Source organism: Arthrobacter oryzae, from assembly GCF_037911235.1.
Lineage (GTDB): Bacteria > Actinomycetota > Actinomycetes > Actinomycetales > Micrococcaceae > Arthrobacter > Arthrobacter oryzae_E.
The window spans coordinates 1-57,671 of the sequence record NZ_JBBLYW010000020.1; the positions used below are offsets into that span (position 1 = coordinate 1).

General features: G+C 66.4%; 47 protein-coding genes, 1 tRNA gene and 1 riboswitch (1 of these 49 running past the window's edge). Of the genes, 27 read left to right on the plus strand and 21 right to left on the minus strand.

The features are described from left to right. Nucleotides 1-508 precede the first annotated feature (508 nt). The 3 genes from WMN78_RS06025 (at nt 509) to WMN78_RS06035 (ending at nt 5,096) form a co-directional block, all read left to right on the plus strand. The gene (locus WMN78_RS06025) at nt 509-793 is read left to right on the plus strand and encodes an HU family DNA-binding protein (protein ID WP_011693739.1); all 285 of its coding nucleotides are present in this window, start codon (nt 509-511) and stop codon (nt 791-793) included. A 122-nt stretch (nt 794-915) separates the two neighbouring features. After that, complete coding sequence (locus tag WMN78_RS06030; protein ID WP_340532648.1) at nt 916-3,093, plus strand: cytochrome c oxidase assembly protein; 2,178 nt, start codon at nt 916-918, stop codon at nt 3,091-3,093. After that, the gene (locus WMN78_RS06035) at nt 3,093-5,096 is read left to right on the plus strand and encodes an NHL domain-containing thioredoxin family protein (RefSeq protein WP_340532649.1); all 2,004 of its coding nucleotides are present in this window, start codon (nt 3,093-3,095) and stop codon (nt 5,094-5,096) included. Before WMN78_RS06030 ends, WMN78_RS06035 begins: the two co-directional genes overlap by 1 nt. Nucleotides 5,097-5,181: 85 nt before the next feature. Here the strand turns inward: WMN78_RS06035 and WMN78_RS06040 are convergent, their stop codons facing one another. From WMN78_RS06040 to WMN78_RS06060, 5 genes are all read right to left on the minus strand, one after another. After that, entirely contained in the window at nt 5,182-5,706 is a 525-nt protein-coding gene (locus WMN78_RS06040; RefSeq protein WP_340532650.1) for a DUF2199 domain-containing protein, read from the minus strand. Between the two features lie 43 nt (nt 5,707-5,749). Beyond that, the gene (locus WMN78_RS06045; protein ID WP_340532651.1) at nt 5,750-6,742 is read right to left on the minus strand and encodes a hypothetical protein; all 993 of its coding nucleotides are present in this window, start codon (nt 6,740-6,742) and stop codon (nt 5,750-5,752) included. Nucleotides 6,743-6,874: 132 nt separating this feature from the next. Further along, nucleotides 6,875-8,614, minus strand: coding sequence for a helicase HerA-like domain-containing protein (locus WMN78_RS06050; RefSeq protein ID WP_340532652.1), 1,740 nt, complete (start codon nt 8,612-8,614; stop codon nt 6,875-6,877). A 9-nt stretch (nt 8,615-8,623) separates the two neighbouring features. Further along, on the minus strand, nt 8,624-9,154 hold the full coding sequence (locus WMN78_RS06055) for a GNAT family N-acetyltransferase (RefSeq protein WP_340532653.1): 531 nt from the start codon (nt 9,152-9,154) through the stop codon (nt 8,624-8,626). Then, complete coding sequence (locus WMN78_RS06060; RefSeq protein WP_340532654.1) at nt 9,142-11,169, minus strand: FAD/NAD(P)-binding protein; 2,028 nt, start codon at nt 11,167-11,169, stop codon at nt 9,142-9,144. Before WMN78_RS06060 ends, WMN78_RS06055 begins: the two co-directional genes overlap by 13 nt. Before the next feature lie 296 nt (nt 11,170-11,465). Between WMN78_RS06060 and WMN78_RS06065 the strand changes: the two genes are divergently transcribed. The 6 genes from WMN78_RS06065 (at nt 11,466) to WMN78_RS06090 (ending at nt 17,818) form a co-directional block, all read left to right on the plus strand. Beyond that, nucleotides 11,466-12,524, plus strand: coding sequence for an amino acid ABC transporter permease (locus WMN78_RS06065; protein WP_340532655.1), 1,059 nt, complete (start codon nt 11,466-11,468; stop codon nt 12,522-12,524). Further along, entirely contained in the window at nt 12,521-13,360 is an 840-nt protein-coding gene (locus WMN78_RS06070) for an amino acid ABC transporter ATP-binding protein (RefSeq protein ID WP_340532656.1), read from the plus strand. The genes WMN78_RS06065 and WMN78_RS06070 overlap by 4 nt, the downstream gene beginning before the upstream one ends. 11 nt (nt 13,361-13,371) lie before the next feature. Next, nucleotides 13,372-14,421, plus strand: coding sequence for a transporter substrate-binding domain-containing protein (locus tag WMN78_RS06075; RefSeq protein WP_340532657.1), 1,050 nt, complete (start codon nt 13,372-13,374; stop codon nt 14,419-14,421). Between the two features lie 80 nt (nt 14,422-14,501). Further along, nucleotides 14,502-15,335: a DUF1684 domain-containing protein gene (locus WMN78_RS06080; protein WP_340532658.1), complete on the plus strand. Its 834-nt coding sequence runs from the start codon at nt 14,502-14,504 to the stop codon at nt 15,333-15,335. Next, complete coding sequence (locus WMN78_RS06085) at nt 15,332-16,399, plus strand: LLM class flavin-dependent oxidoreductase (RefSeq protein WP_340532659.1); 1,068 nt, start codon at nt 15,332-15,334, stop codon at nt 16,397-16,399. Before WMN78_RS06080 ends, WMN78_RS06085 begins: the two co-directional genes overlap by 4 nt. A 9-nt stretch (nt 16,400-16,408) precedes the next feature. After that, nucleotides 16,409-17,818, plus strand: coding sequence for an NtaA/DmoA family FMN-dependent monooxygenase (locus WMN78_RS06090; protein WP_340532660.1), 1,410 nt, complete (start codon nt 16,409-16,411; stop codon nt 17,816-17,818). Nucleotides 17,819-17,924: 106 nt separating this feature from the next. Here the strand turns inward: WMN78_RS06090 and WMN78_RS06095 are convergent, their stop codons facing one another. The 4 genes from WMN78_RS06095 to WMN78_RS06110 all read right to left on the minus strand — a co-directional run bounded on the left by WMN78_RS06095 (nt 17,925) and on the right by WMN78_RS06110 (nt 20,688). Then, nucleotides 17,925-18,335 (minus strand): VOC family protein, encoded by a 411-nt coding sequence (locus WMN78_RS06095; RefSeq protein WP_340532661.1) that lies wholly within the window; start codon nt 18,333-18,335, stop codon nt 17,925-17,927. A 9-nt stretch (nt 18,336-18,344) separates the two neighbouring features. Continuing rightward, nucleotides 18,345-18,809, minus strand: a complete 465-nt coding sequence (locus WMN78_RS06100; RefSeq protein WP_340532662.1) for a helix-turn-helix transcriptional regulator — start codon at nt 18,807-18,809, stop codon at nt 18,345-18,347. A gap of 57 nt (nt 18,810-18,866) precedes the next feature. Next, nucleotides 18,867-19,847, minus strand: a complete 981-nt coding sequence (locus WMN78_RS06105; RefSeq protein ID WP_340532663.1) for an ABC transporter substrate-binding protein — start codon at nt 19,845-19,847, stop codon at nt 18,867-18,869. 139 nt (nt 19,848-19,986) lie between these two features. Next, on the minus strand, nt 19,987-20,688 hold the full coding sequence (locus tag WMN78_RS06110; RefSeq protein ID WP_340532664.1) for a type 1 glutamine amidotransferase domain-containing protein: 702 nt from the start codon (nt 20,686-20,688) through the stop codon (nt 19,987-19,989). A 108-nt stretch (nt 20,689-20,796) separates the two neighbouring features. On the opposite strand from WMN78_RS06110, the gene WMN78_RS06115 reads away from it, so the two are divergent. From WMN78_RS06115 to WMN78_RS06135, 5 genes are all read left to right on the plus strand, one after another. Beyond that, nucleotides 20,797-21,603, plus strand: coding sequence for a hypothetical protein (locus WMN78_RS06115; protein ID WP_340532665.1), 807 nt, complete (start codon nt 20,797-20,799; stop codon nt 21,601-21,603). Nucleotides 21,604-21,935: 332 nt separating this feature from the next. Next, nucleotides 21,936-24,137, plus strand: coding sequence for a PxKF domain-containing protein (locus WMN78_RS06120; protein ID WP_340532666.1), 2,202 nt, complete (start codon nt 21,936-21,938; stop codon nt 24,135-24,137). 220 nt (nt 24,138-24,357) lie between these two features. Then, a complete protein-coding gene (locus WMN78_RS06125; protein WP_340532667.1) occupies nt 24,358-25,347 on the plus strand; it encodes an LLM class flavin-dependent oxidoreductase in 990 nt (329 codons plus the stop codon). Between the two features lie 84 nt (nt 25,348-25,431). Then, nucleotides 25,432-26,532, plus strand: coding sequence for a fused response regulator/phosphatase (locus tag WMN78_RS06130; protein WP_340532668.1), 1,101 nt, complete (start codon nt 25,432-25,434; stop codon nt 26,530-26,532). A gap of 156 nt (nt 26,533-26,688) precedes the next feature. Next, nucleotides 26,689-29,316: a trehalase-like domain-containing protein gene (locus WMN78_RS06135; RefSeq protein ID WP_340532669.1), complete on the plus strand. Its 2,628-nt coding sequence runs from the start codon at nt 26,689-26,691 to the stop codon at nt 29,314-29,316. Nucleotides 29,317-29,332: 16 nt separating this feature from the next. Here the strand turns inward: WMN78_RS06135 and WMN78_RS06140 are convergent, their stop codons facing one another. The 3 genes from WMN78_RS06140 to WMN78_RS06150 all read right to left on the minus strand — a co-directional run bounded on the left by WMN78_RS06140 (nt 29,333) and on the right by WMN78_RS06150 (nt 31,909). After that, complete coding sequence (locus WMN78_RS06140) at nt 29,333-30,256, minus strand: AEC family transporter (RefSeq protein ID WP_340532670.1); 924 nt, start codon at nt 30,254-30,256, stop codon at nt 29,333-29,335. Nucleotides 30,257-30,436: 180 nt separating this feature from the next. Next, nucleotides 30,437-30,865 carry an aspartate 1-decarboxylase gene (panD, locus tag WMN78_RS06145; protein ID WP_340532671.1) on the minus strand — a complete coding sequence of 143 codons (429 nt, stop codon included), beginning with the start codon at nt 30,863-30,865 and terminating at the stop codon, nt 30,437-30,439. A 108-nt stretch (nt 30,866-30,973) separates the two neighbouring features. After that, entirely contained in the window at nt 30,974-31,909 is a 936-nt protein-coding gene (locus WMN78_RS06150) for a LysR family transcriptional regulator (protein WP_340532672.1), read from the minus strand. Between the two features lie 141 nt (nt 31,910-32,050). Between WMN78_RS06150 and WMN78_RS06155 the strand changes: the two genes are divergently transcribed. After that, complete coding sequence (locus WMN78_RS06155) at nt 32,051-33,514, plus strand: amino acid permease (protein WP_340532673.1); 1,464 nt, start codon at nt 32,051-32,053, stop codon at nt 33,512-33,514. Between the two features lie 300 nt (nt 33,515-33,814). Then, nucleotides 33,815-37,378 (plus strand): bifunctional proline dehydrogenase/L-glutamate gamma-semialdehyde dehydrogenase, encoded by a 3,564-nt coding sequence (locus tag WMN78_RS06160; RefSeq protein WP_340532674.1) that lies wholly within the window; start codon nt 33,815-33,817, stop codon nt 37,376-37,378. A 746-nt stretch (nt 37,379-38,124) separates the two neighbouring features. Here the strand turns inward: WMN78_RS06160 and WMN78_RS06165 are convergent. After that, complete coding sequence (locus WMN78_RS06165; RefSeq protein WP_340532676.1) at nt 38,125-38,979, minus strand: LysR substrate-binding domain-containing protein; 855 nt, start codon at nt 38,977-38,979, stop codon at nt 38,125-38,127. Between the two features lie 129 nt (nt 38,980-39,108). Between WMN78_RS06165 and WMN78_RS06170 the strand changes: the two genes are divergently transcribed. Then, complete coding sequence (locus tag WMN78_RS06170) at nt 39,109-40,596, plus strand: MFS transporter (RefSeq protein WP_340532677.1); 1,488 nt, start codon at nt 39,109-39,111, stop codon at nt 40,594-40,596. On the opposite strand, the gene WMN78_RS06175 is transcribed toward WMN78_RS06170, so the two are convergent. The 3 genes from WMN78_RS06175 to WMN78_RS06185 form a co-directional block, all read right to left on the minus strand. Then, nucleotides 40,529-41,689, minus strand: coding sequence for a N(5)-(carboxyethyl)ornithine synthase (locus tag WMN78_RS06175; RefSeq protein ID WP_340532678.1), 1,161 nt, complete (start codon nt 41,687-41,689; stop codon nt 40,529-40,531). The genes WMN78_RS06170 and WMN78_RS06175 overlap by 68 nt on opposite strands. Next, nucleotides 41,686-41,835: a hypothetical protein gene (locus WMN78_RS06180; protein WP_340532679.1), complete on the minus strand. Its 150-nt coding sequence runs from the start codon at nt 41,833-41,835 to the stop codon at nt 41,686-41,688. Before WMN78_RS06180 ends, WMN78_RS06175 begins: the two co-directional genes overlap by 4 nt. A gap of 93 nt (nt 41,836-41,928) precedes the next feature. After that, nucleotides 41,929-42,002 (minus strand) — tRNA-Gly (locus WMN78_RS06185). A gap of 265 nt (nt 42,003-42,267) precedes the next feature. On the opposite strand from WMN78_RS06185, the gene WMN78_RS06190 reads away from it, so the two are divergent. Then, the gene (locus WMN78_RS06190) at nt 42,268-42,714 is read left to right on the plus strand and encodes an SRPBCC family protein (protein WP_340532680.1); all 447 of its coding nucleotides are present in this window, start codon (nt 42,268-42,270) and stop codon (nt 42,712-42,714) included. 27 nt (nt 42,715-42,741) lie between these two features. Here the strand turns inward: WMN78_RS06190 and WMN78_RS06195 are convergent, their stop codons facing one another. After that, complete coding sequence (locus WMN78_RS06195) at nt 42,742-44,526, minus strand: CAP domain-containing protein (protein WP_340532681.1); 1,785 nt, start codon at nt 44,524-44,526, stop codon at nt 42,742-42,744. Nucleotides 44,527-44,682: 156 nt separating this feature from the next. On the opposite strand from WMN78_RS06195, the gene dcd reads away from it, so the two are divergent. Then, complete coding sequence (gene dcd / locus WMN78_RS06200) at nt 44,683-45,258, plus strand: dCTP deaminase (RefSeq protein WP_305942659.1); 576 nt, start codon at nt 44,683-44,685, stop codon at nt 45,256-45,258. Nucleotides 45,259-45,361: 103 nt separating this feature from the next. On the opposite strand, the gene WMN78_RS06205 is transcribed toward dcd, so the two are convergent. The 3 genes from WMN78_RS06205 to WMN78_RS06215 form a co-directional block, all read right to left on the minus strand. Continuing rightward, on the minus strand, nt 45,362-46,549 hold the full coding sequence (locus tag WMN78_RS06205) for a cation:proton antiporter (RefSeq protein WP_340532683.1): 1,188 nt from the start codon (nt 46,547-46,549) through the stop codon (nt 45,362-45,364). A 5-nt stretch (nt 46,550-46,554) separates the two neighbouring features. Beyond that, a complete protein-coding gene (locus WMN78_RS06210; protein WP_340532684.1) occupies nt 46,555-47,037 on the minus strand; it encodes a cation:proton antiporter regulatory subunit in 483 nt (160 codons plus the stop codon). 64 nt (nt 47,038-47,101) lie between these two features. Continuing rightward, nucleotides 47,102-48,505, minus strand: coding sequence for an MFS transporter (locus WMN78_RS06215; protein ID WP_340532685.1), 1,404 nt, complete (start codon nt 48,503-48,505; stop codon nt 47,102-47,104). 221 nt (nt 48,506-48,726) lie between these two features. Between WMN78_RS06215 and WMN78_RS06220 the strand changes: the two genes are divergently transcribed. The 6 genes from WMN78_RS06220 to mnhG are packed head-to-tail and all read left to right on the plus strand — an operon-like array spanning nt 48,727 to nt 55,302. After that, on the plus strand, nt 48,727-51,771 hold the full coding sequence (locus WMN78_RS06220) for a Na+/H+ antiporter subunit A (protein WP_340532686.1): 3,045 nt from the start codon (nt 48,727-48,729) through the stop codon (nt 51,769-51,771). After that, entirely contained in the window at nt 51,768-52,358 is a 591-nt protein-coding gene (locus WMN78_RS06225) for a Na(+)/H(+) antiporter subunit C (RefSeq protein WP_340532687.1), read from the plus strand. Before WMN78_RS06220 ends, WMN78_RS06225 begins: the two co-directional genes overlap by 4 nt. Next, on the plus strand, nt 52,355-54,019 hold the full coding sequence (locus tag WMN78_RS06230) for a Na+/H+ antiporter subunit D (RefSeq protein WP_340532688.1): 1,665 nt from the start codon (nt 52,355-52,357) through the stop codon (nt 54,017-54,019). The genes WMN78_RS06225 and WMN78_RS06230 overlap by 4 nt, the downstream gene beginning before the upstream one ends. Further along, the gene (locus WMN78_RS06235) at nt 54,016-54,561 is read left to right on the plus strand and encodes a Na+/H+ antiporter subunit E (RefSeq protein ID WP_340532689.1); all 546 of its coding nucleotides are present in this window, start codon (nt 54,016-54,018) and stop codon (nt 54,559-54,561) included. The genes WMN78_RS06230 and WMN78_RS06235 overlap by 4 nt, the downstream gene beginning before the upstream one ends. Continuing rightward, nucleotides 54,558-54,836 (plus strand): monovalent cation/H+ antiporter complex subunit F, encoded by a 279-nt coding sequence (locus tag WMN78_RS06240; RefSeq protein WP_340532690.1) that lies wholly within the window; start codon nt 54,558-54,560, stop codon nt 54,834-54,836. The genes WMN78_RS06235 and WMN78_RS06240 overlap by 4 nt, the downstream gene beginning before the upstream one ends. Beyond that, nucleotides 54,826-55,302 (plus strand): monovalent cation/H(+) antiporter subunit G, encoded by a 477-nt coding sequence (gene mnhG, locus WMN78_RS06245; protein WP_340532691.1) that lies wholly within the window; start codon nt 54,826-54,828, stop codon nt 55,300-55,302. Before WMN78_RS06240 ends, mnhG begins: the two co-directional genes overlap by 11 nt. Nucleotides 55,303-55,399: 97 nt before the next feature. Here mnhG and WMN78_RS06250 read toward each other — a convergent pair whose 3' ends face one another. Next, entirely contained in the window at nt 55,400-55,663 is a 264-nt protein-coding gene (locus WMN78_RS06250) for a DUF4235 domain-containing protein (protein ID WP_340532692.1), read from the minus strand. Between the two features lie 151 nt (nt 55,664-55,814). After that, a riboswitch (TPP riboswitch) is annotated at nt 55,815-55,957 on the plus strand. Nucleotides 55,958-56,029: 72 nt separating this feature from the next. On the opposite strand from WMN78_RS06250, the gene WMN78_RS06255 reads away from it, so the two are divergent. Next, the gene (locus WMN78_RS06255) at nt 56,030-56,662 is read left to right on the plus strand and encodes an ECF transporter S component (protein WP_340532693.1); all 633 of its coding nucleotides are present in this window, start codon (nt 56,030-56,032) and stop codon (nt 56,660-56,662) included. Between the two features lie 16 nt (nt 56,663-56,678). Further along, nucleotides 56,679-57,671, plus strand: partial view of an ABC transporter ATP-binding protein gene (locus tag WMN78_RS06260; RefSeq protein WP_340532694.1) — the 5' portion only. 624 nt of this gene lie beyond the right edge of the window; the window shows 993 of its 1,617 coding nt (coding positions 1-993); the start codon lies at nt 56,679-56,681; the stop codon falls past the right edge of the window.

Consider the following 57,671-nt stretch of genomic DNA (forward strand, 5'->3'; position numbering starts at 1 on the left):
CCTGCACCGTTCTGACGGACCCTCTCTCAGTACCTGCCCCCTTCCGACGGACCCTCTCTCAGTACCTGTATCGAAACCACGGACCCTCGCTCAGTACCTGCACCGTTCTGACGAACCCTCTCCCAACCACAGGCAAAGGCCGGCCCGGCACCCCAACCCCGGAACCGCCGTCGAACCCCACCCAAAAATGAAAGAGCGCCCCGAAATTTCCGCCAGGAAATGAGAGAGCGTCCGGGATTTTCCCGCAGGTAGTGAGAGAGCGTTGCCGTGGGGAGTGCGAAAGGTGAGATAGGGTTCCGTCGGCCCTCCTGCGGGAGCGTCGGCAGCCGTCCGCTGATGGCGAAATACGGGGTCAAAAGGCCTCAAAACCGGTGATTAACCTCAAAAAATGGCGGAAACACGCGGAATTTGCGGACCTGACCGCGGCAAGCTGGTAAGTTTTCGAACAGTGGCTTGTGCGCATGCCGCGTTCAGGCTCCAGAAATCATGACCGTCCAGGAGGACATAAATGGCTAAGAACCGTAGTGAACTTGTTGCAGAGGTAGCAGGCAAGGCCGGCACCAGCCAGGCAGCCGTCAACTCCGTGCTCGATGCACTGTTCGAGGTTTTCGAGACCTCTGTCGCCGCGGGCGAGAAGATCACCATCCCGGGCTGGCTCGCAGTCGAGCGCACCGACCGTGCAGCCCGTACCGGCCGCAACCCGCAGACCGGCGAGACCATCCAGATCGCCGCTGGCCACAGCGTCAAGCTGACCGCCGGCTCCAAGCTGAAGGCTGCTGTCTCCAAGAAGTAGCATCCGGCGTCCAACGCTTGAAAGGGAGCGGCAACCTGAGGGTTGCCGCTCCCTTTGCGTTAACCGCCGGCTCGAGCATCCGCCGATTCGCGGCGCAGGCACCCGTAGCGGACAATGGATAAGTGCCCTCAGCAGCAAAATCCCGCCCCACCCTTCCGCAGCCTTCCCCCACTCCGGGAAAGACTGGGGTGTCCGGCGGTGCGGCGGGCATTTCCCGGACGTGGCAGGTGGCCGGGCTTGCGGCGCTCATCCTGGGCCTGGCAGCAGCCCTCCTGTTCTCCGGAGCGGCCGCCGCACGCGAGGTGTCCGATCCCGGGGCCCTGATCCGCTGGGGGCTTCCCATCAGCAAGGCCATTCACAACGTCTCTCTTGCCACAGTGATCGGCGGCCTGATTTTCGCCATCGGCATCCTCCCGCGCAATGCCGGGGGTTCCCGCTCCAAGGATTCCAGCGACCTCGAGCATCCGGCATTTGCCCGTGCCCTGGCTGTAGCTGCGGGCGCAGGTGCTGCGTGGACGCTGTCTGCCATTGCGGTGCTGGTGCTGACGTACTCGGATGTGGCGGGACAGCCGCTCTCCGGGGATGCCGAGTTCACCCGGGCGCTGGTCTACTTCATGACCGACATTGAGACCGGCCGCGCCTGGCTGGCCGTGACCATTGTGGCCGCTGTGGTGACCACTGCCCTGTTCGGGGTGCGGTCCCTCACCGGCCTGGCCCTGACGCTGGTGCTGTCGCTGGTGGGCATGGTTCCGATCGCCCTCATCGGCCACTCCTCAAGTTCCAGCGACCACGAGGGGGCCATCAACTCCCTTGCCCTTCACATGGTGGGTGTATCCGCGTGGGTGGGCGGCATCATCATGCTGGCTGTCCTGTCCGGCATCCTGTCCGGCATCCTGACCGGCGCCAAAGCCAACGCAGGCGCCAAAGCCGCCGGCAAGTCCGACATCACCGAGCCCACGCTCCGCCGCTTCTCCTCCCTTGCCGGGTTTGCCTTCGTCCTGGTCTTTGCTTCCGGTGTCATCAACGCGAGCATCCGCATCACCAGCTGGAATGACCTGTTGGGATCCGCCTACGGCCAAATGGTGCTTGCCAAGGCTGTGGCCACGCTGATGCTGGGCGGCATCGGCCTGATGCACCGCCAGTGGGTCATCCCTCAGCTCAACCGCAAGGGTGCCGCCCTGTCCTCCCGGCGGGTGCTGTGGCAGCTGGTCATCGCGGAACTGCTGATCATGGGCGCGACGTCGGGAATCGCCGTCGCGCTGGGCCGTTCAGCCCCGCCGCAACCCACCACCTTCGCTCCTGACGCCTCTCCGGCATTCATCCTCTCCGGCTACGAGCTGCCGCCTGAGCTGACTCCGGAACGCTGGCTCACCGAATGGCGCCTGGACTGGCTCTGGATCGCCGTTGCGGCTTTCGGCCTGGTCTCCTACGTCCTCGGCGTGGCCAAGGTCCTGCGCCGGGGCGACAAATGGTCCTGGTTCCGCAGCGTCAACTGGGTGATCGGACTGGTGGTCCTGACCTATATCACCTCCGGCCCTCCGGCGGTCTACGGCCGCGTGCTGTTCTCCGCGCACATGGTGGACCATATGGCGCTCACCATGGTGGCACCGATCTTCCTGGTGCTCGGCGCCCCCGTGACGCTGGCGCTCAGGGCCCTGCCGGCCCGCGGAGACGGCTCGCGGGGCCTGCGCGAATGGCTGCTGTTGTTCGTGCACTCCAAGTTCTCCCAGCTGGTCACGCACCCACTCTTCGCCGCGGCCAACTTTGCCGGTTCCATCGTGCTCTTCTACTACTCGGATGCTTTCGGCTATGCCATGCGCGACCACGTGGGCCACGAGCTGATGAACCTGCACTTCGCCCTCACCGGTTACATCTTCGTCCTGACCATGATCGGCACGGACCCGCTGCCCCGCCGCGCGCCCTACCCGATGCGGCTCCTGCTGCTGCTGGCCACCATGGGCTTCCACGCCTTCTTCGGCGTAGCGATCATGGGCGGCACCAACCTGCTGGCTGCGGACTACTTCGGCAACCTGGGCCGGACCTGGGGTCCCTCCGCGCTGCTCGACCAGCAGATGGGCGGCGCAGTTGCCTGGGGCATCGGCGAAGTACCCACGCTGCTGGTGGCGATCGGCGTCGCCATCATGTGGTCCCGTTCGGATGCGCGGGAGTCCAAACGGACCGACCGCGCGGCGGACAGGAATAACGACGCCGATCTCACTGCTTACAACGATATGTTTGCCAAATTGGCTGAACGCGACGCCAAGCTGGCTGAACGCAACTCAAAGCTGGAAGGACGCTGATGAGCGAAACCGTACGCACCCACCTCCGGGTCCGCGCCTCCGAACTGGTAGGCCGTAACTGGCTGAACACCGGCGGGAAGTCCCTGGACCTGGAAGCCCTGCGCGGCAAGATCGTGCTCCTGGACTTCTGGACCTTCTGCTGCATCAACTGCCTGCACGTGCTCGACGAGCTGCGCCCGCTGGAGGAGCAGTACTCCGACGTCCTGGTGACGGTGGGCGTGCACTCGCCGAAGTTCGAGCACGAGGCCGATCCCGTCGCCCTCGCCGCCGCCGTGGAGCGCTACGAGATCCACCACCCGGTCCTTGACGACCCCGAGCTGGAGACCTGGAAGGCCTACACCGCCCGCGCCTGGCCCACCCTGGTGGTCATCGACCCGGAGGGCTACATCGTGGCCCACCTTTCCGGTGAAGGCCACGCGGACGGCCTGTCCGTGCTGATCCCCGAGCTCATCGCCCAGCACGAGGCCAAGGGCACCCTGCACCGCGGCAACGGCCCGTACGTGGCACCGGAGCCGACGTCGGGAACCTTGCGCTTCCCGGGCAAAGCCCTCTTCCTCCCGGCAGGCCGGGGCACCCCTGCCAACGGCGGACCGGACGCGAAAGCGTCCGACGCCGGCTCCTGGCTCGTCACGGACACCGGCCACCACCGCCTGGTGGAGCTGGATACCGACTTCCATACGGTGCTGCGCACCTACGGCTCCGGAACCAAGGGCTACGCCGACGGCCCCGGCGCCGACGTCGACTCCGTCAAGCCCACCGCTCAGTTCAACGAACCGCAGGGCCTTGTCCTCCTGCCGGAAGACGTGGCAGCAAAGACGGGTTACGACGTCGTGATTGCCGACTCCGTCAACCACCGCCTGCGCGGGCTGTCCCTCGCGGACGGAACCGTCACCACGCTCGCCGGCAGCGGCGTGCAGCGCCTGCTCGAGACAGGGCCGGCGCGGGTTGACGAGGACGCCGCCGGCTTCACCGGACGCCTCAGCGATCATCCCCTGGACGTCGCGCTGAGCTCGCCATGGGACGTAGTCTGGTCCGCCAAGCTCAACGCCGTGGTGGTCGCCATGGCCGGCGTCCACCAGATCTTCAGCTTCGACCCGGTCTCCGGCGCGGTGTCCATCCTGGCCGGAAACGGTCTGGAAGGGCTGCAGGACGGCCCTGCCCATGAGGCCTGGTTCGCCCAGTCGTCCGGCCTGGCCGAGGACGCCGAGGGCAACATCTGGGTGGCTGACTCCGAGACGTCCGCGCTGCGCAAACTGGTGATCGACGACGACGCCACGGTCACCGTGGAGTCCGCCGTCGGCAAGGGCCTGTTCGACTTCGGCTTCCGCGACGGACCGGCCGCTGAGGCCCGGCTGCAGCACCCGCTCGGCGTCACTGTGCTGCCGGACGGCTCCGTGGCCATCGCCGACACCTATAACGGTGCCGTCCGCCGCTACGACCCCGCCACGGGAACCGTCTCCACCCTGGCCCGAGGCCTGTCCGAGCCGTCCGACGTGATTGTGGACCACACGCACACGGCAGGCTCCGAGCCGCTGCTGGTGGTGGTGGAAGCCAACAAGCACCAGCTGATCTACGTGCCCATCCCCAAGGAAGCGCAGCAGGTGGATGAGGGCGCGGTGCAGACACACCGGCCCAAGAGCCCCGTTGCCCCCGGGACGCTGGAGCTCACCGTACGCTTTACGGCGCCCACCGGGCAGAAGCTCGACGACCGCTGGGGCGACCCCACGCAGCTGAAGATCTCGTCCACGCCGCATGAGTTGCTGGTTGCCGGCGGCGGAACGTCAGTGGGCCTGCAGCGGACCCTGGAGCTTTCCTCCGATATCCCGGAGGGCGTCCTGCACATCACCGCGCGCGCTGCCGCTTGCGACGGCCCGGAAACGGCCGACGGCGAGATCCCCGACCACGCCGCCTGCCACCTGTACCAGCAGGACTGGGGCATCCCGGTGGTGCTGCAGGCCGACGGCGACACTGAGCTGGTCCTGGACCTCCGCGGCATGGACTGAGGTAACCCGGTTTCGGGTACGGGCTAGTGCTTCGCTGAGGGCTGCCGTTTGTGACGAGGCGTCACGGACGGCAGCCTTTTGCCTTCTAACCCATCACGGCGTTGTTGATTTCGGCCAGCCGATGAAGCGATATCCCCGTTCCCTGCTCTCTCACCAAGGGGTGGTCCACTGACGGGTCGAGCCGGATGAAGGGAACCACTCCTGGTTCTCTGTTGTGCACGTGGGTCGGGATCGAGATGGTTGACTGCTCGTAGGGCAGCTCATTGCATAACCAACCGAACACTGGGGCCAACGAGGCCCGTTCCGGGTCGTCCCAGTGCTCAGCGACCTTTTGGATGCTTTCCTCACTGAGCGAGACCCAGGCGGACCAGCTAAAGACGTCACCAGGTGCATCAACGACAGGGATCTCGATGTGTCCTCTGAGGAAGTAATGCCACGTGCCTTCGATCTCAAGCACACACATGTCGGCGGTCAGTTCGCCGGCTTGACGTTCGGTTGCAGTGGCATGCACCCAGGGATCCGGAGCCTGGGCCCCAAAAACGGTCGCGAGCCCTCGATGTTGTTGTCCGCATGTTCCGCATTCCCACCGGAGCTTGTCCTTGCCGCCCATTGACTCCCCTTTGTCTCTGATCGCTTTGGCTTCCCGCCGGGAGCTAGTAGCTGAGGAGCGGGGTGACCCTGATGGTGTCCCCGTCAACGTCCAGGCGGGTGGTGAAACTGAAATCGTGTTCCACGTTCAGGTTGGTCACGGCGCCGGTGAACAGGTCGGTTTGCTGCGCCTTCAACCGTGCCTTCCCGTCCAGCGGGGCCACCACCCAGCGGCCGCCGAACGGCTCAATGGATACCTTGGGGTATTCACTGATGCTCCAGTCGATGGTTCCCAGCGTCACCCGGTTGAAAGTGGCGTGGTAGAACGGGCAGTCCGGCTGCAGTTTCTGTTCCTTGACGGCCCCAGCGGCGCAGGTGTCCAGGAATTCCTTGACTTTGGCGCCCACCGCGTCCTTCAGCGCCGGGGTGGCTTCCGTCAGGAGGCTTAGCGGGGCAGTAGGTACGTCGCGGCCGGACACCGTGGCGCGGCTGGCCGGGGCAGAGAAGTATTCGCCGTTGAGGCTGGCCTCGTATTCGCCGGGATAGAAGACGGCGAAGGAATTGCGGCCGTTGGGCATATTGACCGGAACACCGTTGAGGGTGGCCTGGTTGGAGTTGACCACTGTGACGTCCAGGACGGGCAGCGCGGCCGGCACGAACGCCCATTTATTGAAGAAGAGCCACTCGGTCCCGGTCCGCTCCAGCAGGAACTCGGTGCTCAGCCTGCTGCTGTCAATGGTGTATTCCATCGGCACCATGACCTGGTTGCCGGTGCGCTCCTGGGTCTCTCCGAACTTCACGTTCGTCACCCGGGAGGCGGCGGTTTGCAGGGCCGTTCCGTCCAGCATGGCGGCATCGCTTGCCGGCACGGAGGCGCGCAGGAGGCCGAGCGCTTTTTCGCCCTCACCCTTCTGCAAAGCGTCCAGATATTCACGGACGGGCTGCTCGGGACTCGCCACGGAGGCGTTCACCAGGTTCACCGCCACGACGGCTCCGGCGATAGCAAGCATAAGGCCCAGCAGCCACCCGGCCGCGATCCTCACCAACGCTTGACTCATCTGCACGCACCTTACGTTACCTGCAAGGTGCGTGAAAGCAGATGTAGCGGATGCCCCACATGACGCCGTAGAGCCGCTGTCAGACAGTCCGACGGCGGGTTGCCGGCCCCCGGGGATGCCCCCGCCGAACCGCTAGCGGCGCCGCCTGGAGGAGGTGCCGAACACGCCCCGCAACAGCTCCCGGCCCAGTTGCGTACCGAGCGACCGCGCCATGCTCTTGAGGCCGCCGCCGAGAGCGCCGCCCAGGGCTCCGGCGAGATCGTCCACCATGCCTCCGCCTGATTCCTGCCGCGACGGGGGTGCCTGGCGCCCCCCGCTGCGGGGCCGTTCCGGTTCCGGAGCAGGCCTGCTGCTGGGACGCCCAAGGATCTCTTCCTCGATACGGCGGGCATCGGCGTCGACGGTGTCGCGGTCCAGGGCTCCCGGAACAGGCCTGCCCGGAACGGGGCTGTTGGGAACAAAAACGTCCGCGGACGGAGTGGGAGGCTGGCCCGGGGCGGCCGCTCCGGTGGGCGCGGCACTCTTTCCGGAGATCTTCTCGTAGGCGGAGACGTTGTCCACCGCCGTGCCGTACTTGACGAGCAGTGCAGAGCCGGCCACGGTGCTCATGACGAGTTCCTCGGTGCTGGGGCCCATTATCGATTCCGGGGCCCGCAGCCGCGTCAAGGCGACCGGGGTGGGCGCGCCTTTCTCGTTCATCACGGTGATGACCGCTTCGCCAATGCCTGCCGAGGTGAGGGTTTCTTCAAGGTCGTAGTCGCTCATGGGGAAGGTGGACACGGTGGCCTTCAGGGCCTTGGCGTCTTCCGGAGTGAACGCGCGGAGGGCGTGCTGGATGCGGTTGGCCAGCTGTCCCAGGACATCGGCCGGCACGTCCTTCGGCGTCTGGGTGACGAAGAAGATGCCCACGCCCTTGGACCTGATCAACCGGACGGTAGTGGTGATGGCTTCCAGGAATGCCTTGGAGGCATCGTTGAACAGCAGGTGGGCTTCGTCGAGGAAAAAGACCAGCTTGGGCTTGTCGAGGTCCCCGGCCTCGGGCAGGTCCTCGAAGAGGTCCGCGAGCAGCCACATCAGGAAGGTGGAGAACACCATGGGCTTGGTCTGCAGCGTGGGCAGTTCCAGGCAGGTGACCACGCCACGGCCGTCAGGGGCTGTGCGCAGCAGTTCGGCGGTGTCGAATTCGGGCTCGCCGAAGAAAGCCTCCATGCCCTGCGCCTCCAGCGTCACCAGTTCGCGGAGGATGACGCCTGCCGTCGCCTTGGAAAGGCCGCCCAGCGCCTCGAGCTCGTCCTTGCCCTCGTCCGAGGTGAGGAACTGGATGACTGCCCGGAGGTCCTTGAGATCGATCAGTTCCAGGTTGTTCTTGTCCGCAAAGTGGAAGATGAGCTGCAGGCTGGATTCCTGCGTATCGTTCAGCTCCAGGATGCGGGCGAGAAGAATTGGGCCAAAGGAGGTGATGGTGGCCCGGACGGGGATGCCGTTGCCGTCCCCGCCGAGCGCCAGGAACTCCACCGGAAACGTCTTGCCCGCCCACGCCTGGCCGATGCTGTCCGTGCGCGCTTTGAGTTTCTCGCTGCCCGTTGCCGCAGTGGCCAGCCCGGACAGGTCGCCCTTGATGTCGGCGAGGAACACCGGAACCCCGGCCGTGGACAGCTGCTCCGCCATCATGTGGAGCGTCACGGTCTTGCCGGTGCCCGTTGCGCCGGCCACCAGCCCGTGCCGGTTCATCATGGAAAGCGGCAGCCGTACGGGTGCATCCTTGTGGAGCTCGCCGTCGACGATCGCGGCTCCCAGTTCGATGGTGGCGCCTTCCAGCGTGTAGCCCTTCTGGATGGTGGCGACTTTATCTGCGGTGGATTTGATGGCCATGCCGATAGCTTAGCCGTGCGACTCCAGATCCTTGCTGAATGCCAGGAACTTGATGGTTTCCGGATCGGCTGCCACATCGAACAGCGGCTCGTATCCCGAGTTCAGGTAGAGGTACTTCGCTTCAGGCTGCCGCGGGCCGGTGGTCAGGTACACCCGGCTGTAGCCGCGGCGGACGGCCAGGGCCTCGAGCTCGCCCAACACGAACCTGGCCAGTCCGCGGCGTCGGTGGGCCGAGTGCGTCCAGATGCGTTTGAACTCCGCCGTCCCCGGCCCGTGCCGCCGGAACGCCCCGCCGGCTACGGATTCGCCGTTTTCCTGGACGATCAGCAGCGCCCCGCCGGGCGCGGTGAATTCGGCTGCCGGGTAGCGGTTGAGTTCACCGGCGGCCGCTCCCCGGCCGAACAAATCGCCGTACCGGGAGTCGTACTCGCGGGCAAGTTCGTCCAGCAGCGGCCGGACCCGGGCGTCATGCATGGGCAGGTTAAGGACGGTCACTGCCGACGCCTGCACGCGCGCCGGCGGGGTGGTTAGTTGTTCCATGATTCAGCCTTTCCCGCGGCGGCCGGGACGGCCCCTGCTTCAACTCCACTGCGTTCAACTCCACTGGGTTCAGGTGCACCGCCCGGATCCTCAGCCAGCAGGTCCAGGATCCGCCGCGCCAGCGCGTCGTTCTCCCGGAACGGCGCGGCGTTCGTCCCGGGGCGGGCGAAGGCGCCGGCGCCCCAGCCGGAGGTATTGGGGCCGACGGCGAACAGTGTGCGGTTCGGTTCGCCCAGCGGGCTGACGAGCTCGTTGGCTGTGGACACCAGCAGCCGGCCCGTTGCATGGAGCCCGTCGGCGGTGAGGACTGTCTGCTCGCTGCCGAGTCCTGAGCTGTGCAGATGCTGCAGCAGCGGATTCGTGGAGCCTGCCACTGCCGGGGCAGGCAGCCGTGCCTCGATCAGGGCCTTGGCCGCGACGCGCACCCCGCCCTGGGCGGCCACAGCCACAAACTGTCCGGATGCCTCGTCGGCGGTGACTTCCAGCCCGGGGCCGAGGAACTGCAACAGCCCTGCCCGGTGGAGCGCCAGCAGCTCCCGCAAGCGCTGCGGCGGAGGGCCCGAGTCCACGAAGCTGAAGAAGCCGTGCCACCACCCATGCACCGCCTGCTGAGAGCGCGCGTTGAGCCGCTCCGGCGGCACCAGCCGGCCCAGGTCCATGTACACCTTGAGCAGCGCGATGAACAGGGCGAGCGTCTCCGAGTGGTCCGGGCTGGTCCGCAGCCGGAGGTCGTGCTCTATGTAGGCCGCCACGGCGCGCTGCACGTCCTCGGGCCCGGCAGGTTCCAACGCCGCAAGGGGGTGGTCCAGCTGCTCGAAGTCCAGGTGGAACTCCGGGTCCGGCACCGACTCGAGCACCAGCCGTTCGCGTTCGGGGCTGTACCAGTCCAGTCCCGCGAAGCGGTCCGAAAACTCGTCCCAGCCGATGCCCACGCGTTCGGGGTAGCCGGTGAAGAGCTCACGGTAGTAGCCGTAGCCGGCATCTTTGGCGATCAGGGGCCAGAGGTGGGTGCGGAAGTCCAGCTCGCCGTGCTGTGCCAGCAGGTCCTGGATGGCGGCGGCCGTGAAGAACCGGGGATCTCCGGCCGCTTCGCCGCGGAGGGTGGAGGAAATCTTGGAATGGTACGGAACCCCGCGCCGCGAACCTGCCCAGAGCCGCGGTTCCGCGCCGGACGGAACGTACGCCAGGCCGCCGTCGGGCGTTTCCTGGAACCGGCCGCCCCGCCCCTCCGTCAGCAGGACCACCAGGTCCACGAACGCGAGCCCCATGCCCGAGACGATCACGTCCTGGCCGGGGGCCAGCGCTGAATAGTCGACGTCGGTCGTGTAGCTGGGTGCCGCATGGAACCCGCCGTGCCGGGCAGCAAATCCGGCAAGGCCGGCGGACGCCTCGTCCGGCAGCGAATCAGTGTGCCCCAGGGCGGAAACCACGACGTCGGCGGCAACCGTGCCGCCGCCGGCAAGCCTGATGCGGTACCCGACAAGGCCCCCGCCTGCACCCGTGCTACCTCCGGCGGTCGCAACGTCATCGGCATCGATCCGGACGGCGGTATCCCGGTGCACGGTGACCCGGACGTCCGGGCCAAGCGCGGCAACAGCCCGGCGGAAGAACCACTCAAGGTAGACGCTTTGCAGCTGGCGCGTGGGGAAGGTGGCACCGGTCAGGGCGTGCAGCTGGCCCTGCAGTTCCGAGGTGAGCGGGGGGACGTCCGTGAGGGTGCCGTCCAGTACGCCGGCAGCCCATTCGGCGAGCCCGGGACCGTCGGCGGGTGGGCCCTCGCAGGCGACGGAGGCATCCGTGAACATGGTGATGTCCGCCGCTGCGGAGTTGAGCAGCAGGCCAGGGTGCTGGTCGAAGCGCCAGATCCTGCCGGAGCCCGGAGTGTGGGGCTCGATCACATGGATGGCCAGCGGACGGGCAAACATCTCCGGCCGGTTGGCCGCGAGGCGTTCCAGTATGCCGGCTGTCCGGGGACCTCCGCCTACAAACGCCACGGAAGGGATGGTCGCTGGCACGGCTGGGCTCCTGTTCAGGGGACGGTCTGGGACCGGGGTTTTCGCCTCATGCTAGGCAGCGGCTTGGGCCGCGGTCGAGGCTCCGGTCACGGCCGTTCACGCCGCGTAACAGCGCGTAAATCCGCGCAAGAAAACGACTCATGACGCCGCGAGAACCCCTGTGAACCAATGCAACATGCCGCCTTGCTGCGGGTTTCCGGCGTCCCTAGATTTGCTGCCAACCCGACCTGAAATTCCGAACTGACAACCCAACCTGACAACCCAACCTGACAAACCGACAAGAAGCGAGGTGGCGCATGAGTTCAACAGCAACCCGGGCAGCGCAGTCCGCAGCAGGACCGGCGTCCGCCGGAACTGACGTAAGCGTTTCCAATCCAGGACCGTCCGCGGAGCAGGGCGGCCACCAGGGGCACGAACCCCGTCAGGCCGCCACCGATTACGCCGACTACCGGCTGGTCCCGTCCCGCCACCCGTGGCGCTGGGTGGGCACGGCACTGGTGGCACTCGGCGTCGCCGCGGTGGTCTGGTCCCTGGCCACAAACCCGCGCTGGGAATGGGGCGTGGTGGCCCAGTGGTTCACCGCGCAGTCGGTGGTCAACGGGCTACTGGAGACCCTCAAGCTCACCGCCATCTCCGGCGCGCTCGGATTCATCCTTGGCTTCATCCTCGCGCTGATGCGGCTCTCCGCGTCGCCGCTGCTGGTATCGGTGTCCTGGACGTTCTCGTGGATTTTCCGCTCCACGCCGCTCCTGGTGCAGATGCTCCTCTGGTACAACCTGGGCTACCTCTACGAGAAGATCAGCCTGGGGATTCCCTTCACGGACGTCCGCTTCTTCGAAGTCCAGACCACCACCCTGATCAGCCAGTTCGCGGCAGCAGTCCTCGGCCTGACCCTGAACCAGGCGGCCTACTCGGCGGAGATCATCCGCGGCGGCATCCTCTCGGTGGACCAGGGCCAGCTGGAAGCAGCAGCGGCACTGGGCATTCCCGCCTGGCGCCGCTCCACCCGGATCGTCCTGCCCCAGGCCATGCGGGCCATCCTGCCCACGGCCTTCAACGAGATCATCGGCCTGGTCAAGGGCACGTCCATCGTGTACGTCCTGGCGTACTCGGAGCTGTTCTACACCGTCCAGGTCATCTACAACCGCACCCAGCAGGTCCTGCCGCTGCTGCTGGTGGCCACGCTTTGGTACGTGGTGATCACCTCCGTGCTCAGCGTCTTCCAGTACTACATCGAACGGCACTATTCGAAGGGCGCCGTGCGGACCCTCCCGCTGACGCCGCTCCAGAAGGCCCGCAGGTTCTTCGCCACGCACGCTGCCGTCACTGACACCCGAGCAAGGAGCACCCGATGAGCACGGCCGTCGCAGCAGAGCGCCCCGCAGCACCCGCAGCAACCCGCGGGCTGGTGGAAATCACCAAGGTCCGCAAATCCTTCGGAACCACGGAAGTCCTCAAAGGCATCACCCTCACGGTGGAGCCGGGCGGCGTCGCCGTCATCGTGGGGCCGTCCGGGTCCGGCAAATCCACCCTGCTGCGCACCATCAACCATCTGGAAAAGGTGGACGGCGGCTTCATCGCCATCGACGGCGAACTGGTGGGCTACGAGGTCCGCGGAAAGCGGCTCCATGAACTGCGCGAGAAGGACATCCTTAAGCAGCGCACTGAAATCGGCATGGTCTTCCAGAACTTCAACCTCTTCCCGCACCTCACGGCACTGGAGAACGTGACCGAGGCCCCGGTGGTGGCGCCGCGTGCCGGCAAACCTCGCCTGACCAAGGCCGAAGCCCGTGACCGCGGTCTGGAACTGCTGGACCGGGTGGGGCTGAAGGACCGCGCCGGTGCCTACCCTCGCCAGCTTTCCGGCGGCCAGCAGCAGCGGGTGGCCATTGCCCGGGCCCTGGCGCTGGACCCCAAGATCCTGCTCTTCGACGAACCCACCTCCGCGCTGGACCCCGAACTCGTCAACGAAGTCCTGGATGTGATCAGGGAACTGGCCACATCCGGCACAACGCTGATTATCGTCACGCACGAAATGGGATTCGCCCGCGACGTGGCGGACACCGTGGTCTTCATGGACCAGGGGCAGATCGTGGAACAGGGCGCACCCCAGGACATCTTCACCAAACCGCAGGAAGAACGCACCCGGAGTTTCTTCTCCAAGGTGATCGAACCCGCCTTCAACATCTAAAGGAACTTCCCATGGCACTCTCCACCTTCCGGCACAACAGCGGCGGCCGTAAGCGCACGCTGGCGGCGCTGCCCGCCGTCGTCCTTCTCGGAACTCTTTCCGGCACCCTGGCGCTGAGCGGCTGCGCCGATCCGGGGGCAGCCGCTTCCGCAGGCGCAGCATCCGGCAGCCCGGGGACGACGGCGGCACGCAACGGCGTCGTCTACAACACCTCGCCGGACCAGCAGCGGATCCGGGCGGAGAAGGACGGCGCGCTCGCCGCCAGGTTGCCCGAGCTGATCGGCAAGGACGGCAAGCTCACGGTGGCCACCACGGCCGGGTCCATCCCGCTGTCCTTCCACGCCACGGACGACAAGACGCCCATCGGCTCCGAACTGGACATCGCGCAGCTGGTGGCGGACAAGCTGGGCCTGGAGCTCGACATCCAGGTCACCTCCTGGGAGAACTGGCCGCTGAAGACCCAGTCCGGCGACTTCGAGGCCGTGTTTTCCAATGTGGGCATCAACGCGGCCCGCGTGAAGTTGTTCGACTTCGCCAGCTACCGGGCCGCGTATATGGGCTTCGAAGCCAAGAAGAGCGCCAGCTATGACGTCAAGGGCGCGGACGACATTTCCGGCCTGAAGGTCTCGGTGGGCTCCGGAACCAACCAGGAGAAGATCCTGCTGGCGTGGAACAAGGAACTCGAGGACAAGGGCAAGGCGCCGGCCATCCTCCAGTACTACTCCTCCGATGCTGACACCATCCTGGCGCTGTCCTCGGGCCGCACCGACCTGAACATCGCGCCCTACCCGTCCACGGCGTACCGCGAGAACACCCGGGACGACCTGAAGATCGTGGGCAAGGTCAACGCCGGCTGGCCCTCCGAAACCCTGGTGGCCGCCACGTCGCTCAAGGGCAACGGGCTGGCCCCGGTCATCACGGAGGCGCTGAACTCCGCCATCAAGGACGGCTCCTACGGCGAGGTCCTGGAGCGCTGGGGCCTCTCCGAGGAAGCCCTGCCGGAATCCAAGACCGTCACCGAAGCGACGTTCGGGAGCGCCCAGGCAGGGAAAACACGGTGAAATTCCAGGTCCTCGACATCCTGGAGCGGACGATGCCGCCACGACCGTCAGTGCCGATCACGACAACTACAGGAGCGATCATGCCCACGTCTACGCACACTGAAACATCGTTCGCCACGGCCTGGGACGAATGGCACAAAGCCCATGAGCGACACCGCGCCGATCCCCACGGCTTCCTCGCCGTCACCCACCTGCACTGGCTGGGCGCTGAGCCCGCGCGGCTCGACGGCGTGCCGGGAACCTGGAACGTGGACAACGACACCGTCCGCGTGGTTCTCCGGGGAGGCGAAAGCCTCCAGCGGGACGGCAAGGAACTGAACCACGACGGCGGCGCCACCGCGGTGTTCGGCCCGATCGCCGAACGCGAGGGTGTCAACCTCACGGCAGGGGACACCGTCGTCGAACTCGCCAAGCGCGGCGGCGAATACATCGTCCGGCCACGCCACCCGGACAACCCGCTGCTCAGGGAGTACCGCGGCACGCCGGCCTACGCGCCGGACCCCGCGTTCGCCGTCGAGGGTACGTTCGTGCCCTTCGCCGAGCCCCGCGCAACGACGGTGGGCGCGGCCGTGGAGGGCATCCAGCACGTCTACGAGGCACCCGGCCAGATCAGATTCCGGCTGGGCGGGCACGACTTGGCGCTGACCGCGTTCAACGGCCACGCCCCCGGCAGCCTCTCCGTGCTGTTCACGGATGGAACGTCCGGCAGGACCACTTACGCGGCCAACCGCTCGCTGTCCGTCGCGGCACCCGACCCGGACGGAAGGGTCAGCCTGGACTTCAACCGGGCCGTCAACCTGCCGTGCGCCTACACGGACCTGGCCACGTGCCCGCTGCCGCCGGCCGGGAACCGGCTGCCGGTACCCGTCGAAGCCGGCGAGAAGACCCCCACCGAACGACAGGACGCATCATGAGCAACGCAGGCAACACCCCCGGAGGCTGGGGCTTCCTGGCGCTGGAACTCGACGGCGCCACCGGAGGCTCAGCGCCAGGCGCCTCGGCGCTCGCAGCCGCCGTGCTGGCCGCCGAGTCGGCCGGTTTCCACGCCGTGACGTTCAGGGACTCCCCGGCGGAGGGGCGGCTGAACGCGTTGCAGCGCGCCGCATATGCCGGCCCCTTGACCCGTCAAATTGCGCTGATTCCGGAAGTGGACACGGCATACACCGAGCCTTTCCACGTCTCCACCCAGCTGGCCAGCCTGGACTATGTCAGCGGCGGGCGGGCCGGCTGGATTGCCACCGCGGAGGACAACCCCGCTGCTGCAGCCGCCGTCGGACGCACTCACGCCACGGGCGACGGCCTTGCCCGGGAGGCAGCCGCCTCCATCGAGGTGAGCCGCAGGCTCTGGGACTCCTGGGAGGACGACGCCGTGATCCGCGACGTCGCCAGCGGCCGCTATCTCGACGCCGGAAAGCTGCACTATGTGGACTTTGACGGTCCCGGCTACTCGGTCAAGGGCCCGTCCATCATTCCCCGTCCCCTGCAGGGCCAGCTACCTGTACTGGTTCCGGCGTCACTCGTGGGCGACGGCCTGATTGACCCGTCTGCAGTGGACGCCGTCCTGGTCACAGCGCCCACACCCGAGCTGCTCGCGGACGAGGTCCGGGACGTGCGGGAACGGCTGGGCGGCCGGGCACCCGCCGTCGTGGTGGAGCTCGACGTCGTGCTGGATGCCCGCGGGCAGGACGCCGCCCAGCGGCTCGGGGGAGTGGAACCTGACAGGGCACAACGGGCACGTTTCGCCGGACCGGCAGCCGAACTGGCCGATCTGTTGACTGAAGTACTGGAAGTGGCCGACGGCGTCCGGCTGCACCCGGCAAGGCTCGATATTGACCTCGAGGAGCTGGCCCGCCTGGTGCTTCCGGAACTGCGGCGCAGGGGTGTGCTCGCCCCGGTGCCGCAGGACGGCACCTTCAGGGACCTGCTGGGCCTGGAACGTCCAGCCAGCCGCTACGCCGCAACCGCCGTCGGAATTTAGGGGAAAACCATGACACAGCACAGCCGTGCTAAATACCAGCCGAGCGGAAAGCTCCAGTTCGGCATTTTCTTCCAGGGCGTGAACTCGGGAACCGTCTGGAAGGCGGCCGATTCGGGCTCGCAGACGGACTTCGAATCATTCCGCCGTATTGCCCAGACAGCGGAACGGGGCCTGTTCGCCGCGTTCTTCCTGGGGGAAGGTCTCCGTCTCCGCGAGCACCTGGGCCGGCCGCATGAGCTGGACGTTGCCGGACGCCCAGACGCCCAGACCATGCTCGCAGCTCTGGCCGCGGTGACCTCCAACATCGGACTCGTCGCCACCCAGAACACCACGTACAACGATCCTGCGGACCTGGCGCACAGGCTGTCCTCTCTGGACCTGCTCTCCGGCGGACGCGCGGCCTGGAACATCGTGACCACGGACAACGCCTGGACCGGCGCCAACTTCCGCCGCGGCGGGTACCTGGACCATGCTGACCGCTACACGCATGCCGAAGCCTTCGTGGAAACCGCCAGGCGGATCTGGGACTCGCATGACCCCGATACCGGGCAATGGCGGCGGGTGGTGCACCACGGCAAGCACTACACCGTGGACGTCACCCCGCGACTGCCCCGGAGTGCGCAGTACCGGCCCGTGCTGTTCCAGGCGGGGGACTCCCCGGCGGGCCGGGACTTCGCCGCCCGGCAGGCCGACGTCATTTTCTCCGCCCACCCCAAGCTTGACGACGCCCTGGACTTCCGGCGCGACATCGTGGAGCGGACGCTGAACGCCGGACGCGGGGCCAACGACGTCAAGATCATGCCTGCCAGCGAATTCATCCTGGCCGCGACGCCGGAGGAAGCCCTGGAAAAGAAGGCCTGGGTCCGCAGCCTCCAGATCGGCCCGCAGCAGGCCATCGCCTACCTGGAACAGTTCTGGGGACGCGAACTGGGTGGATACGATCCGGACGGGCCGCTGCCGGAGATTGATCCGGTGGTGGAGGAAACCTCCGAGACCCGCGGGAGCGGCTTCCACGGGGCCAAGGCGCGGCAGCTGGCCGATCAATGGAGGGCGGAAGCCAAGGAGAAGGGGCTGTCGATCCGCCAGTTCGTCTCCGCCAAGACCAGCCGCGTGGACGCCACCTTTACAGGGTCCTATGCCGAAGTGGCTGACCGGCTGGTGGAGTACGCCCGGACCGGCGCCGTGGACGGCTTTAACATCTCGCCATGGCTGATCCCCACCGGCCTGGACGACATCGTCAACCATCTGGTGCCCGCGCTCCAGGAACGCGGCGTCTACCCCACGGAATACGCGGGCAGCACGCTGCGGGAGAACCTGGGACTGGCCACGCCGGAGCGTCCCGTGGCGGACTTGGCTGTGGATGCTGCACCCTCGGAGGCGGCCCCCTCGAAGTCCGAAACCTCGGAAGCGAGGGTCTGAGTCGATGGGCGGGGACGTGTCCGGTACGGAAGTGGGAGATGCTGACCAGCAATCAGCCGCGGATACCATCAGGCTGCAGCTGACTGTCTGGCAGCAGTACCTCTAGTCAGTCCTTCGGCGCCTGTGCGATCCGGACCATGTTGCCGGACGGGTCGCGGAAGGCGCAGTCGCGCGGACCCCAGGGCTGGTCGATGGGCTCCTGCAAGACCTCGGCGCCGGACGCGCGCACCTTTTCGAAGGTTGCGTCGAGGTCGTCGGTGCGGAAGACGAGCATCGGCAGGACACCCTTGGTGAGGAGCTCCTGCATCATGTCCCCGTCCTCCGGCGAGCGCCCGGCGTGGGGTTCCGAGAGCACGATTTCCAGGCCGGGCTGGTCGGGGCTGCCGAGCGTGATCCAGTGGAATCCCCCGGAGGCGACGTCGTTGCGCAGTTCGAGGCCAAGGGCATCGCGGTAGAAGGCGAGGGCCTTTTCGGTGTCATCGACGGTGATGTTGCAGTACTGGAGTGAAATGTTCATGCCACCAAGCTATTCGGCGGGCGTCAGTACCGCTTCTCGAATCCTGCTCACTTGGTCGCCTACCCCTGTGCCCGCGCTGCGCCGGCTGGGCCGGGTGGCGATCTTCGCCACGCAGCCGGGCATCGCCTCCACCGCGCTGTGCTTCCGCAGCCGGTACACGCTGGGCGGTTCCCCCACGAGTTCGGTGAAACGTGAGCTAAAGGACCCCAGCGAGGTACAGCCCACGGCCATGCAGGCATCGGTGACGGTCATGCCGCCACGGAGCAACGCCATGGCCCGCTCGATCCGGCGGGTCATCAGGTAGCTGTAGGGGGTCTCGCCGTAGGCGGCCCGGAACTGCCGCGAAAAATGCGCCGGTGACATCAGGGCTTTGCGCGCCATGGTGGGCACATCCAGGGCGCGGGCGAAGTCCCTGTCGATCAGGTCCCGCGCCCGGCGCAGGTGCGCCAGGTTGGCAAGCTCTTGCGGGGTCATGTCATGAGCGTACGCCGCGGCGACGGGGATCGCCACGGCGTACACATAAGGGCGGGGCTACTTCTTGGGCAGGCCCGCGGGGTTCAGTTCGGACTTCTGGACGGCCTCCGCAGTGAGGCCCCAACGGTCCAGTATTTTGGCATAGCTGCCGTCTTCGATCAGGTGGTTCAGGCCTGCCTGCGCCGCAGCGGCAAAGCCGTTGCCCTTCTTGGTGGTGGCCGCGATGCTGGCCTTCAGCGGCCAGCCCCCGTCCACCAAGCCGACCAGCTTGGTTTTGGCATCGGAAGCCGCCTTGAAGGCCGCCGTGGCGTTCGGACCGAACGTCAGGTCCGCACGTCCGGACTGAAGGGCGAGCGAGGAGGCGGAGTCGTCGTCGTAATACTGGAACTCCACGGGGGCCAGGCCGTTCTTCTTGTTCTCCTCATCCCAGCGCAGCAGGATGGATTCCTGATTGGTTCCCGAACCCACAATCACGCGTTTCCCGGCAACGTCCGGGGCGGATTCCACTTTGGCGATGGAGCTGTCGCTCTTCGCGTAGAAACCCAGCTTGTCGTCCCGGTAGCTGGCGAAGTCGAACTTGAGCTTCCGCTCCTCGGTCACCGTGACATTGGACAGCACGGCCTCATACTTGCCGGACTCCACGCCGAGGGGCCAGTCGGCCCAGGCGGTGGGAACGATGTCAGCTTCCAGGCCCAGCGTCTGTGCCAGCGCGACGGCGATGTCCACCTCGTTGCCCACCGGCGTCTTGTTGTCCGTGGCGTAGACAGCCAGCGGCGCAGCGAACGGGCTGACGGCGACCGTCAGCTTGCCGTCCTTCTTGATGGCTTCCGGCACCAGCGCCGCGGCTGCCGGGTCCACGGCAGCCGCTACACGGTCCTGCTGCGGCGAGAGGTTGAACTGCTTGACGCCCGTGGCGGACGTGGCCGGGCCGGACGCCGGAGCCGCCGCTGCGCCGGGGTCGGAGCACCCTGCAAGCCCCAATATCGTTGTGGCGGCCAGCGCCGCGGTCACGCCGGGTTTGACTGAAAAACGGGCCATGGTTTCCCCTTTGGGATGTCGGACTTCCTGCTTGTGGCAGCAACTATCCGGCAGCGGGAAAACCCCGTCAAAGCCCGGTGAAACCCGGCGAGACAGGGGGTAATCGGGGTTAATCCGGCGTCCGCGGGCGTCACGGAACCTACTCCGCGAGGGCCTTGATGACTTCCTTCGCCACGTCCTCGCTGGACTGCGGATTCTGCCCGGTGATCAGGTTGCGGTCACGGACCACGTTGGAGCCCCAGGCGGCGCCGTTTTCCACGATCGCTCCCTTTTCCTTCAAAACGTCTTCCACGAACCACGGCGTGTTGGGGCCGGTGCCGCCGTTGAGTTCCTCCTCGTCCGTGAACACGGTGAGCCTGCGTCCCGCGAAAGTGAACTTCCCGTCGTCGCCAACAGCGCTGAGGAGGCCCGCCGGACCGTGGCAGAACGGGGCAATGACCTTGCCGGCCCGGTCCGACTCATTCAGGATCCGGCCCAGGTCTGAGTCCTTGTAAAGGTCCGCCATGGGGCCGTGTCCGCCCGGCATCACCACGGCGTCGTACCCGGAGGGATCGACGTCGGCGAGCACCAGCGGCGCGGATAGCTCGGCGTCGATTTTGGCGAGGTACGCGCGGAAGCTGTCCGCGCGGTCCTGGCCGCCGGCCGACTCCGCTGCGAGGCTCACCTCGTCAACGGTGGGCCTGGCCCCGCCAGGCGTTGCGACGCTAACCGTGTGGCCGGCGTCGAGCAGGGTCTGGTGCGACACCACCAGTTCTTCGGCCCAGTAGCCGGTGGGGTGCTTGGTGCCGTCCCGCATGGTGAGGGAATCGGCAGCGGATACGATCATCAGAATATTTGCCACGATGTTGCTCCTGTCCGGCCGGCCCGTCCGGCCCGGCTCATAACGATGGCAACACGGTAAGCAAGCTGAGTATTCCTTGTCGGCCCGGCTTGCGCAGTAAGCTTTGGTATGGCCGCATCGATGCTGAAGATGGTTCTGTCCGTTGCCACCGCGCTTGCGCTGGCCCTCATGGGTGGAAGTCCGGCGACGGCGGGCCCGCCGCGTCCGTCCGATTCCCTGGGCATCGACGTCTCCTGGCCGCAATGCGGGCAGACCCTTCCTGAAGGGCTTGCCTTCGCCATCGTGGGTGTCAACAACGGGCTAGCGAACGCCACAAATCCCTGCCTTCAGGAACAGCTGGATTGGGCAGAGTCCACCGTCAGGTATCCGCAGGCGACAAGCCAGCCGCGTGTTGCCCTGTACGTGAATACCGCCAACCCCGGTCTGGCCGGGTCCTGGTGGCCTTCCTCCAACTTCTACATGGGCACAGTGGTGAAGAACCCCTATGGAAAGTGCGAGGGCAAGAACGACAGGGCCTGCGCCTATATGTACGGCTACGCGAAAGCGTACGACGACGCCGTGGTGCGCGGTGTGGAGGACCCGGACACATATTTTTGGTGGCTGGATGTGGAGACGGAAAACAGCTGGCAGGCGGATACGGCAGCCAACAGGGCCGACCTGGAAGGAATGACCGCCTACTTCGAAAGCATCGGCGCCGACGTCGGGATCTATTCCACCGGCTATCAGTGGGGCAAGATCGCCGGTTCCGTCCCCTCAACCAGCAACCTGGCGGGACTTCCCAGCTGGCTAGCCGGCGCCCGAACCCTGAAGGGCGCCAAGTCGAACTGCTCCCTTCCGGGCCTGACTCCGGGCAGCCGGGTGGACTTGACACAGTATGTCTCCGGCGGCCTCGACTACAACGTCGCCTGCAATTAGGGGCAGCGCGTAAGCGGTGTGACAGGAGTGCATTGGATTGCCCTGAGTTTGTGGAGTGAAAAAGTGAGTACTGCGTACAAAAAACAGGTATAAAAACACCAAAAGTCGAGTGGAATTTACTGGTGTTTTTCGGAGCGCGCCAACCTAGCATCGGGACTACATTTGCGGCCAATGATGGCCGCATTGTTGCGATGGGAGGCGCTGCAGTGAACGAATCAGGAAGAAAGGGTCCCGGGCGGGGATCGAAAAGCAGGCGGGGAACGGCTCGGGGACCCGCGTGGTCCGCGGGTGATGCCGGCCGGAAGCTCCTGGCCGGGGTGACGGCGGCCGGATTGCTGCTTGCCGGGGCCGGGGTGGCGCAGGCGGATGATGTTTTTAACAACCTCGACTCGACCGTTGACGCGGTGGCCGAGACCATGCCGCTGAATGCGGGCGGGGCCGCCGGGACCACCACGCTGGCTATAGACCCCACGAACGATCCGGGTAAGAACGGCTGCAACCTGACGGGAAGCACCGTCCTTACACTGAACCTCGTATCGAGCAACACAGCGATTGCCACCGTCAGCCCTTCTTCGGTGACCTTCACGAGCTGCGGGAGCACGAAGATTGTGACCGTTACTCCCGTCGCCGCGGGCACCGCCACTGTCAGCGCCACCCAGGCTGTCAATGACACCGGCGGAATGTTCGACCTTGCCCCGGCGACGTTCACCGTCAACGTGGCAGCTCCCGCCCCCGCCAATACGGCGCCGACCCTCACGGTGGCCGGAGTCAGCACGGGTGCGTCCTACGCCAAGGGCTCAGTCCCCGCGGCTACGTGCAACATTGTGGACGCCGAAGACGGGCCTAAATCGTTCGCCGCGACCCTCAGCGACATCACCGGCCCCAACTCGCCGGACGGCCTCGGCCGGCAGACAGCGAGCTGCAGCTACACCGACGGCGGCGGCCTCACCGCCACGGGATCCGCGAGCTACGACATCGTGGACCCCAGCGGGCCGCAGATCAGCTACACCCTTACCCCCGGAACCCCCAACGGACTGAGCGAATGGTTTACTGTTCCGCTGAACCTCAGCTGGACGGTCACCGATCCGGAGTCGCCGGCCTCACTGACCATTTCCGGCTGCGTTGACCAGGCCATTTCGGCGGACCAAGCAAAAATCACGTATAGCTGCTCTGCAACGAGCGCCGGCGGCACTGCCTCCGTGGAAACCGTCCTAGTGGGCCTTGACGGCACTGCCCCCGACGTCAGCTACACGGGAGCGGAAGGCCTGGCCGGCAACAACGGGTGGTTCAGGGGACCCGTCACAGCGACCTTCACGGCCACAGACGCAACGTCCGGTCCGGCGTCGCAGACTGCAACCGCAACCACGGCCGACGGAGCGGAAGGCGAATTCATTGAGCTCAGGAGCCCGGTGTTCAGCGATACCGCCGGGAACCCCTCGGCCCTCGGGGCGGTGATCGAGAGCTTCAAGATCGACGCGACGGCGCCGTCGGTGGCCTACACCGCGGCCGACCGGGCGCCCAACGTCGACGGCTGGTACAACGCTCCGGTCACAGCGACGTTCACCGCGACCGACGCCGTCTCCGGGCCTGCTGTAACGACCCAGACCGCAACGTCCGTCGGCGAGGGATTTGGTGTGGTCGTTGGGAGCCCTGCCTTCGAGGACGTTGCCGGCAACACCTCCGAGGCCGGTGCGGCGTCGGCGAACTTCGATATCGACCTCACGGCGCCCTCCGTTGCGTTCGCCGGGCTTAGCGGCGAAGCGGGCGAGAACGGATGGTTCACCGGTCCCGTCACCGCGACCTTCACCGGGACGGATGAGCTGTCCGGCCTGGCGGCCCCGGAGGATACAGCGGTGTCCACCGAAGAAGGCACGGACCTGGTCCTAGCCAGCCCGGCCTTCACCGACAGGGCTGGCAACACCACGTCTGCCGGAGCAGCGTCCAGCGGCTCCTTCAAGGTGGACCTCACCGATCCGGTTGCCACGTTCGATTCAGTGCTGGGTGACGCGTACTTCGGCTTCGTCGGCTCCGCACCCACGTGCTCTGCCGCTGACGCCGGCTCCGGCCCGGCGGGTTGCACCGTGAGCGGATACTCGAACGAGCCCGGCACCCACACATTGGTCGCCACGGCCACCGATGTTGCCGGCCGCACCTCCACAACGACGCACACCTACAAAGTCAACAACTGGGAAACCAAGGGGTTCTACCAGCCCATTGATATGGGGGCGAATGTCGTCAATACGGTGAAGGCCGGCAGCACCGTTCCCGCCAAGTTCGAACTGTTTGCGGGCTCCAGGGAACTGACGGACACCAGCTTCGTGGAGATGAAGATCCGGCCGGCCGCCTGCAGCACGCTGGCGCTCCAGGACGCAATCGAGATCACGGCCACCGGGAACACCTCCCTTCGGTACGACTCCACGGGCGGCCAGTACATCTACAACTGGAAGACGCCAAACACGCCCGGCGCCTGCTTCCAGCTCTCGATGGTTGCGGACGACGGCTCAGTCATCGCCGCCAACTTCAAGCTAAAGTAGGCGCCCGCGTAGCCAAATGGCACAACTGGGCTAAAACGGAGCGGGGTTGCCGGAAACGGCGGCCCCGCTCCCGCGTGTCCGGGGCCACGGCTGCCGCGTGTCCGGCGCCACGGCCACCTGCAGAAATAATCCGGCCGCCGCCGTCGTTGTCGCCACTGTGCGTGCTCCGCCACCGGAGCGCGCCGCCAGCAACGCTCCGCTACGAAAGGCCCGCTCCTCCGTGACTGTTCCGCTTTCCATCCTTGACCTGGCCACCATCGCTAAGGGCCAGACGGCAGCCGAGAGTTTCGCCGGCAGCGTGGCCATGGCGCAGCGGGCAGAGGAGCTGGGCTACCGGCGGGTCTGGTACGCGGAGCACCACAACATGTCCTCTATCGCGTCCTCGGCCACGAGCGTACTGATCGCCCACATCGCGGCCAACACCAGCAGCATCAGGCTGGGAGCCGGCGGAGTGATGCTGCCCAACCACTCCCCGCTGACCATCGCGGAACAGTTCGGCACGCTGGAGACGCTGCATCCGGGCCGCATCGACCTGGGCCTGGGCCGGGCGCCCGGCAGTGACCAGAACACTATGCGCGCACTTCGCCGCGACCCCATGTCGGCGGACAGCTTCCCGCAGGATGTCCTGGAACTGCAGGGCTACCTGACCGGCCCCACCCGCATCCAGGGCGTTGAGGCCACGCCGGGCAAGGGCACCAACGTGCCGCTGTACATCCTGGGGTCCTCGCTTTTCGGGGCCCGGCTGGCAGCGCAGCTGGGACTGCCGTACGCCTTCGCCTCGCATTTCGCCCCCAACGCCCTGCAGGACGCCGTGGCCATCTACCGCCGGGAATTCAAGCCCTCGGCCCAGCTGGACGCTCCGCACGTGATTGCCGGCGTCAACGTGATTGCGGCGGATTCCGCCTCCGAGGCCCAGGAAATGTTCCAGGCGACCAAGCGCGCCAGGGTATCCCTGTTCTTCGGCAACGGCAGGGTGTTCACCGACGATGAAGCGGACATGATCCTCGACTCGCCGCAGGGCCAGCACGTGGCCCAGATGATGAAGTACTCGGCGATCGGCACCCCGGACGTGGTGATGGACTACCTGGACGAGTTCACCGCCCACGCTGACGCCGACGAACTGATCGTGGCCCACCAAAGCAACGGAACCGAGGCCCGCCTGCGGTCCGTCGAACTGCTCGCCAGGGCTGCGGGGCTGGTCCGCGTATAGGCGGCGGAGACCGCGCTGGTGTGACAGGACGGCCTGATTGGTACCGATGTGACAACGGGAGCCCGCACGGAGTCTAATTGGTGCATGACTGAAGAGCCGGACGTACGCCGTGCCCTGGTCATTGAGGACGATGACGATATCCGCGGACTGCTGGTCCACATCCTGACCAAGCAGGGATTCCAGGTCTCCGCCGTGTCATCGGGGCGGGCCGGCGTCGAACTGATGCAGCGCGACGGCGCCGAACTGGTGACCCTTGACCTGAACCTGCCGGACATCGACGGCGTTGAGGTCTGCCGCCAGCTGCGCCGGTTTTCCGACGCGTACATCCTGATGATCACCGCCCGCGGCGAGGAACTGGACCGGCTCTCCGGGCTCGACACCGGCGCCGATGACTACATCACCAAGCCCTTCAGCCCCCGGGAACTCGGCTCGCGGATCACCGCCCTGTTCCGCAGGCCGCGGGCCAGTGCCGTCCACGAAGCCGCAGCCCAGGACGAACTGCGCCGCGCCGTCGAAGTCCAGCGGAGCCTGCTCCCGGCCGAGGGCCTGTCTACCGACGGATTCGACATCGCCGGATCCTTCCGGCCCTCCCGCAACGTCGGCGGCGACTTTTACGACTGGTATCCGAGCGCCGGCGGGCTGCAGCTGACGCTGGCCGACGCCATGGGCAAGGGCATGGGCGCCGCGCTGATCGCGGCCACCGTCCGCGCCGTCATGCGGTCCGTGGCGCACCGGACGCCGTTGAGTGAGGCATTCAGCTCGGCGGGCCGGATCCTGGAAGCCGACCTCGAACAGTCCGCCTCCTTTGTCACCCTCTTCCACGCCCGCCTGGACGCAGCTGCCGGAATCCTGCAGTACGTCGACGCCGGCCACGGCCTGGCGCTGCACATCAGGCCGGACGGAAGCTGCTCGCGGCTGCTCACCGGCGGCCCTCCCGTGGGTGCATGGCCGGACCAGGAATGGGACGCCCACGAGGTTTTGCTGGAGCCCGGCGATTGCCTGGCTGTGGTCAGCGACGGCCTGCTTGATGTGTACCCCGACGTCGAAGTCCTGACGGCCGTGGTGGCCGGCACGGTCTGCGGCAGCCCCAGCGCCCAGGCCGCCTGCGACGCCGTCATGGCGCTGGCCTCGGGCCGCGACGTCTCCGACGACGCCACTGCCGTTGTGCTGAAGCGCGCGCGGTAGCCGCCTGGCTGCCGCCTGATAACCGGGGCTGCGCACACGTTACATTCCGGCAATGACAGGGATATTCTGGTGTAACGACGGCATCGGAGACTGGGGGTATGTCCCTCGCCGGACTTCTCTCACGCATCATTGGGGATTATCCGAAGGACGTCGCCTGTGCCTACTCCGCTCAACCAGTCCGTGGCCGATTCTGCCCTCCTGACGCGTTCGCTGCCGCTCGGCCTGCTCCGCGCTTTTGTGCAGTCCGACGCGGCCGACGACGGACTCACCCCGCAGCTGCTCGCTGAACTCAAGATCCTGGCCCGCACCCCCGGACTGCTGGTGGCCTGCAACTACGGCGGAACGCTTTGCGACGCGGAGGGGATTTCCACCGAGACCCTGCCGCTGGGCAGTGCCGCGATTGCCCTCCGGGCCCTGGCCGCCCTGCCCAACACCCACGCTGCCGTCATCTCCGGCCGGTCGCTGCGGGACCTGGCGGCAGTTTCCAGGCTCCCGGCGGAGGTGCATCTGGTGGGCTCCCACGGCGCCGAATTCGACATGGGCTTTGCCCACGGCCTGTCGCTGGCCACCGAATCAGTGCTGCAGCAGGCAAGCCAGGCCCTCGTCGAAACGATCGGCGCCTACAAGGGGATCAGCATCGAGCGCAAGCCCGTGGCGGTGTCCGTGCACACCCGCCCGGCCTCGGCCGCTATTGTCGCCAAGGTGCTGGAGAAGGCGGAGGAAGTGGCCCGCGCCCACGGGCTGTTCTATATTGTGGACGGCTCCGTGCTGGACCTTTCCGTTGTGGAGCCGTCCAAGGCCGACGCCCTGGAACACCTCCGCGCCCGCCTGGGCGTGAGTGCCGCCCTCTACGCCGGGGACGCCTCCAGCGATGAACTGGCCATGGCCACCCTGCGCGGTCCGGACATGGGGATCAAGGTAGGGGAGGGGCCTTCCTCGGCCGCACACCGCCTCCGGGACCCGGAATCCTTCGCGCGGGTGCTGGCCATCCTGTTCGAATTGCGGCGCGCATGGCTTTTCGGCGAGGACGCCGTCGGCCTGGAGCGCCACTCGATGATCGGCAACGGCTCGTCCACGGCCCTGATCACCCCTGAAGCCAAGGTCTGCTGGATGAGCCACCCGCTGCCGGACTCGGGGTCCCTGTTCGCCCACATCCTGGGCGGTGACGCCGCGGGACACTTCTCCGTGGAACCGGTTAAAGCGTCCCAGGTCCTGGGCCAGCGCTACGTGGACAGCACAATGATCGTGGAAACCCGCTGGGCCGACGTCACTGTGACCGACTACCTCGAACCCGCCCCGGACGGGATCACCAGCCTGGTCCGGGTGCTGTCCGGGAGCGGCGCGGCACGGATCGTCTTCGCGCCCCGGCCCGACTACGCCAACGCGCCGTTCAGCATGGAGGCCCGGGGCGAGGAACTGCACGTAGTGGGCACCTCCGATCCCATCATCCTGCTGGCTCCCGGCGTCAGCTTTTCCATCACCTCGGACGGCCGCCATGCCACGGCCACTGCGGACGTCAACCTGCGGAACGGGCCCGTGGTGCTCAACCTGCGCTGCGGTGACACCGAGCCCACCCACACCGGGGTGGGCGGCGAAACGGAGCGCCGCGCCGCCGTCGCCCATCAGTCCCGGCGGTGGGTCCAGGACCTGGAGCTGCCGGGCGTCAAACCCTCGCTGGTGCGCCGCTCGGCGCTGGTGCTCCGCGCGCTGGTGCACGAACCCACCGGCGCCGTGCTTGCCGCCCCCACCACGTCGCTGCCGGAGGGAATCGGGGGCACCCGTAACTGGGACTACCGCTACTGCTGGCTGCGGGACGGCTCCATGACCGTCAACGCGCTCGTGGACCTGGGTTCCAGCAAGGAAGCGTACGGATTCCTGCGCTGGCTGGGCCGGATCCTGGACAACGCGCCCGGGCCGGAATGGCTGCACCCGCTGTACTCGGTCACAGGGGCGCCGCTCTCCACGGAGGCGATCATCGAAAGCCTTCCCGGCTATGCGGGATCACGCCCCGTCAGGATCGGCAACGCCGCGGACCATCAGGTGCAGCTGGACGTCTTCGGTCCCATCGCGGAGCTGATCTGCGCGGTGAGTGAGCGCGAGGGCACACTGGAGGATTCGCATTGGGAGCTAATGGTGCAGATGGCCTCCGCCGTGTTGGCCCGCTGGCACGAGGCAGACCACGGGATCTGGGAAGCTCGCCGCGCACCCCGGCACCACGTGTACACCAAGGTGATGTGCTGGGTGACGCTGGACCGCGCCCTGCGCACCGCGGCCCGGCACGGCAGGGCGCCGGAGCCCGCGTGGGCGCCCACCGCAGCAACGATCCGCGAGGAAGTCCTCCGCGAGGGCTGGGACGACGGCGCGGCGTCCTACACCGTGGCCTACGACAGCCCGGACCTGGACGCCGCCGTGCTGCACATCGGCCTGTCCGGCCTGCTGGATGTGAACGACCAGCGGTTCCTGGACACCGTCACCGCCGTGGAACGTGAGCTTCGGGTGGGACCTACCGTTTTCCGGTACAGGTACGACGACGGGCTGCCGGGTTTGGAGGGCGGCTTCCACATCTGCACCACCTGGCTGATCGAGGCCTATGTGGCGGTGGGCCGGATCGAGGAGGCCTGGGATTTGTTCGACCAGCTGGTGAACCTGTTCGGCCCCACCGGCCTGCTTCCCGAAGAGTACGATCCCGGCACCGAAACCCACCTGGGCAACCATCCGCAGGCCTACTCCCACCTGGGCTTCATCCGCTGCGCCCGGATCCTGGACCAGCACCAGAAGAACTGAGACCTTTGGACAAGGTCTAAGCCAGGAGAAGGGCCACGCCGATCATGGCCGGCACGGCGACCACCGTGGTGATCAGGACGGTGTCCTTGGCCACGGTGATGCCGGTGCGGTAGCGGCTGGCCGCCACGAAAACGTTCTGGGCAGTGGGCAGGGCGGACGTCACCACGACGGCGAAGAGGGCCTGCCCCTCCATGCCGATCAGCCGTGCCACCAGATAGGCGATGGCCGGGTGGACCACGAGCTTGAACGCGCTGGCGAGGAGCGTATCGATGCGGCGGCCAGCGGCTGCCTGCAGCGGCCGTGATCCGTTCAGGCTCATGCCGAAGGCGATCAGCATGGCCGGGATGGCTGCCCCGCCAATCAGATGGATGGGCTGCATGACCAGCTCCGGCACCTGCCATCCCGTTCCCGCCACCACCAGGCCCAGGGCCGACCCCACGATCATCGGGTTCCTGAGGATCATGAGGGCAAAGCCGGCAGGGGTGGTCCGGTGCGAGCTGGTGGTGGCATCCAGGGCCATCAGGAAGAGCGGCGTGAAGAAGGCCAGCTGGAAGATCAGCAGCGGCGCCACGTAGCCGGCGTCGCCGAGCACGTACACGGCGATGGGAATGCCCAAGTTGGCGGAGTTCGCCAGTGACGCGCTCATCGATGACATCAGCGATTCGGGCACGGTCCGTTTCAACAGAAACCGGACGATCACGAAGAAGATTGCGGCCGTGACCATCGCGCCGGCGGCTGTCACCAACAGGGGAGCGGCAAAGACGTCGTGCAGCTTGGCCTTACTCAGGGTCTCGAAGAGGAGGGCCGGGCTGGCCACGAAGAACGTCAGCGCGCTCAGCACGGAGCGGGCGTTTTCTCCGAGGACATTCCGGCGGCCCACGAACATGCCCACGAGAATGATGGACCACACTACGAAGAAGCCCGCGAGAACGCCTAGCACCCGGCTGTCCCTGGCAGTTTCCCTGCGAGTTCTTCCGGGAGGCCGGGCATCACGGCGTTTCGGGGGTTGGCAGTCACCAACCCAGCCTAATCAGATTTATTCAGCCTGAAGCCGCAGTGTGGGCAGGATCTCGGTATCCGGACGCGCCGGATTCCGGGCCGCGCGGCCTGACCGGAACCCTTAGTTCAGGGCGGAGTTGTTCAGGGCGTACGGTGGCCGCATGAGGCCGCGGGTGTGGCCCTCTGCGGGGTCGTTGCCGATCTGGACAATCCTGTTGTCCTTGTCCACGTGGACCACCTTCGGCGTGTATGCCTTGGCTTCTTCAGTGGTCATCTCGGCATAGGTGATCAGGATGACGATGTCATTCTCATGCATGAGGTGCGCAGCGGCGCCGTTGATGCCGATAACACCGGAACCGCGCTCGCCGGCAATGGTGTACGTTTCCAGTCGGGCGCCGTTGGTGACGTCGACGATCGCCACGAGCTCTCCCGGGAGAATGTCCGCAGCCTCCAGCAGGTCCAGGTCAACGGTGACCGACCCCACGTAGTGCAGATCGGCGTGCGTGACAGTGGCCCGGTGGATTTTGGACTTAAACATTGTGCGATTCATAACGTGCCCAGTCTAACGCCCGACGCACTTCCGCGCTGTGACGCAGGGAACTTTGCGGCGGGGACTGTTCGGGGCTCTGCGGCCTTCGCCGGCGGCTTTCCCGGGGGCTTAGGCGGAGATTGCCTCCGGCGGTACCGGTCCGGCCGGGGCAATGGAATCGGCTGTTATGGCCAGCACTTCGCGGGCGGCCAGAATGGCAGGCCGTTTGGCGCTGGACCGCCGCACGGACGTGAAGACGGTCCGGTGCGGGTTGCCCGGCAGGAGTAGCAGCTGCGCCGATGTTCCCCGTCCGGTCCAGACGAGGTCGGGCATCAGGCCAACGGCGTTGCCGGACTCGATCAGCCGGATCTGCGCCTGCAGGTCGGCCGTTTCATACCTGACGTCGGGCTCGAACCCTGCGCTGCGGCAGGCCTGCTCGGCCCAGTGCCGGGATGCCGCGCCCCGCGGCTCCATCACCCAGGCAAGCTCCGCAGTGTCTTCGAGCGAACGGATGGGCGGAAGGCCCTTTTCCGGTCCGGGGACTGCAAGCCGGATGGCGTCGCCGGTCAGCCGGAGGCGGTCCAGTTCCGCGTACCGCGGGGCGGCATGGCCGGGATACTGCTCGGCGATGACCAGGTCAAAGTCCCGCGCCCAAGTTTCGTGCAGGGCCGTTTCCGGTTCGCGCTGGACCATCTCGATCCTGACTTCGGGGTAGGCGGCCGCCATCCGGGTGAGCGTGCCGGGCATCAGGGCGAGGGCGGCGGATTGGAAGACGGCGATCCGGACGGTGCCTGAAACGGTGGTAAGGCTTGCTGCCAGATCGGCCTCGGCCTGTTCAATCGTTTCGAGCAGGTGGCCGGTGTGTGCCACAAGGACTTCGGCCTGCGGGGTCAGTTGGACGCGCCGCCCGGTCTTGCGCAGCAGTTGCACCCCGGCCTCCTTCTCGAGTAGGGCCAGCTGCTGGGAGACCGACGACGGACTGTACTGGAGTGCCTCCGCCACCTCGGCGAGAGTTCCCCGGATTTTGAGTTCACGGAGCAGCCTCAACCGCCGGACGTCGAGCATGCCTGTTCCTTCGCTAAATCTAATGAATATTAATTAGGAGAATTCACTTTATCTAATGCAAGAGGGCTTGCATACTAAACAGACTGAGTAAGTCCCATCACAGGGCGGATTGATGGGTCCACATCTATGCAGGAGTCCCTGATGAGCACTAAAGATTTATCCCAGTCGATCATGCGGCGAAAACCGATTGACGACATCGAAGAGGAAAACAAGCACAGCGGGCTGATGAAAAGCCTGGGTCTCTGGCAGTTGACGGCAATCGGCGTCGGCGGCATCATCGGCGTCGGCATCTTTTCCCTGGCGGGCCTCGTTGCCCACGGCAGCGAATCCGAGCCCGGCGTGGGGCCGGCAGTGCTGTTCTCCTTCCTGATTGCGGGCCTCGCTTCTGCAGCCGCAGCCTTGTCCTATGCGGAATTTGCCGGGATGATCCCGCGCGCAGGTTCGGCCTACACCTACGGGTATGTGGCCCTCGGCGAGGTGATCGGCTGGTTTATCGGCTGGGACCTGCTCCTCGAGTACATTGCGATTGTGGCCGTTGTGGCCATTGGTATTTCCGGCTACTTCGACGCGTTCCTCACCGGCATCGGCATCCAGATGCCCGTCTGGATGACGTCCACGCCGGATGAAGGCAAGGGCGGCATCGTCAACATCCCGGCCATCGTGGTCTGCCTGATCGTCACCTGGATCCTGTCCCGCGGCACCCGGGCGTTCGGCCGGTTTGAGCTGGTGGCGGTGGCCATCAAGGTTGTCCTGATCCTGTTCATCATCGGCCTGGGCATCTTCTACATCGACACGAACAACTACAACCCGTTCATGCCCAGCGGCTTCGGTCCGGTGCTGGCGGGTTCGGCCACGGTGTTCTTCGCGGTCTTCGGCTACGACGCCATGAGCACCGCGGCCGAGGAAGCCACCGACGGCAAGAAGCACATGCCCAAGGCGATCATCCTGTCCCTCATCATTGCCATGCTGCTCTACGTGGCGGCCACCCTGGTCCTTACCGGTATGCAGAACTACCAGGACATCGACCCGAAGGCCGGCTTCGCTTCCGCGTTTACCGGCGTCGGCCTGCCTGTGATCGCCACCATCATCTCCGTGTTCGCGGTGCTGTCCATCCTCACCGTGATGCTGACCTTCCTGCTCGGTGTCACGCGCGTCTGGTTCTCCATGAGCCGCGACGGACTGCTCCCGGGCTGGTTCGCCAAGACGGACCACCATGGAACCCCGCAGCGTGTGACCTGGATTGCCGGCGTTGCTTCGGCCTTGCTGGCGGGCGTCTTCCCGATCAAGGCCGTCGCCGACCTGACGAACATCGGCATCCTGGCTGCGTTCGTGGTGGTCTGTTTGGCCGTCATCATCTTCCGCTACAAGAAGCCGGATGCTCCGCGCGCCTTCCGCCTGCCCTTCATGCCGCTGGTTCCCGCGTTCGGCGTGCTGGCCTCGGCCTTCCTGATGTTCCAGCTGCACTGGGAAACCTGGGCACGCTTCGGCGTCTGGCTTGTCGTTGGCCTGGTGATTTACTTCGGCTACGGCCGCAAGAATTCACTGATGAACCCGAACAGTCCCCGGCACGAAGAGGCCGTGGAGATGCACCGCCCCCTGGCCTAGCCCGACGCTCTCTCACTCCCTGCCGCAAATAACCGGACGCTCTCTCAGATCCGGTGCCATATCGACGAACCCTCTCTCACCCCGGTGGGAGGGGGTTCGTCGTTTGAGGCAGGAAGTGAGAGAGGATTTGCCGGGGAAGCGGCAGGAAGTGAGACAGGGTCCAGGGCGGTTTTGCGAAGGTGAATATCATCGGTTTTTCTAACCTGTATTGCTCAGAAAACGTCGCTTTATCTTAACTGACCGGAGGTTCATACTGGTGGAAAGACGGTCCCCCAAATACGGAAAGAACGAGTGCTAGCCATGACCAACATTTCAACGGAGCCCGGTGTCCTCACCGGAAAAACGGCCACCGAAGCAGCCGTTGCAGGCGGTTCCCAGGTGTCCGAGGCCCAGGCCCTGGCCGGGGAAACCATCGGGCTGGTGCGCCACTGGTTGACGGAGGCCGCCAAGGTTCCCGTGGATGCTTCCGCTGAACAGCTCGCCGGCGTGCTGAAGGACCCTAACGGGCTCGACTTCACGGTCGGATTCGTCGACGGCGTGGTCCGCCCCGAGGACCTCCACGTCGCCGCCCGCAACCTGGCGGCCCTGGCCCCGAAGGTCCCGGCGTTCCTGCCCTGGTACATGCGCAGCGCCGTCCGCCTGGGCGGCACCATGGCACCTGTCCTGCCTCAGGTGGTCATCCCCGTGGCCCGAAAGGTGCTCCGCGAAATGGTGGGCCACCTGATCGTTGACGCCACGGACGCCAAGCTGGGACCGGCCATCGCCAAGATCCGCAAAGACGGAATCAAGCTCAACGTAAACCTCCTCGGCGAAGCCGTGCTCGGTGAGCACGAAGCCTCCCGCCGGCTTGAGGGTACCCACACCCTGCTGGCCCGCCCGGACGTGGACTACGTCTCCATCAAGGTGTCCTCCACCGTCGCCCCGCACTCCGCCTGGGCCTTCGACGAGGCCGTGGAGCACGTGGTGGAGAAGCTCACCCCGCTCTTCACCCGCGCCGCATCCTTTGCCGGCCGCGCGTCAGGCACTGGCGAGGGAAAGAAGGCCAAGTTCATCAACCTGGACATGGAGGAGTACAAGGACCTGGACATGACCATCGCGGTCTTCACCCGGATCCTGGACAAGCCCGAATTCAAGGACCTGGAAGCCGGCATCGTCCTCCAGGCTTACCTGCCGGACGCCCTCGCCGCGATGATCCGGCTGCAGGACTGGGCCGCGGAACGCCGCGCCAACGGCGGTGCCGCCATTAAGGTGCGCGTAGTCAAGGGCGCCAACCTGCCCATGGAACAGGTGGAAGCCTCCCTGCACGACTGGCCGCTTGCCACCTGGAACACGAAGCAGGACTCGGACACCAACTACAAGCGCGTCATCAACTACTCGCTGCACCCGGAACGGATCAAGAACATCCGCATCGGCGTGGCCGGCCACAATCTCTTCGACATCGCCTTCGCCTGGCTGCTGGCCAAGCAGCGCGGCATCGCGGATACCGCACCGCAGAGCATCGAGTTCGAGATGCTGCTGGGCATGGCGCAGGGCCAGGCTGAAGCCGTCAAGAAGGACGTCGGTTCGCTGCTGCTGTACACGCCCGTGGTGCACCCGGCCGAGTTCGACGTCGCCATCGCCTACCTGATCCGCCGCCTCGAAGAGGGGGCCAGCCAGGACAACTTCATGTCCGCCGTCTTCGAACTCAGCGAAAATGAATCCCTGTTTGAGCGGGAGAAGCAGCGCTTCATCGCTTCCCTGGCAGAGCTCGACGACGAGGTCCCCGGCCCCAATCGCCGGCAGAACCGCAGCCTGCCGGCCGATCCGATGCCGCATGACTCCTTCGAGAACACGCCGGACACGGACCCGTCCCTGCCGGCAAACCGCGACTGGGGCCGGGCCATCCTGGAACGCGTGCCGTTTTCCACGCTGGGCAACGCCGCCGTGGAAGCCGCCACCATCACGGACGTTGAAACGCTCAACACGGTGATCGCCACCGCCGTCGAAAAGGGCAAAGCCTGGGGTGCGCTGACCGGCGCCGAACGCGCAGACATCCTGCACCGCGCCGGCGACATCCTGGAGGCCCGCCGCGCGGACCTGCTCGAGGTCATGGCCAGCGAAACCGGCAAGACCATCGACCAGGGTGATCCCGAGGTCAGCGAAGCCGTGGACTTCGCCCACTACTACGCAGAGTCCGCCCGCAAGCTCGACGACGTCGACGGTGCCACCTTCGTTCCCGCGAAGCTCACCGTGGTGACGCCGCCGTGGAACTTCCCGGTGGCCATCCCGGCCGGCTCCACCCTCGCGGCACTCGCCGCCCGCTCCGCCGTCGTGATCAAGCCCGCCAAGCAGGCCCGGCGCAGCGGTGCCGTGATGATCGAGGCGCTTTGGGAAGCCGGCGTGCCCCGCGGCGTCCTCACCATGGTTCAGCTGGGCGAGCGTGAGCTCGGCCAGCAGCTGATTTCGCACCCGGCCGTGGACCGCGTAATCCTCACCGGCGGTTACGAAACCGCCGAACTCTTCCGCTCCTTCCGCAAGGACCTGCCGCTGCTGGCCGAAACCAGCGGCAAGAACGCCATCATCGTCACACCCAGCGCTGACCTTGACCTCGCCGCCAAGGACGTTGCCTACTCCGCGTTCGGTCACGCCGGGCAGAAGTGCTCCGCCGCCTCACTGGTGATCCTGGTGGGCTCCGTGGCCACCTCGAAGCGGTTCCACAACCAGCTGATCGACGCCGTGACCTCCCTGAAGGTGGGTTACCCCGAGGATCCGGCCAGCCAGATGGGGCCGATCATCGAACCCGCCGGCGGCAAGCTCCTCAACGCCCTTACCACCCTGGGCGAAGGCGAGAACTGGGCCGTTGAGCCGCGGCAGCTGGATGAGACCGGCCGGCTCTGGAGCCCGGGCGTCCGTTACGGCGTGCGCCGCGGATCCTACTTCCACCTCACCGAGTTCTTCGGTCCGGTGCTCGGCGTCATGACAGCGGACACCCTGGAAGACGCCATCGCCATCCAGAACCAGGTGGAGTACGGCCTGACCGCCGGCCTGCACTCGCTGAGCACGGAGGAAGTGGGGCTCTGGCTGGACACCATCCAGGCTGGAAACCTCTACGTGAACCGCGGCATTACCGGCGCCATCGTGCAGCGCCAGCCCTTCGGCGGCTGGAAGAAATCGGCCGTCGGTGCCGGGACGAAGGCTGGCGGACCGAACTACCTCGCAGGCCTCGGCGACTGGGTCAGCAAGGCCAGCAGCGCCAGCGGTTCCGGCGCCTCGGCAGCCGTGACCAACTCCGGGGTTCGCCGCCTGGCGGCTGCCGCGAAGGGTGCACTGGACGCTACCGCCTTCGAATCCCTGGAGCGTGCCCTGGCCTCCGATGCCCTGGCCTGGGCCGAAGAGTTCGGCACCGCCAAGGACGTTTCGGCCCTGAGCGCGGAGCGGAACATCTTCCGCTACCGTTCCCTGCCGGTGACGGTGCGCCTTTCCGAGGGCGAACCGGTCGCTGCCCTGACACGGACAGTAGCCGCAGGCATCCTGGCCGGTTCGGCACTGACGGTGTCCACCGCCGTCGAACTTTCCGCTCCGCTGCAGGCAGCGCTTGCCGCCCTGGACATCACCGTTACGGTGGAGGACGACGCCGCGTGGCTGGCCTCCGCGGCAAGGCTCGCTGACGCCGGAAAGCTGTCCGGCGGACGGATCCGGCTCCTTGGCGGCGACGCAAAAGCGCTGGCCGAAGCCACCGGCGGGCGCCCGGACCTGGCCGTCTACGCCCACCCGGTCACCGAGGCCGGCCGTGTGGAGTTGCTTCCGTTCCTGCATGAGCAGGCGGTCAGCATTACCGCGCACCGCTTCGGGACGCCCAACCACCTCTCGGACAGCCTGATCTAGGGGGTTCGGCAACCAGCGACGTGCAGGAAAACGCTATCGCCGCCGGCAGGCACCCGAGGGTGCCCGCCGGCGGCGATCGTGTTTGTCGATTCGTAACTGCCCGCCTGGTGCTATCCGGGTGGGCGTCAGGGACTTGCGGCTAGCCCAAATACCAGCCTGGCGGCACCCACGAGGCCGGGACCGAGTGTGCCGAGAAATCTTCGCATCCGGTGCAGAAGTACGTTACTTCGCCGGGCTTCCGGAGGGTGCCGTCGTGCCGGAACTTTGCCGGGACGAAGGTCTCCAGGTAAATGAATTCATCCGTTCCGCACCGCTCGCAATAGGGGCTGCCTACGAACTCAGTGTCCACCAGGGTGGCTGCGGGGTGCGGTTCGCGCTGAGTGACTAGATCAGCGCGTGCGCTTGTTTCATGATGGACCGGCGTGTTGCGGTGCGTCCCGATCGTCAGCGGGCGTACCGTGTTGAGGGAGTGGACTGGACTTGAGACTGTAAGATGCGGGTGGTTCGTCGTTGGCGTCATCGCATGCCTATCCCGAACGTTGTCCGTCAGGCGCCCCCAAGGCAGCGGCGGCGGACACGGTTCGTCTTTGAATCGTTGTCATTGGCTTCTGCTTAACCTTTAACAAAATTCAGCATAATTTACGCACGTAATATGTTCAATCACTTACGGGTAATAACCACCCGTGCGCGGCCAAATACCTACTTACTAACTACTTATTTGCTACCTACCCGGCGTTTGCAAAGTCCTAGGCGGAACGCTTCAGCGTGCGCCCCACAATTGCCTGGGTGAGGGCCTCAATCACCTCGGCGTTGGCCAGCGGGTTGCGGATCAGCGTGAAATCGACGTCGCCCACCGGCGGCAGGTCAAAGCGGCGGGTGATGATCTTGAGGTCATCCGGAACCAGCGAGGACGGCATCACCGCGACGCCGATACCGGCCCTAACTGCGGCCAGGACTCCGCTGATCTGCCGGGTGGTGCAGGTGATGCGCCACGTCCGGCCCCGGGATTCGAGGGCGTCGATGGCAAGCTTCCTGCTGAGGCTGGGCGAGGGGTAGGCGATCAGCGGAACAGGGTCCCCCGGCTCCAGCGCCGTTTGTTCCAGGCCCACCCACGCGAAGGCATCGTGCTGGACCACTGTTCCGTCCTTGGCGCCGGCGACCCATTTCACGAAAACGAGGTCGAGCTGGCCGGCATTGAGTTTCCGGTAAAGCTGGTCGCTCTGGCCCACCGTGAGTTCCAGGTTGATCTGGGGGTAGATCTGGCGGAACTCCCGGAGAATGCGCGGGAGCCCGGTGATTGCAAGATCGTCGGCCGTCCCGAAGCGCAGCCGGCCCCGCATCGCCGACCCGGAGAAATAGCGGGAGGCTGCATCGTGCGCGGCGAGAATGGTCCGCGCGAAGCCGGCCATGGCATCGCCGTTATCGGTCAGCCGGACGTCCCGGGTATCTCGGGCGATCAGAACCCGCTTTGCCGCTGTTTCCAGTTTGCGCACATGTTGGCTGACGGTGGGCTGGGCCAGCCCCAGGCGCTCCGCGGCCTTGGTAAAGCTGAGGGTTTCGGCAACCGCCAAAAAGGAGCGGAGCTGAGCGGGTTCAAACATGGCACTCCTGATTGGCTCGGCAGCATTACGGTTCGCAATGTTAGTTATAGGAACAATACGCTTCCATAATCCCGTGCGGCCACCATAGCGTGGACGTATCCCGCCCGCCCGCACTGTTGAGGATTCACTGTGGCACCCCCTCCGCCTTCCACGGCAACCGTCAGCCAGCCCGTCATCGATTCCGCCGCCTCCCCGGCCCTGCAGGGCCAGCCACCGCATCCCCCGTCACCGCAGTCCCCGCCACCGCGCGACGTGACCCAGCCGATCGCCGTCGTCAGTGAACGGCTGCCCTGGCGCCACACCTTCATTTCCCTCCGTGTCCCCAACTTCCGCATTTTCGCGATCGGACACTTCATTGCCGTGATCGCCCTCTGGATGCAGCGGATCGCGCAGGACTGGCTCGTGCTGCAGCTTTCCGGTTCCGTGACCGCCGTCGGCATCACGGTGGCGCTGCAGTTCATGCCGTCGCTGGTACTGGGCCCGTGGGGCGGGATGATGGCGGACAGGTTCCCGAAACGGAAAATCCTGATCCTGTGCCAGGCCGTGGCCGCCGTTCTCGCCGCGGCCCTTGCCGTCCTCGCGCTGAGCCAGCGCATTGAGGTGTGGCACGTCTACGCGATCGCCCTGGCCCTGGGCCTCGTCACCGTACTGGACCAGCCTGCCCGGCAGGTGTTCGTCAACGAGCTCGTCGGTCCCGCCTACCTGCGCAACGCCATCAGCGTGAACTCCACAACGTTCCAGCTTGGCGGCCTGATCGGCCCCGCGCTTGCCGGGCTCCTGCTCACCGCGGTCGGTGCCGGCTGGGCCTTTGCCGCCAACGCACTGGCCTGCTGTTCCACGGTGGCCATGCTGCTGCTCCTGCGCAAGGACAGGCTGTTCATCAGCGCGCCCGCGCCTAAACGCAAGGGCATGCTCCGGGAGGGGCTGCGGTACGCGCTGAGCAAACCGACCATTTACTGGCCGTGGCTGATGGCCGGCTTCATTGCAGTTTTTGCCATGAGCCTGCCGGTGCTGCTGGCCGCCTTCGCGGACCACGTGTACGACGTCGGCGCCGGAGGCTACGGCCTGCTGAACGCGCTGGTGGCGCTCGGTGCCCTGGCCGGAGCCGTTACCTCGACGCGCCGCCGGCACCTGCGGCTTCGGTCGGTTGTCCTTGGCGCCGGAATGTACGGGCTGATGCTCTGCCTGGCGGCCCTGGCGCCGTCCATGGTCTGGTTCGGCGCGGCCATGGTGCTCGCGGGCTTCTGGTGCCTGATGTTTCTGACCGCTTCGAACCAGCTGGTGCAGATCAGCTCCAACATGGGGATCCGCGGACGCGTCATGAGCCTGTACATCATGGTGCTGATCGGCGGCCAGGCCATCGGCGGTCCCATGATCGGCTGGATCGCCGAGCACCTGGATCCGCACACGGCCATCCTGGTGTCCGGCGGGGTGCCGGTGCTCGCGGCGGTGACTGTCGCCGTCATACTGGCCCGGCGCGGCGCGCTGACCCTCAAAGTGGACCTCAAGGACCGGCGCGGGCTGCTCCGGATTGTCAGCCGCGCAGCGGCTACGCGTCCAGAGGGGCGTGCGGGTACTCCGCCTGCCGCTGCTGGAACTGCAGCACGTCCTTGTTGAGGATCTCGCCGTCACGGATTTCAATGGCCCGGGCGATCGTCTCATTTCCGGCCCACGCCTCGGGGCCGGAAATGACGGTCTCCAGGAAGGGGAGCAGCGCTTCGCTGATCTCCCAGCTGGAGGAGTTCCACAGGTAGGACGGGCTGTGGTCCACTGCGTAGTAGTCAATGTGGTCGCCCACAGTGAGCATGGGCTCGGCAAAAGTGGTGGTCTTCGCCCAGCTGAAGCCCATTCCCTCGTCGCAGGAAACGTCCACGATCAGGCTGCCGGGGCGGAACGCGCCGAGGTCCTCTTCGCGCAGGTACGTCAGCGGCGCGTTCGGATCCTGCAGGGTGCAGTTGACTACGATGTCGCTTTCGGCGAGGAACGGGGCCAGCGGCACCCTGCCGCGCTCGGTGATGACCTGGCTGAGGAACGGCGCCTTGTCGTCATGGTCGAACTGCGCGATCCGCACCGAATGGATGGGCGAGCCGACGGCCGCCACGCCCCGGTTGGTCAGCACCTGGACGTCGTGGATGCCATGGGCGTTCAGCGCCGTGACGGCACCGCGGGCTGTAGCACCGAAACCGATGACGACGGCGGTGAGCCGCCGGCCGTAGTCTCCCGTGGAACCGGTGAGCGCCAGGGCATGAATGACCGAGCAGTAACCAGCCAGTTCGTTGTTCTTGTGGAAGACATGGAGGCCGAAGCCGCCGTCGCTGGCCCAGTGGTTCATGGCTTCGAAAGCGATCAGCGTGAGCTTCTTGTCGATGGCCAGCTGCGTGATGGCGCGGTCCTGGACACAGTGCGGCCAGCCCCAGAGGACCTGGCCGTCGCGGAGTTCGGCAAGGTCTTCGGGCTGCGGTTTGGGCAACAGCACAACGTCGGCTTCGGCAATGATCTGGTCGCGGGTGGCGATCCGTCCCACGAGGGAGGCCAGATGGTGGTCCGAGACGCCGAACCGTTCACCGCAGCCCTGTTCGAGGATGATCTGCTGCCGCAGTTCCGGTGCGATGCGGTCAAGATGGAGGGGGTGCAGCGGCAGACGGCGTTCGTCCGGCTTTCGCGTGCTGGCCAGGACTCCGAGGGTGAGGTGGTTCGCGGAACCGGTCACTTCTTTTTGGGGCTCGCTGCCTTGGCGGCGGTTGTCTTGTCGAGGGAGCTGGGCGGCGCTGCCGCGGCCCTCTTGTCGGCACGTTTTTCCTTGATGGATTTGCCTGATTTTGCGGATGCTGCTTGACGCGGGGACTTGTCAGCCATGATTGCTCCTGTAGCGGAACCGAAGGGGTTCCTGACTCCTGACGATACAGGTAGCTACCTAATGTCCGGGCGGAGGAAGGCCCGTGGAAGGAATGGAGCGGCTGACGGGAATCGAACCCGCGTATCAAGCTTGGGAAGCTAGCGCTCTACCATTGAGCTACAGCCGCAGAGGGGCCGGCCAATACCTCGGCCAGGTCCCGGTTGCGTCAACCGGATTTACTTTACCCCAGCCGTGCGCCCTCCTCGAACAGGGACACGTCCCTCAGTCGGCAGCACCCTTTCGATAACGCTTGGGTCCGTTCCATAACTGTTCGGTTAAGGCGCGGCCGCCGCCGCTCAGCGGGAGTCCAAGCTGACTATCCTGTGTGGGTTAGCTGCGGTATCAGGGGAACGGGCTACGCCAGAAAGCTGTCCGACAATCAAGGGATCCCCGTGGCATTTGCAGAGTACGAGGTCGTCGTGGAACGCGATGCCATGACCGTGTACCGGTTCCTGCAGGACGGGCTGAATCTTCCCTCATGGCGGGAAGGCATCCGGAACATTGAACTGCGCGCGGGCGCCGTGGGCGCCAAGGGTGCGGTGTACCAGCAGACCCTATCGGGTCCGGCGGGACGGCCCGTCGCCGCAGACTTCCAAATCACGCACCTGCGTCCCGGTGCGGAGATCCAGTTCCAGGTGGTTGCCGGTCCCGCCCGTCCGCACGGCGGCTACTACCTGAGCAGCGAGGGGACCAACACCAGGGTCCGCTTCGCGCTGGAATACCGGCCCAAGGGCATCGCCGGACTGATGGACTTCATGATCCAACGGACCATGAAGGCTGAAGTGGCCCAGTTGGAACGACTTAAGCAAGTCCTGGAAGCGCGGCCGGCCGAGTCCTAGCCGCCGGCGCTACCCACTGTTTGCTGCCTATTGGGCGAGGCGTTGCCCCGCCCACGCGCCCGAGACGGACGACGGCGACTGCAGGCTTCCGGTGCTGAGGTCCCAATACTGCACTACGTCGCCAGCGCGCCGAAGGGCCAGCCCCCTTGAGTTCAGGCCCGTGACATCCCGCAGCGAACGGATGGCGGTGACGTCAGTCCATCCGCTGGCCACCACGGCGCGGGCTTCGGCGCGCGGTGCCGGCGCCCCCGAGCCGCGGTAGAGGCGCACATTTCCGTCCGGCTGCCGGGCCAGCAGGTCCTGGAAACCGTCGCCGTCGTAATCCGCCATGGCCAGCCGGTTGGCTACCACGCCGGATGCCATCAGCGTCCGCTCCACCAGGTCGACTTTCCCGCGGTTCGGGTATAGCCAGAGGTTTCCGGAGCCGTCCAGCGCCACCAGCTGCGGGAGCCGGTTATTGGCGCACCAGCCTCCCAGCGCCACTGCCATGCCGGCCCAGCCGGACTGCCCCAGCGTCACGGCGGGGAGGAACCCGCCGCCCGCCGCACCCGAGTGCAGCGTGACCCGCCCGTCAGTCCACTGGACCAGAACGTCAAAGACGCCGTCCCGCTCCCAGTCGGTGACAAACAATTCCTTGGCGGAACCAAAACCAGTGCCGATGACCTGCTGTGCGCCGTACTGCCGGTTCCCGAGCGACGGACGGTTGAGGAGCTGGCCCGATGAGTCCACCGAGACTAAGTCTCCGGGGCCCTTGATGGCGGCAGCCGTCAATGACGCCGTCGGCGGCATGTGCCGTGCCAGGGGGTCGCACACAGTGGCGGGCTGCACCGGCGCTGTGGTGCCGCCGCCCGGACTGGAGGTGGTGCCCGCGGGCAAGGTGCTGTATCCGAAAAAGTTCACCACGCCCCACATGGTGTAGCGGTTGGGGGTGGTCTGCCAGTTGCCGTCCGTGAAGGTGATGCCGACGCCCACCACATTGAACCGCGGGTCTTTCAGGATCGCGTTATGGGCGGGCGAGCCCTTCCACCACTCCACAAGCTGCGCGGCATCGCGGTCCCAGCGGACGGCGATGACCTCGCCGGCGCCGTTGGTAGGGCTAAGCGCCCGCGAGTCGGTCCAGAAGCTCGAGCGGTGTTCGATGACTTCCCGGGATGCGATGCTGTCTGACCACTCCTGGGCCATCCCGGCCACTGTGGCGTGGTACTGCACCGCCGGCAGGCCGAACGATGCCCGGTAGCTGTTGATGGCGGTAAACACCGCTTTGATCTGGCTCGACGCGTCGTCGCGGATGAGCGCTTCGGTTGTCAGTGACTCGCTTTGGAGGGATGGGGTTTCCGGCGCAGGTGCCGTCTGCTCCGGTGAAACCAAAGATGCCAGGTCTGACTCCGTGGCGGACAGCGGCGGAATGGACGCCGGCTCGGGCGGGGAGTCCGCGACGGGTTCCCCGCCTGACGCCTCAGTGGAAGGAGAGGGAGGCTGCGCCTCGGTGGACAGCGTGCCGGCGGCTGCGACGGCGTCAGCCGTTCCAGACGTGTCGGCCAAAGCGGAAGCAGGGCTGTTGGGGTCGCCTTCGGTGATACGGGGGTCCACGGCGGGGGCGAGGCGCTGGTCCAGTGGCGACATGGCGGCGTCCGTGCCGCCGTCGTACGCGGCCGACGGCGGGCCGAGGGTGACGCTTTGCGCTGTACCACCAGCCACGGAAGCTGCGGGATCCGGGCTTGAGGAAGATCCCCCCAGCTGGCCGGCGGCAGGCGGGATGAGAGCCAGAACGCAGATCATGGCCGCCAGTGCACGTGCCGAAATTTTCCTCAAGCCAACCCCAGATCCGATCGGTGCCGCCTCCTGCAGAGGGAGAACCACTGTCACAACAGCAACTTGAAGCTCATTCCTTATCGGAGATGACGTTCCTTAACAGCAGTAACAGTAACCCCGGACCGCGGGCTGGGCAATGGTGCGGTATTTTTGAGTGTGCTGATCTCCGACCGCGATATTCGTGCCGAAATTGATTCCCAACGGATTGTCCTGGACCCGTACGATCCGGTGATGGTCCAGCCGTCTTCCGTTGACGTCCGGATTGACCGCTTCTTCCGGTTGTTCGACAACCACAAGTACGCTCACATCGACCCCGCTGAGGACCAGCCCGAGCTGACGCGCCTGGTGGAAGTGGACGCGGGCGAGCCGTTCATCCTCCACCCGGGCGAATTCGTGCTGGGGTCCACCTATGAGACCGTCACGTTGCCGGACGATATTGCGGCCCGCCTCGAAGGCAAGTCCTCGCTGGGCCGGCTGGGCTTGCTGACGCACTCCACGGCAGGGTTCATCGATCCGGGATTCTCCGGCCACGTCACCCTGGAGCTGTCCAATATGGCCACGCTGCCCATCAAGCTGTGGCCGGGCATGAAGATTGGCCAGCTGTGCTTCTTCAAGCTGAGCTCGGCGGCCGAATTCCCCTACGGATCCGGCGAGTACGGCAACCGCTACCAGGGCCAGCGCGGTCCCACCGCCAGCCGCAGCCACCTGAATTTCCACCGCACCGAAATCTGAGAGAGGGTCGCCGGAACCGCACCGAGATCTGAGAGAGCGTCGCCGGGAAGGCGGCAGGATCTGAGAGAGCGTCGCCGGGAAGGCGGCAGGATCTGAGAGAGCGTCAGATGGGGCTGGCCGCGGTTCGGGGTCTGGCCGGACGCAGCATCTTGACGATCGGCTCCACGTAGCGCGCCGCCAGCGGCCCCATGATGGCCATGATGAGCACGTAGGCCGTGGCCAGCGCCGCCAGGTCGTGGGGCACCACGCCGGACGCCACCGCCAGGCCGGCGATGACGATGGAGAACTCCCCGCGGGCAATCAGCGCGGCTCCAGCACGGAACCGGCCGGGCAGGGCAATTCCTGCCCGCTTTGCCGCCCAGACTCCGGTGATCATCTTGGTGGCTGCCGTGAGGACCGCCAGGATCAGCGCCCAGCCGAGCACCGGCGGGATGGATGCAGGATCCGTGTTGAGGCCGAAGACCACAAAGAAGAGCGCTGCGAACAAATCCCGCAGCGGCTCGAGGACCCGGGTTGCGCTGTGCGCCGTGGCACCGGATATGGCGATCCCCAGCATGAACGCCCCCACTGCCGCCGAGACCTGCATGGCGGCGGCGAGGCCGGCCACCAGGAGCGCCGCCCCGAGGAGGTTCAGCAGGAACACCTCGGAATTTTCGCTGTGAACCGCCTTGGACACGTGGTGTCCGTGCCGGAGGGCCACCACCAGCACCACCGCCACCACGGCAAGGGAAATCCCGACGGTCTGGAGTCCCAGCAGGAAGCTGACCCCGGCGAGGGTGGCCGTGAGGATGGGCAGGTAAATGGCCATCGCCAGGTCCTCGAAAACCAGGATGGAGAGCACCACCGGGGTTTCGCGGTTACCGATCCGTCCGAGGTCCGTGATCACCTTGGCGGCAATCCCGGACGAGGAGATGTACGTCACGCCGCCCATCACCATGGCCCCCACCAGGCCCCAGCCCAGCAGGACGGCCAGCCCGGCGCCGGGAATGAAGTTCAGCAGGAGGTCGAGGACGCCGGCTTTCCAGGACCGGCGGAGCCCCGTGACCAGTTCTGCGGCCGTATATTCCAATCCGAGCATAAGCAGCAGGAGGATGACGCCGATCTCGCTGGAGATATGTGCGAACTCGTGCATGCCCTCGAGCTTGACCAGGCCGCCGGCGCCGAAAAACAGCCCGCCCACCAAATACAGAGGAATGGGGGACATTCCGATCCGCCCGGCCAGCCTGGCCAGCAGGCCAAGGCAGAACACGACGGCCCCCAGTTCGATGAGGGTTAGCGCGAGCGGATCCATGCCGCTTAGCCGTTGCGCAGGATATCGGCCGCCGTGTCGAGGCCTTCTTGCGTTCCCACCGCTACGAGCAGATCCCCCGGGTGAAGGACGACGTCAGGCCCGGGGGAAGGGAGAACCTCGCCTTCCCGCATGATGGCGACGATGGAGACGCCGCTGCGGGTGCGGATGCAGGCCTTGCCCATGGGCTGGTTATGGAACGGTGATTCCCCGCCGATGGAGAACTGGCGGGTGACGATTCCGGGAATTTCGCGGTGCTCTTCGGAGAGCTGCATGGCAAGTCGCTGCCCGCCCAGCAGGTTCCCGAGGGCCGAGGCTTCTTCGGCAGTCAGGGGAATGGACGCCTGGCACGTGTCCGGATCGTCCCAGGTGGAAACGATCAGTTCGGTCTGCCCCTCGCGGTACTCCACCACGCCGATCCTGCGCCCGGAAGCGGTCATGAAATCCTTGCGCCTGCCGAGGCCAGGGAGGTCTGTCTCATCCACGTTCATGGCACCAGCCTAGTCCGCGCAGGGGGAGTTGGAGCGTCGAAACGGCGAATTCCCCGCCGCCTGCTCAGGCCGCCGGAACGACGGCGATTTCCACTTTCCCGGGCGGCTTCACCGGCAGAAGCACCAGCAGCCCGGCCAGTAGCACCACCATGATGCCGAGGATGCCCCAGCGCTGGGCTTCGCCCGGCGCCACAAGCGGCGAGGCAACCGCGATGCAGAGCGTAAAGAGTGTTGGCGCCAGGAAGCTGACAGCGCGGCCGGTGGTGGCGTACAGGCCAAAGAGCTCCCCGGACTCCCCGTGCGGCGCCAGCCGGGCCAGGTACGCGCGGGAAGAAGACTGGGCGGGGCCAACGAAGAGGCACAGGAACAGTCCGAACACCCAGAACGTGGTGGCGCCGGCCCACGCCTGCCCGAAGAAGACATAACTGCCGTTGCCCAGGACCAGGATGACCGTGCCCGCAACCAGCAGTCCGACGAGCGAGCCGATGATGACGGCCTTGGGACCGATCCGGTCGTCCAGGAAGCCGCCGATCATGGCTCCCACGGCTGCGACGATGTTGCCGAAGATCGCGAAGAAAATGACTTCCTTCAGTTCAAAGCCGAAGGTTCCCGCCGCGATGATTCCGCCAAAGGTAAAGACGGCGGCCAGGCCATCCCGGAAGATGGCGCTCGCGAGGAGGAAGAAGATGGTGTGCGGGCTGGTCCGGTAGATCGCCTTGATGCGGCGGACCAGCAGTCCGTAGGAGGCCAGGAAGCCCAACTTGGCGGCCTGCTTCGGCCTGGGCAGTTCCGGGACGGCGAAGAGGACCGGCAACGCGAAGATGAAGAACCAGAGGGCGGAGAACACGGCCACGAGGCGGATGTTGAGGCTGTCCTCGGTGGAGGCGCCGAACCACGCGAAGCTGGGCTGGACGAACAGCTGCAGCACAATCAGCAGGGCGACGATGCCGCCCAGGTAGCCCATGCCCCAGCCGAAGCCGCTGACTTTGCCGATGTTCTTCGGGGTGGAAATCTGCGCCAGCATGGCGTTGTAGTTCACGCCGGCGAATTCGAAGAAGACGTTGCCGAGGGCGATGAGCGTGACTCCCAGCAGCAGGAACTCGGGCCGCGGAAACACAAAAAAGCACAGTCCGGTCAGGACCGCGACGGCGGCCGTGTTCACTCCCAGCCACAGCTTCCGGCGGCCGCCGGTGTCCGAGCGCTGGCCCGTCACCGGAGCCAGGAGGGCAATGGCGGCACCGGCTATCGCCAAGGCACCGCCGAGCACAGCTGAGGCCTGGTCCTCGCCGCCGAAGGCGTTGGAGGTCAGGTACACCGTGAACACGAACGTGGTCATCACCGCGTTGAAAGCCGCTGAACCCCAGTCCCAGGCGGCCCAGGCGAGGACCTTTCCCTTGCTGGCGGCCAGTGTTCCGGACTCCAGTTCGGACGGGGGCTGGGTAGCCGGGGAGGCGGTGACGGGGTTCATAGGCTGAATGCTATCCGCCCCAAGCGATACGACAAGCCATTTTGCAACGGCGAGTGAACGGGCGGTGGAAACTCCCCGGTGTCACGGGGATCCGTGCCGCAGGCCGCAGGGCCGTGTCAAAAGTGTTTGCAACCGCTTGATAAACTGTGGGCACTGAACCTGACGAATGACCGCCTGCTCCAACTTTTGACAATCGAATTCCTGACGTTGCGGAGATACCAGTGATCACAGTCCTTGCCGTGCATTTCGCGGTGGCTGCCGTGGCGCCGTTCTTCTTCAGGAAATTCCGCAGGAATGCGTTTTACGCGCTGGCCGCGGTCCCTGCGGGCTCGTTCGTGTGGCTTCTCCTGCAGCGCGATGCCGTCTATGAGGGCGGGCCCTCCGGGGCATCCTCCTCGACGGGCAGCGCCGTCACCGAGATCATTCCCTGGATCCCCGAACTGAAGATCGAGCTCGCGTTCCGGATGGACGCCCTGGCCTGGATCATGTCCCTGCTGGTACTCGGAGTGGGCGCCCTGGTGCTGGTCTACTGTGCGCGCTACTTCAAGAACAAGGACAGCAACCTGGGCGGCTTCGGCGCCCAGCTCCTGGCCTTCGCAGGGGCGATGTTCGGCCTGGTCACGGCCGATGACCTGCTCCTGATGTTCATTTTCTGGGAACTCACCACGATCCTGTCCTACCTGCTGATCGGCTACGCCCGCACCAGGCTCTCCGCGCGGCGCTCGGCCCTGCAGGCCCTGATGGTCACCACGGCGGGCGGCCTGGCCATGCTGGTGGGCCTCATCATCCTGGGCTCCAGTGCCGGAACCTACCGGATCTCGGCCATTCTAGAACAGGCTCCCGCGCTGGCCGCCGGGCCGGCAGCAGGGGCTGTGGCCGCCGCCGTCGTACTGATCCTCATCGGTGCCGTGACCAAGTCCGCACTGATCCCGTTCCATTTCTGGCTCCCGGGGGCGATGGCGGCGCCCACACCCGTTAGCGCCTACCTCCATGCCGCAGCGATGGTGAAGGCCGGGGTCTACCTCGTGGCGCGGCTGGCGCCGGGGTTCGCGGAGACTGCCTTCTGGCTCCCCATGGCGCTGGGGCTGGGCCTCGCCACCATGCTGGTGGGCGGGTACCGGGCGCTCCGGCAGACCGACATCAAGCTCATCCTCGCCTACGGCACGGTCAGCCAGCTGGGATTCCTCACCATGGTGGTGGGACTCGGCAAACCGGACGCAGCGCTGGCCGGGCTGGCACTGCTGCTGGCGCACGGACTCTTCAAGGCCACGTTGTTCCTGGTGGTGGGCATCATCGACCACCAGTCCGGAACCCGTGACCTCCGCAAGCTGTCCGGCGTCTATAAGTCCTCCCGTGCGCTGGCAGTGGTTGCGGCCATCGGTGCAGCCTCGATGGCAGGGATCCCGCCGCTGGCAGGCTTTGTGGCCAAGGAGTCGGTGTTCGAGGCCTTTGTGCATTACGGCACCTCCTCTGATTCCAGCGGGCAGCTGGGCGCCTGGGGCCTGGTGGTTCTCGCGGGGCTGGTCCTGGGGTCGATCCTCACCTTCGCCTACAGCGCCCGCTTCATGTGGGGCGCCTTCGCATCGAAGCCGGGCGTCGACCCCACACCGTTCAAGGCCATCAAGCCCTCCTTCCTTGCGGCCCCGGCCGTGCTGAGCCTGCTCACCATCGTCTACGGACTGTGGCCGGCGCCGGTGGACCAGTGGATCCAGCCGTACGCCGCGGAATTCGTGCACGACGGCGGCGATCCGGCCACTGCCGCGGGCCACCTTGCGCTCTGGCATGGCCTCACTCCCGCACTCGGCCTGACGGCCATCACGTTCGCGCTCGGCACGGCCATGTTCTACGGCCGGAACATCGTGGCCCGTGTCCAGGGCAGGGTGCCGGCGTGGGTGGACGGCGACCGCGCCTACCAAATGACGATCGGCGCATTGGACGACACCGCCGTCTGGGTCACAGGCCGCACGCAGCGTGGTTCGCTGTTCTTCTACCTTGCAGTGATCCTCACCGTGGCGTTTGCGCTGCCGCTCACCGCCTTGCTCATTGCGGGCAAACCGCTGCCAGGAAACCTGTATTTCATTGATCCGAACTCACCGCTGCAACTGGTGGCGGGAGCCGGCATCGTGATCGGGGCGCTCGCCGCCGTGCGGGCCAACAAACGGTTCCTCGCGGTGCTGATGGTCTCCGTGACCGGCTACGGCATCGCCCTGATGTTCGCCCTGCAGGGTGCACCGGACCTCGCCCTGACCCAGATGCTGGTGGAAACCATCATCCTGGTGGCCTTCGTCCTGGCCATGCGCAGCCTGCCGGCCGAGCTCCGTGACCGCACCGGCGGCAAATACCGGGTGATCCGCGTGATCATCGGAGCTGCTTTCGGCGTCACCATGATCTTCGTGGCCATCTACGCCATGGGAGCCCGGATCGCCACGCCCGTCTCCCTGGAATTCCCGCGGCTTGCGTACGAGGGCGGAGGAGGACTGAACATCGTCAACGTCACCCTCGTGGACATCCGTGCCTGGGACACGTTCGGCGAGATCTCCGTGCTGGCCCTGGCAGCCACCGGCGTGGCCAGCCTCATCTTCGTCAAGGGACGCGGCGACGGCATCCGGGCCTCGTCCTCCGTGGCCGAGGGAACGGTGGGCCGGCGGTCCGTCGCCGGTCAAAGCTCCCGCGACAGCGCCGCGCTGGCCCTGAGCCGGAAGTTTGCGGCCTCCACCCGGGACGCCTGGCTTGTTGCCGGGCGCACCCTGGCCCCCGAGCGCCGCTCCATCATCTTCGAAGTGGTCACGCGGCTGGTGTTCCACTCGATGATCGTCTTCTCCATCTACCTCCTGCTGGCCGGCCACAACCTTCCCGGCGGCGGCTTCGCCGGCGGGCTGACCGCCGGGCTTGCCCTCACCATCCGCTACCTCGCGGGCGGCCGCTTCGAACTGCGGGAGGCCACCCCGGTGGGTGCCGGGACGCTCCTGGGCATCGGACTGGCCACGGCTGCGGCGTCCGGGGTGGTCCCGCTGCTGCTGGGCGGCCAGGTGTTCCAGAGCGCCATCATCGAGCTGTGGCTGCCCGTGTTCGGCGACATCAAGTTCGTCACCTCCACCATTTTCGACATCGGCGTCTACATCGTGGTGGTGGGACTGGTATTGGACGTGCTGCGCAGCCTGGGTGCGGAGATCGACGAGCACTTTGAAGAAAACCCTGAAGCCGAGACCCCGGCGCAGGAAGCGGATGAAGTTCCCGCCGAAACCACCGGGAGGGGGAAGGCATGAGCGTCAACCTGACATTGCTGACCGTCATGGGTGCGCTCTATGCGTGCGGCATCTACCTGATCATGGAACGCAGCCTGACCCGGGTGCTGCTGGGCCTGATGCTGCTTGCCAACGCCACCAACCTCCTGATTCTGGCCACCGGCGGCTATGCCGGGCTGGCGCCCATGTTCAGCAAGGACATTGACCCCCGCAACTACAACGACCCCCTCCCGCAGGCGCTGATCCTGACATCGATCGTGATCTCCTTCGCCGTGACCGCCTTCATGCTGGGCATCATCTACCGGACCTGGGTGCTGGCCCGCCGCGATGAGATCCAGGACGACGTCGAGGACATCCGCGTTGCCGAAACCCCCAGCTTCGATGCCGAGGACGATTCCGAGATCCCCGTGGAAACGTCCGAATTTCCGCTGACCATGGTGGGCTCCGACGGCCGGGGAATATCCAATTCGGGCGTGTCCGGCTCCGGAGACTCCGAGACCGGCACCGTGAAGGCGGGCGGCCGCAAGATCAAAGCCAAGGACGCCGCCGCCGAAGAGCAGCCCGGCTCCCAGAACGTGACCCCCGGCCCGGAAGGAGGCGTGAAGTGAACATCGCAAGCTTTGCCCCGCTCGCCGTCGTACTTCCCATCCTCGGTGCCGCACTGACGTTCGTGCTGATCCGGCACTCGCGGGCCCAGCGGGCCGTCAGCATCACGCTCCTGTCCCTGACCCTCCTGCTGGAGTGCGTGCTGCTGGCCTCCGTCTGGGACGGCGGGACCGCAGCCGTCAACATCGGCGGCTGGCTGCCGCCGTGGGGCATCGTGATGGTGGTGGACCAGTTCTCGTCCCTGATGCTGGTGGTCTCCTCCACGGTCAGCCTCGCCGTCCTGGTGTACGCCACCGGCCAGGGCATGGCCGACGGCGACCAGGACGCGCCGCTGTCGATCTTCCACCCCACCTACCTGATCCTGGTGGCCGGGGTGTCCAACGCGTTCCTCTCGGGGGACCTTTTCAACCTTTACGTGGGGTTCGAGATCCTGCTGACGGCAAGCTACGTGCTGATGACCCTCGGCGGTACCGGGCCCCGCATCCGCGCCGGCGTCACCTACGTGGTGGTCTCCGTGGTGTCGTCCGTGCTGTTCCTGATCGCCATCGCCATGATCTACGGTGCCACCGGAACCATCAACATGGCGGACCTCGCGATCAAGCTCGCGGACCTGGATTCCGGGACGCGGATGCTGCTGCACGTGATGCTGCTGGTGGCCTTCGGCATCAAGGCGGCTGTTTTCCCGCTGTCCTTCTGGCTGCCTGACTCTTACCCGACGGCGCCTGCCCCTGTCACGGCCGTGTTTGCCGGCTTGCTGACCAAGGTGGGCGTCTATGCGATGGTGCGCACCGAGACGCTCCTCTTCCCGGGAGACTCGCTGAACACTCCGCTGATGGTGGCGGCCCTGCTGACCATGGTGGTGGGAATCCTGGGCGCCCTGGCCCAGAGCGACATCAAGCGTCTGCTCTCGTTCACGCTGGTGAGCCACATCGGCTACATGGTGTTCGGGCTGGCCATGTCCTCCGTGGCGGGGCTCGGCGCTGCCGTGTTCTACGTGGCCCACCACATCACCATCCAGACCAGCCTCTTCCTGGTCACGGGCCTGATCGAACGCCGCGGCGGAAGCTCGTCGATCGACCGCGTAGCCGGCCTGGCCAAGCTGTCGCCGATCCTGGCCCTGCTGTTCTTCATCCCCGCGATGAACCTGGCCGGGATCCCGCCCTTCTCGGGCTTCCTGGGCAAGGTCGGGCTGATGCAGGCCGGTGTCCAGCTCGGCACACCGCTGGCCTACGCCCTGGTGATCGGCGGTGCGCTGACCAGCCTGCTGACGCTGCTGGCCGTTGCCCGCGTGTGGAACCGCGCGTTCTGGCGCAAGCCCGAGGACGCCGAGAACCCCGACCCCGTGCTGCTGGCGGACCCCGAGGACTCCGACACCGGCGACCGCGCCGGCAAACGCAACGTCACGCTCCTGCCGCGGACCATGGTGGGATCGACGCTGGGGCTGGTGGCCTTCGGTGTTGCGCTCACCGTCTTCGCAGGGCCGCTGTTCCGGGTGGCGGACCAGTCGGCCGTGGACATGCTGGACAGGTCCTCCTACATCCAGGCGGTACTGGGCGAAAACGCTCCTGTGCCCCCGATCGCGCAGCCTGAGCCTGCGCAGGCTGAACCGTCACAGCAGGGTCCGTCCCAGCAGGATCCGTCACAGCAGGAGGGGCAGAAATGAACCGCCGGCGGATCTCCCTCCGGCAGGAACTGCCGCTCCTGGTCTGGCTGGTGTTTGTCTGGTGCGCGCTCTGGCAGGACTTCAGCCCCGGTAACCTGCTGTTCGGCGCCCTGATCGCGGTGGTGGTGGCCCGGCTGTTCTACCTGCCGCCGGTGGAACTGGGCGGCCGGTTCAGTATTCTGCGGGCCGTCCCGTTCGCGATGGTTTTCCTGGGCAAAGTGGTGGCCGCGAGCTTCCAGGTGCTGTACCTGGCCCTGGCCCGCGGGCCCAAGGTGACCAACGCCGTCGTCGCCGTCCAGCTCCGCAGCCACTCGGACCTCATGGTCACCGCCACCGGGCATGTCATCTCGCTGATTCCCGGCTCGCTGGTGGTGGAAGTGGACCGCTCCACGTCCACGCTCTACATTCACGGGCTGAACGTGCGGAGCGGAGAGGACATCGTGAACCTGCGCAAGGAGGTCCGTGAGGCCGAGGCGGCATTGATCCGGATCATGGGCACCAGAGAGGAACTGGCCGCGCTGAAACAGGAGGTGGAGGCATGATGGACCTCGTGCTGACCGTAACGGCCGTGATCCTGTCCCTGGCGGCAGCAGGAGCCATTGTCCGGATCGCCATCGGCCCGTCCCTGCTGGACCGGGTGCTGGCCTCGGACGTGCTGCTGGCCATCATCGGCGCCACGCTCTGCATCGACATGGCAGTCAACCGGCATTTGAACAACCTGATGCTGCTCGTGGCGCTGTCCATCATCGGGTTCATCGGATCCGTGACCGTGGCGCGCTTCGTGGCCGACCGGCGGGAGCAGCCCAATGAATCCTGAACCATCCGCCGTGGACACCATCATTGACGCGGTGTCCGCTGTCTTTATGGTGGTGGGCGCTGTGATGTCCCTCGGCGCGGCGATCGGCCTGCTGCGCTTCCCCGACCTGATGAGCAGGATGCACGCCGCCACCAAGCCGCAGGTGCTGGGACTCTTCCTGCTGCTGGCCTCGGTGGGCCTGCAGCTAAGGACCTGGTGGGTGTGGCCGGTGCTGTTCGTGGCGTGGATCTTCCAGGTGCTCACCGTTCCGGTGTCCGCGCACATGGTGGGAAGGGCGGGCTACCGCACCAAGCACCTGCACAGGGAGCTGCTGACCGTGGACGAACTGGAGGCCGTGGTGCTGAAGGCCGCCGACAAGCGTGCCGCCGACGGGCGTGCCGGGCAGGATTCAGCCGGGCAGGCCGCGCAGGATTCAGCCGGGCAGGCCGCGGACAACGACGACGGCGGCACTTCAGCCCCAGCATAGGGACACCTTCTCAAAGAGTTTTTTGTCCAGATAACGCGACGTGGAGGCCGGTTAGGTCCCGTTATCTGGACAAAAACTCCCGTTGTTGGGGCGGAACCTAGACGATGTCCTGGCTCTTGGCGAAGCGGGTGATGGCACGCTGGGTTCCCCGGTTGGCCAGGACCTGGATGATGGCGCTGACAGCCGCCGAGACCAGCGCGAACGTGAGGGCGCTGCGCAGGGTGGTGGGGACGTCGTCCTTGTCGCCCTTCGGGGGCTTGCGTCCGGTGACCTTTTCCCAGACCACGTCGACGGCCTTGGTGCCGGCGAAACCGGCCAGCAGGCTTACTCCGGTCCCAAACAGCTTGATGAAGAAACTCATATCCAGTACCCCTTACAGGTGGGAGACGGCGGAAACAGGACTTCCCCTAGCCTAACCGCATCAGCCCCGCCGGATCACCGCCGATTGTGACACCGTCCCCGGGATTCGGCGGGCCCGCGGGTGTAAACTTATCCACGCCCACAAGGGCGAATTGATACGACAGGGGAGCGTCGCCGTCGGGCATCACTGGAACAGTCCAGGGAACCGGAGGCGGGCGCTGAGAGTGCGGACAGCCGCAGACCCTCGAACCTGATCCGGTTAGTACCGGCGCAAGGGAGTCGAGTTCTCAGAGTGACCGGCAGCAGGCGGTGCAAGCCGCGGCCTCGCCGGCAACCACTCTCCCCTCCTGTACCTCAGGAGGAAGACATGACTGATATTTCTGCAAAGCAGGCGTTGCCGCACAGCAAGTACACCTGGCGCGTGGTGGACATCGTGGTTGCCGCGTTGATCGCAGTGGCCGGCGGCGTCATTTTCTGGGCCTGGTCGCAAGGGGCCGCCGCGGTTTCGCCGGCCATGAACGCCGTCTATCCGCCGCTGACCGGCCTCATCGCCGGCGGCTGGATGATTCCCGCTGTCCTGGGCATGCTGATCATCCGCAAGCCGGGAGCCGCCCTGTTCTGCGAAACGGTAGCCGCCACCGGCGAGCTGATCATGGGCTCGCAGTACGGTGCGTCCGTGCTGTTCTCCGGCTTCGTGCAGGGGCTCGGCGCGGAAATCATCTTCGCGGTGTTCGTGTACAAAAAGTTCAACCTGCCCGTTTCACTGCTGGCCGGTGCCGCGGCAGGCCTTTTCTGCGGCCTGAACGACTCGTTCGCTCCGTGGGGCTGGAACATCGCCTACGCCGCCGGTGACAAACTGGCCTACATCATTTTCACCGCCATCTCCGGAGCCGTCATCGCCGGCGCACTGTCCTGGATCGCCACGCGCGGCCTGGCCAGGACCGGTGTGCTGAGCTCCTTCGCCTCCCGCAAGGCAGCAACGGAGCCCGTCTTCTCCTGATGAACACACACTGCTCATGACGGTTTCCCACAACGTCCGCCCGGCAGCGGTCATGGCACTCGGCTGGGGCTGGCGGCACGCCGGCCGGTCCCTGCCTGCCGTCCGCGGCCTGGACCTGGACATCCGGCCGGGCGAGCGCGTGCTGCTGCTCGGCCCCTCCGGTGCCGGCAAATCCACCCTGCTGCACGCCCTCGCCGGCGTGCTCGGCGACAGCGACGCCGGCGCCCACCACGAGGGCACGCCGGACGCCGAGGACTCCGACGAGACCGGCACCCTGCTGATCGACGGCGCCCCGCCGCGTGCCCGGCGCGGGCGCGCCGGCCTGATGCAGCAGGACCCCGAAACGCAGGTTGTCCTTTCCCGTGTGGGGGACGACGTCGCCTTTGGCGCCGAGAACCTTGCCGTGCCCCGCGCGGACATCTGGACGCGCGTCGGAGAGGCGCTCGACGACGTCGGGCTGGCCCACCTGCCGCTGGACCACCCGACGTCGGCCCTTTCCGGCGGGCAGAAGCAGCGCCTGGCGCTAGCCGGCATCCTCGCCATGCGCCCCGGACTGCTCCTCCTGGACGAGCCCACCGCCAACCTTGACCCGGCCGGAGTGCTGGAAGTCCGCGACGCCGTGGGCCGGTGCCTGGACAAGACCGGGGCAACGCTGGTGGTGGTGGAACACCGCGTGGGCGTCTGGAAAGACCTCGTGGACCGGATCGTGGTGCTGCAGCCGGGATCGGCTACGGATTCCGCGGTGCTCCTGGACGGGCCCCCGGACCAGGTCCTGGCACAGGCTCGGGACATGCTTGTTGCCGCCGGCGTCTGGGTTCCCGGGTACGTCCCGGCCACCCGGGCGCGAACCGCCGCCGCGGGAGCGGGGGGCGCCGCCGGCGCGCGCGGTCCCGCCGGGAACCTCCTGCTGGCAGCAGAGGACCTGGCCGTGTCCCGGGAACGTCCCCGCCGGCGGGGCTTCAAGGCCATCCCGCCGGTCCCGGTGCAGTCCGGCGTCACGGCGCAGGTC

Bases quoted from the DNA above. Each gene is read 5' to 3' on its own strand.
- WMN78_RS06105 (WP_340532663.1), bottom strand. From the start codon at position 19,847: ATGGCCCGTTTTTCAGTCAAACCCGGCGTGACCGCGGCGCTGGCCGCC.
- WMN78_RS06085 (WP_340532659.1), top strand. From the start codon at position 15,332: ATGAGCAACGCAGGCAACACCCCCGGAGGCTGGGGCTTCCTGGCGCTG.
- WMN78_RS06045 (WP_340532651.1), bottom strand. From the start codon at position 6,742: ATGAGTCAAGCGTTGGTGAGGATCGCGGCCGGGTGGCTGCTGGGCCTT.
- WMN78_RS06095 (WP_340532661.1), bottom strand. From the start codon at position 18,335: ATGAACATTTCACTCCAGTACTGCAACATCACCGTCGATGACACCGAA.
- WMN78_RS06255 (WP_340532693.1), top strand. From the start codon at position 56,030: ATGACTGATATTTCTGCAAAGCAGGCGTTGCCGCACAGCAAGTACACC.
- WMN78_RS06205 (WP_340532683.1), bottom strand. From the start codon at position 46,549: ATGGATCCGCTCGCGCTAACCCTCATCGAACTGGGGGCCGTCGTGTTC.
- WMN78_RS06165 (WP_340532676.1), bottom strand. From the start codon at position 38,979: ATGTTTGAACCCGCTCAGCTCCGCTCCTTTTTGGCGGTTGCCGAAACC.
- WMN78_RS06130 (WP_340532668.1), top strand. From the start codon at position 25,432: ATGACTGAAGAGCCGGACGTACGCCGTGCCCTGGTCATTGAGGACGAT.
- WMN78_RS06100 (WP_340532662.1), bottom strand. From the start codon at position 18,809: ATGACCCCGCAAGAGCTTGCCAACCTGGCGCACCTGCGCCGGGCGCGG.
- WMN78_RS06235 (WP_340532689.1), top strand. From the start codon at position 54,016: ATGAACCGCCGGCGGATCTCCCTCCGGCAGGAACTGCCGCTCCTGGTC.
- WMN78_RS06050 (WP_340532652.1), bottom strand. From the start codon at position 8,614: ATGGCCATCAAATCCACCGCAGATAAAGTCGCCACCATCCAGAAGGGC.
- mnhG (WP_340532691.1), top strand. From the start codon at position 54,826: ATGAATCCTGAACCATCCGCCGTGGACACCATCATTGACGCGGTGTCC.
- WMN78_RS06160 (WP_340532674.1), top strand. From the start codon at position 33,815: ATGACCAACATTTCAACGGAGCCCGGTGTCCTCACCGGAAAAACGGCC.
- WMN78_RS06250 (WP_340532692.1), bottom strand. From the start codon at position 55,663: ATGAGTTTCTTCATCAAGCTGTTTGGGACCGGAGTAAGCCTGCTGGCC.
- WMN78_RS06225 (WP_340532687.1), top strand. From the start codon at position 51,768: ATGAGCGTCAACCTGACATTGCTGACCGTCATGGGTGCGCTCTATGCG.
- WMN78_RS06065 (WP_340532655.1), top strand. From the start codon at position 11,466: ATGAGTTCAACAGCAACCCGGGCAGCGCAGTCCGCAGCAGGACCGGCG.
- WMN78_RS06150 (WP_340532672.1), bottom strand. From the start codon at position 31,909: ATGCTCGACGTCCGGCGGTTGAGGCTGCTCCGTGAACTCAAAATCCGG.
- WMN78_RS06040 (WP_340532650.1), bottom strand. From the start codon at position 5,706: ATGGGCGGCAAGGACAAGCTCCGGTGGGAATGCGGAACATGCGGACAA.
- WMN78_RS06155 (WP_340532673.1), top strand. From the start codon at position 32,051: ATGAGCACTAAAGATTTATCCCAGTCGATCATGCGGCGAAAACCGATT.
- WMN78_RS06210 (WP_340532684.1), bottom strand. From the start codon at position 47,037: ATGAACGTGGATGAGACAGACCTCCCTGGCCTCGGCAGGCGCAAGGAT.
- WMN78_RS06115 (WP_340532665.1), top strand. From the start codon at position 20,797: ATGGCCGCATCGATGCTGAAGATGGTTCTGTCCGTTGCCACCGCGCTT.
- WMN78_RS06080 (WP_340532658.1), top strand. From the start codon at position 14,502: ATGCCCACGTCTACGCACACTGAAACATCGTTCGCCACGGCCTGGGAC.
- WMN78_RS06035 (WP_340532649.1), top strand. From the start codon at position 3,093: ATGAGCGAAACCGTACGCACCCACCTCCGGGTCCGCGCCTCCGAACTG.
- panD (WP_340532671.1), bottom strand. From the start codon at position 30,865: ATGAATCGCACAATGTTTAAGTCCAAAATCCACCGGGCCACTGTCACG.
- WMN78_RS06090 (WP_340532660.1), top strand. From the start codon at position 16,409: ATGACACAGCACAGCCGTGCTAAATACCAGCCGAGCGGAAAGCTCCAG.
- WMN78_RS06215 (WP_340532685.1), bottom strand. From the start codon at position 48,505: ATGAACCCCGTCACCGCCTCCCCGGCTACCCAGCCCCCGTCCGAACTG.
- WMN78_RS06070 (WP_340532656.1), top strand. From the start codon at position 12,521: ATGAGCACGGCCGTCGCAGCAGAGCGCCCCGCAGCACCCGCAGCAACC.
- WMN78_RS06025 (WP_011693739.1), top strand. From the start codon at position 509: ATGGCTAAGAACCGTAGTGAACTTGTTGCAGAGGTAGCAGGCAAGGCC.
- WMN78_RS06180 (WP_340532679.1), bottom strand. From the start codon at position 41,835: ATGGCTGACAAGTCCCCGCGTCAAGCAGCATCCGCAAAATCAGGCAAA.
- WMN78_RS06240 (WP_340532690.1), top strand. From the start codon at position 54,558: ATGATGGACCTCGTGCTGACCGTAACGGCCGTGATCCTGTCCCTGGCG.
- WMN78_RS06055 (WP_340532653.1), bottom strand. From the start codon at position 9,154: ATGGAACAACTAACCACCCCGCCGGCGCGCGTGCAGGCGTCGGCAGTG.
- WMN78_RS06075 (WP_340532657.1), top strand. From the start codon at position 13,372: ATGGCACTCTCCACCTTCCGGCACAACAGCGGCGGCCGTAAGCGCACG.